Genomic DNA, 55,758 nt, shown 5'->3' with positions numbered 1-55,758 from the left:
GGGCCACTTCCATCTGGGCGCGTTCCTGTCGGGGTTCGTCGTCTCCGTCGCGCTGCTGGGCTGCGCGGTCGGCGCCTGGTACGCGGGCCGCCTCGCCGACGGCTGGGGGCGCCGCAACGTCATGCTGCTGGGCTCCGCCATGTTCGTCATCAGCTCGGCGGGCTCCGCCTTCGCCTTCTCGGTGCCCGATCTGCTGCTGTGGCGCGTGATCGGCGGCCTGGGCATCGGCATCGCCTCGGTGATCGCCCCCGCCTACATCTCCGAGGTGGCACCCGCCTCCGGCCGCGGTGCGCTCGGCTCCCTCCAGCAACTGGCCATCACCATCGGCCAGCTGGTCGTCCTCAGCTCCAACAAGGGGCTGGCGGGCGCGGCCGGTGGCGCCTCGCAGGACCTGTGGTTCGGCATGCAGGCCTGGCGCTGGATGTTCCTGGTCGGCGTCGTCCCGGCCGCCGTCTACGGGGTGCTGGCGCTGCTGATCCCCGAATCGCCGCGCTACCTCGTCCTCAAGGGGAAGTACGACGAGGCGGCGGGCGTGCTGGGCCGGGTCAGCGGGGAGGCCGACCCGCAGGGCAAGGTCGCCAGGATCCGCGAGACGCTCCGCAAGGAGCACCGCAGCAGCTTCCGCGACATCCGCGGCGCACGCTTCGGGCTGCACCCGCTGGTGTGGGCGGGCATCATCATGGCCGCCTTCCAGCAGCTCGTCGGCATCAACGCGATCTTCTACTACTCGACGACGCTGTGGAAGTCGGTCGGCTTCAGCGAGTCCCAGTCCTTCACCACCTCCGTCATCACCGCGGGCATCAACGTGGTGATGACGGTCGTCTCCATGCTGTTCGTCGACCGCGTGGGCCGGCGCAGGCTGCTGTCCATCGGCTCGGTGGGCATGTTCTGTGCGCTGGCGCTGACCGCGGTGGCCTTCTCCCAGCAGCGGGGCAGTGGGACCGACGTGACGCTGCCCGACCCGTACGGGCCGATGGCGCTGGTCGGCGCCAACGCCTTCGTCATCTTCTTCGCCCTCTCCTGGGGCCCGATCATGTGGGTCATGCTGGCGGAGATGTTCCCCAACCGGATGCGGGCAATGGCGCTGGCCATCGGCACCGCCTCCAACTGGATCTTCAACTTCATCGTCACCTTCTCCTTCGAGCCGATGACCAGCAAGGTCGGACTGACCTGGCTCTACGGCGCCTTCGCCTGCTTCGCCCTGCTCTCCTTCTTCTTCGTGCGCGGCAAGCTCCCGGAGACCAAGCAGCGGGAGCTGGAGGAGATGACGGGCGAGACCCACCGCCGCTCCGGCTGAGCCCGGCGCGGCCCGTGAGGGTGCGCGAGGGCGGGCCGGTGACCGGGATGCGAGACCGGGATGCGCGCGGGCGGGGCCGGGCGCAGGGTGGGGGTATGGCCGACGCACCGATCATCGTCTACCCGCCCGACGCGCACGGCGCGCGCCGGGTGCGGGCCGGCGGCGCCATCCTCGGCCGGGCCTCCAACGTCAACGACGTGCTCTCGCTGCTCGGCGACGCCGGTTTCGACCCGGACCGGATCGCCCTGGACGGCCCGCTCATCGACTGGCGCGGCGGCGGCGCCTACGCCTGGGATCCCGGCGAGGACGACGAGGAGTGACCGGCGCGGCCCACCGCGTCACCGGCGGGTACCGGAGCCGACGACCGGGCGGCGCCGGGCGGTTCAGGGCGCGGTGCGGGCGGGGAGGCCGGCTTCCAGCGCCGCGGTCCGCAGGACGTCGCGGAGCATGGCCGGGGTCAGCCGTCCTGTGAAGGTGTTGCGCTGGGTGACGTGGTAGCAGCCGTGGACGGCCAGCGGCGCCCCGCCCCGCCGCGTGGGCGGCAGTTCGAGACGGGCCCCGTGCGCGAAGGCGGGCCGGGGCCGCGGGAGTGACCAGCCGCCTTCGCCGAGCACCGGCAGTACCGCCTGCCAGCCGAAGGCGCCGAGGGCGACCACGGTGCGCAGGGTGGGGCGCAGCAGTTCGAGCTCACGGACGAGCCAGGGGCGGCAGGTGTCGCGCTCGGCGGGGGTGGGCTTGTTGGCGGGCGGGGCGCAGTGGACGGGCGAGGTGAACCGCACCCCGTACAGCTGGAGGCCGTCGCCGCTGTGGGTGGAGGTGGGCTGCGAGGCCAGGCCGAGGTCGTGGAGGGCGGCGACGAGCACGTCACCGGCGCGGTCGCCGGTGAACATGCGGCCCGTGCGGTTGCCGCCGTGCGCGGCCGGCGCGAGCCCGACAAGCAGCATCCGCGCGTCCGCGGGGCCGAAGCCGGGTACCGGGCGCGCCCAGTAGTCCCAGTCGCGGAAGGCGGGACGTTTGACCCGTGCCGTCTCCTCGCGCCAGTCGACCAGCCGCGGGCAGGCGCGGCACTCGCTCAGCGACCGGCCGAGGGCGCGCACGTCCGCCGCCCGGGGCGCCTGCCGAGTGGGGTAGGTCATGGGACTCCGTCTTCCTGTCCGTCCTTCTGTCTGTCTTCCCGCCCGCCGCCTTGGCGCGTGCTCCTTCCCGGGGTGGCTGCCCTTCGGGGGGTGGCTGCCCCTCCCGGGGTGCCCGCTCCTTCCAGGGTGCCCGTCGCGGTGCCTCATACGTTCGGCGGAAACACCGCCTGTGACGCCCCCTCCCTCACACGGGCGAAGGGCACGGCGCCACCCGCCACCCCCGTACACCACGAACGCCCAGCTCACAGCCGCGCACAGCGGACCGCATCCGTGACGGCGGGCGGCCGGGCAGCTCGTGTGGCGGCCCGGAGCTGAGGTACAAAAGGCCCCTCGTGTGGGTCCATCCGTCCGGTCCGGCGCTCGGTCCGGTCCGACAGTCGAGTTCAGGGGGCTCCGTGCTCGTGCGCCGCAGGAACCTTTCAGCCGCCCGCAACGCGCGAGAGGGCAGCGCGTGCTGAGCGGCCCGGCCCCGTACGCCCCGCCCGCGGCCGCGCCCTCCGTCCCGGTGCGCCCCGTGGTCCTGGAGGCCGTCAGCGGCTGGGTACCGCCGCGCGTGGTGCCCAACGCCGGGCTCCCCGGACAGTGGGGCGTGGACGACAGATGGGTGCGTACCCGCACCGGCATCGAGCGCCGCCACGTCGCCGACCCGGGCACCTCGACGGGGGACGCGGCCGTGCACGCGGCGCGGCAGCTGCTGGAGAAGGCGGGCAACCCGCCCGTCGACGCCCTGGTTCTGGCCACGGCCACACCCGACCACCTGTGCCCGGCCACCGCCCCCGCGGTGGCGGCCCGGCTGGGGCTCGGCACCATCCCCGCTCTGGACATCGCCGCCGTGTGCAGCGGCTTCGTCTACGGCCTGGCGCTGTGCCAGGGTGCGGTCGGCACCGCGCTGTTCGACCGGGTGCTGGTGGTGGGCGCCGACATCTACTCCCACTGGCTCGACCCCGAGGACCGCTCCACGGGCGTCGTCTTCGGCGACGGGGCGGGCGCCGCGCTGGTGGCGCGGGGCCAGGAGAGCGACTGTGCCGGTGCGCTGCTCGGCTTCGACCTGGGCAGCGACGGATCGGGGTACGACCTGATCACCGTGGTGGGCGGCGGCGCACGGGCACGGTCGCTGGCCGCGCCGGAAGAGCCCGGCGACCGCTACTTCCGGATGCGGGGCAGGGCCGTCTTCCAGCACGCCATCGAGCGGATGACCGCCTCGTGCGGTGCGGTGCTGGAGCGCGTCGGCTGGCGTCCCGAAGAGGTCGACCACTTCGTGCCGCACCAGGCCAACGCGCGGATCCTCACCGCCGTCGGCAAACGCCTGGGCATCCCCGCCGACCGCTGTGCCCTGCACCTGCGGGAGGTGGGCAACACCGGTGCCGCCTCGATCCCGCTGGCGCTGGCCGACGCGCAGGCGGGCGGGCGGCTGCGCCCCGGGGCGCGCGTTCTGGTGACGGCGTTCGGCGGCGGCCTCACCTGGGGTTCGGCCGCGCTGCTGTGCCCGGAGGCGCCGGCGGGCCTGCAGTCGCCCTGACACGCGTCAGGTGCCGGGGCGGGAGCCGGTTCCTGACGTCGGCCCCGTGGAGGCACCCGCGCCCCTCCCCCGGGGCCCGCTCGGCTCCTTCGGGGGTCCGGTCAGCGCGAGTACTCCCGGAGATACCGCTCGACGCGCTTCACGTGCGGCCTGACCCGCTCGGGCACCCCGCCGGCCTGTAGGACGGTACGGGAACTGGTGCGGTAGCCGGCGGCCATGAGCCCGGGAAGGTCCTCGTTCATGCCCTCCTTCTTGTACTGCTGGTCGAGCCAGCACACGAAGTTGGACATCGCCGCGATGGCGTCGGGGGGCGACATGTAGCTCTTGTCGCCGTCCTTGTCCCCGTCCTTGGCCCAGCCCTTGAAGACCGACGGCGTCCACATGGCGATGCCGTACTCGTTGGCCTCGGGCCGCCGGGCGTCGGCGTCGAAGCCGCTCTCGGCCTTCAGCATCGCGGCGAGGAAGGCGGGGGTGACCTCCTCCTCGGCGCACTGGCGTGCGGCGTCCTCGATGACGGGTCGCAGGTCGCGGGGCACGTCGGAGTCGGCGGGCAGGGCTCCGCCCGGCGCCGACGCGGCGCCGGTGCCGCCGCCCGGTGAGGTCCCCTTCTCGTCGTCGGCGAGCAGCAGCGCCGCCGAGACGGCGGCGGCCACGACCGGCACGGTGACGGCGGCCGCCACGATGCTGAGCCGACGGCGTCCACGGCCCGGGGTCCCGCGTCCGGCCGGGACGCGGGAGCCGAGGAGCCAGCCCGGGGAGCGGCGGCCGGGCCCGTGCCTGCCGGAACGGGCGTCCACGGCGCCGGAGTCCGCCAGTTCCCGCGTCCGTTCGGCGAGTGCGGCGGCGTCCAGGGCCGCGCGCGAGGCGTGGTCGGGGCGCAGGCAGTCGCCGATCAGCTCGCGCCAGCCGTCGGGGATCGTGTTGTCGAGGCGCAGTGGGGCGCCGCCTCGTGCGTAGGTCTGCGCGCCGAGGGCGCGGGCGCGGGCGGTGGACCCGGGGAAGGGGTGCAGCCCGCCGGTGAGCACCTGGTGGGCCAGCACGCCGAAGGCCCAGATGTCGGCGGTGGGGCGCACCGTGCTGCGGCCGCCCTCCCGCTCCGACCACCACTCGGGCGGCACGTGGTCGAGGGAGCCCAGCGGGGGCACGTAGGCGTGGGTGCCGTCGAGTTCGGCCGTGAGGCCGAAGTCGCCGAGCCACACCTCGCCGCCGGGGGCCAGCAGGACGTTGCCGGGCTTGAGGTCGCCGTGCACCCAGCCGCGCCCGTGGACGTGGGTGAGTCCCGCGCCGACCCCGGCCAGGACGCGGGCCGCCTCGGGCAGCGCGGGTGGACCTTCGCCGCTGCTGCGACGGGCTGCCAGCAGTTCTTGGAGGCTGTGTTCGGCCCGGTCCATGACCAGTGCGGTGACGCCGTCGATCTCGGGGCGGTCGGGGTCGCGGACGGTGAGCACCTCGCGCGTGCTGACCACGTGCGGGTGGTCGGTCTCCAGGCTGAAGCGGACCTCCCGCCGTACCAGCTGTTCCATGGAGGCGCGCTGGCCGGGCGGCAGCAGGTGGGTGGGCAGGAACTTCACCGCGGCACGCACCCCGTCCGCGCTCTCGGCGGCGTACACCACCCCCCAACTGCCCGCCCCGATCCGCCCGGTCAGGGTCCACTCCCCCACCCGGTATCCGGCGGGCAGGTCGAGGCGGGAGTGTGCGGGCTCGGTCATCCGTCGCGCTCCCCCGTGCGGCCCGCCCGGGCTGCGGGGCGCAGCAGCGTGAGGTGTTCCTCCCGTACCAGGTCGAAGCGGAGCGCGAGGGCGACGAGTTCGGCGCGCTTGCGGCTGGTGCCGGCGGTGCGCTCGTCGTCGCCGCGCAGCCGCAGTTTGACCGTGGCGAGGTACTCGATGTGGTAGTTGACGGCCGAGCGGGTCAGGTCGTGGCAGCCCGGCAGTGGGCGCAGCCGCTCCAGGACCTCGCTGACGCCGGGGATGGCGCCGCTGGAGGGGTCGCGCAGCCTTGGCTCGCACAGCGCGAGCAGGACGAGGAAGTACTTGGCGGTCTGGTCGAGCGTGAACGGGCTCTGGGTGGGTTCACCGGCCCGGTCTCCGCCGCCCGCGTCCAGGTACATGTGCTCGGGCGCGAACACCTTGAAGTGCACCTCGCCGTCGCGGGAGGGCAGGACGACGCGGGAGAACTCGAACGGTACGGGGGCGCCCAGCCTGCCGGGCGGGACCTTGATGTGCTCGCCCGCGCCCTCCATGTTCTCCACCACGTAGGTGACGTGCCCGCTGTAGTTGGACAGCCGCCAGTAGTCCTCGGCCGCGGTGATCTGCCCGGCGCGCCGCGAGACCCCGGGGTCGGGCAGGGCGACCTGCACCGGGTGGCCGGGGTCGCCGCGCCCGAAGTCGGCGCTCTGGCCCGGGCCGAGGTGGAGCAGGCGGGGTCTGTCGCCGGGGCCGTCCGTGAGGTGTCCTCGCTGGTCCGGCAATTGAACGATCACCGTGTCCATGGTTCACCCTCCCCCTTCGGCCGCGGGCATCCTAGTCGACCCTGACATCCGACAGGTATCACGCCGGACGCTCGTCTGCGATGGTGGGAGGTTTTCAGCCGCAGCTCAGCGGCCTCTCCCCCTGGAGGAGTGAGTCCGCCGGCCGTGCTGACCACCGTGAGTGCCGCGCCGGTCTCCCGGGGTGGTGCTCCCGTGCGTCACCACCTTGGGGGGTGACGGTTTCGACGGGTGGTCGGGGGCGGCGCCGAGCACGCTTTCTCGGGGGCTCACCACTCGGCGAACGATCCGTCCGGGTGGCGCCAGGTGGGGTTGTGCCAGTCGGCTGCCGTGCCGTCGGCCTCGCGCACGGCCCGCTCGTCGATGGTCACTCCGAGCCCGGGACCCGTGGGCCGCAGCAGGTGCCCTTCGTGGAAGCGGAAGACCTCGCGGTCCAGCACGTAGTCGAGGAGTTCGGCGCCGGAGTGGTAGTGGATGCCGATGGACTGCTCCTGGATGAGGAAGTTCGGGGTGCAGAAGGCCAGTTGCAGGCTGGCCGCCAGGGCGAGCGGGCCGAGCGGGCAGTGCGGGGCGACCAGCACGTCCCAGGTCTCGGCGAGGGAGGCGATGCGCCGCGCCTCGGACAGCCCGCCGGCGTGGCTGAGGTCGGGCTGGATCACGGCGACGCCCGCCTGGAGCGCGGGCAGCACCTGGGTGCGGGAGAAGAGCCGCTCCCCGGTGGCGACGGGCACGGTGGTGGACCCGGTCACCTGCCCGAGGAGGTGCGTGTACTCGGGCAGTACCGGCTCCTCCACGAAGAGCGGCCCGTAGGGTTCCAGCACGGCGAGGGCCCGGCGGGCGCCCGCCGTGGTCAGCCGCCCGTGGAAGTCGACGGCGAAGTCCCCTTCGGGCCCGAGCGCCTCGCGGGCCGCCTCGGCGCGCCGGGCGATCGCGTCGAGGGCCGCGGCGGTGGGCAGCCGGTCGGTACGTCCCGAGGCGTTCATCTTGACGGCGGTGAATCCCGCCTCGACCTGCGCGGTGACCTGGTCGCGCACGGCGGCGGGCTCGTCGCCGCCGACCCAGCAGTAGGCGCGGACCCGCTCGCGCACGGGCCCGCCGAGGAGCTGGTGCGCGGGGGCGGCGTACGCCTTGCCCGCGATGTCCCACAGCGCCTGGTCGAGTCCGGCGACGGCGGAGGAGAGGACGGGCCCACCGCGGTAGAAGGATCCCTTGGTCATCAGCTGCCAGTGGTCCTCGATCCGCAGCGGGTCGGCGCCGATCAGGAACTGTTCGGCCAGCTCGCCCACGGCCGTGCGGACGGTCTGCGCGCGTCCCTCGATCACCGGTTCGCCCCAGCCGACAAGGCCGCTGTCGGTCTCGATCCGGCAGAAGAGCCAGCGCGGCGGTACGGCGAAGGTCTCGACGCGGGTGATGCGCACGTGTCAGTGCTCCTATTCCTTCACGCTGCCCTCGGTCAGTCCGGTCCGCCAGTAGCGCTGGAGGACGAGCATCGCGACGGCGAGGGGGATGACGGAGACGAAGGCGCCCCCGACGGTGTACTGCGTCAGCTCGGGGAAGCGGTCGGCCGCCTGCTGCCAGGTGACCAGGCCGAGGGTGAGGGGGTACTTGCGGTCGTCGGAGAGCATCACCAGCGGCAGGAAGTAGTTGTTCCAGATGTGCACGAACTGGAAGAGGAAGACGGTGACCAGCGCGGGCGACATGATGCGCAGCACCACCGTGAAGAAGATCCGCTCCTCGCCCGCGCCGTCCACCCTGGCGGCCTCCAGGAGGGTGTCGGGCACGGCGGACTCGGCGTAGATGCGGCACAGGTAGACCCCGAAGGGGCTGACGACGCTGGGGATGAGCACGCCCCAGTAGCTGTTGGTCAGACCGATCTTGCCGAACATCAGGTAGAGCGGCAGCGCGAGCGCGGTGGAGGGCAGCAACACCCCGGCCAGGACGCACTTGAAGACGGCTTCGCGGCCCCGGAAGCGGTACTTGGCCAGGGCGAACCCGGCCGCCGCCGACAGCAGGGTGGCCGCGACGGCGCCGACCCCCGCGTACAGCAGCGAGTTGAGCGCCCACCGGGGGAATATGTGCCCGTTGTAGGTGAAGACCTTGGTGAGGTTCTGCCACAGGCGGGGTTCTTCGAACCACAGGCCGAAGCTGCCGTAGAGGCCGCGGTTGGACTTGGTGGCGGCGACGGCCAGCCAGTAGACGGGCAGCAGGAAGTAGGCGGCGGCCAGCACGAGGACCGCGACGAGCACGATGCGGCCCGGTCGGGGCACCCTGGTCGGTGCGGCGCTCATCGGTCCCCTCCCTTCCGGCCCCGGCCCCGGCCCACCAAGCTGAGGAAGCCGAACGAGAGCACCATGGCGACCACGGCGAGCAGGACCGACTTGGCCGCCGCCAGATAGACGTTGGCGTTGGCGAAGGCGTCGAAGTAGGCGCTCAGGTTCGGTGTGAAGTCGGTGGTGACGGCGGGGGCGAGTTTTTTGAGCACCAGCGGCTCGGCGAACAGTTGCAGGGTGCCGATGATGGAGAAGACGCAGGTGAGGACGAGCGCCGGACGGATCAGCGGGATCTTGATGCGCAGCGCCGTCTGCCACGGTCCCGCGCCGTCGATCCTGGCGGCCTCGTAGAGCTCCTGCGGGATCGACTTCAGCTGGGCGACGATGACCAGCATGTTGTATCCGGCGAACTCCCACACGACGATGTTGGCCAGGGACCAGAGCACGTTGTCGTAGCCGAGGAAGTCGGGCTGGACGCCCACGTGCCCGAGCAGGTCGTTGATCGGGCTGATCCCCGGGACGTAGAGGAACCCCCACAGCAGGGTCGCGATGACGCCCGGGATGCCGTACGGCAGGAAGTAGGCGGCCCGCATCAGTGAGGCCCAGCGGTCGGGGACCTGGTCCAGCAGGAGGGCGAGGGTCAGCGCCAGCAGCAGCATCACCGGCACCTGGACGGCGCCGAACAGCAGGACACGGCCGAAGCCCTCCAGGAAGGCGGTCTGCTGGAGGGCGAGCGCGTAGTTGTCCAGCCCGGCGAAGCCCACCGAGGGCTCGCCCAGCCCCAGCGGCCCCGACCGCTTCACGGTCAGCAGGCTCTGGTAGAGCGCGTAGCAGATCGGCAGGATCATCGCGAAGACGTAGACGGCCAGGAAGGGCGCCAGGAACGTCCACGCCTTGCGGTCGGGCCTGGCCCGGCGGCGGGTGGGGGCGGATGCGGGACGGGTGGCGGTCCGTTTCCCCCCGGTCGTGGTGGTCGTCATCGCGCGCTCCTCGCCTTGAGGCCCTTGGCTTTCAGGTCGTCGACGAACTTGGTCTCGGCGTCCTTGAGCGCGTCCTTGATCGTGCCGTGGCCTGCGACGACGCGGCCGATGTCGTCCTGGATGTGCGCGTAGGACTGAGTGGTGGTGGGGCCGAAGCGCCAGCTGGTGTCGACGTTACGGTCGGAGAGCTGGAAGACCTCGTTGTAGGCCTGGCCGCTGAAGAAGTCGCTGGGCCGGCCCAGCGGCGAGTCCGCGAGGTCCAGCTCCGCCGCGGGCCAGCCGTACCCGGCCTCGACCAGCAGCTCGACGCTGTCCGGGTCGGTGTTGAGCCAGTGCGCGAACCGAAGGGCCTCGGCGGGGTGGCGGGTGCCCTGGAGGATAGCGGTGGCCGAGCCGCCCCAGTTGGCGGAGGCGTGCGCCCCCGGCTCCCACTGGGGCAGTTCGGCCACCCGCCATTTGCCCTTGGTGCCCGGCGCGTTGCCCCGGATGAGCGCGTCGTACCACTGGGCGCCCGGCCAGCCCGCCAGCTGCCCGGTCTGGAGCGCCTTGAAGAAGGCGCTCTGCGCGTCCTGCGTGGGAAGCAGCAGGTCGTCACGGACCAGGCCGTCCCAGAAGTCGGCCACCTCCAGCGACTCCGGGCTCGCCAGGTCCACGACCCAGGTGTCGCCTTCGGTACGGACCCAGTGGGCGCCCCGCTGCCAGGGGAAGGAGGCGAACCACTGGGCGTTGGCGGGCGGGAAGGCGCTGATGCGGGAGGCGCCGCCACTGCGCTTGCGGATCTGCGAGGCGGCCGTCCTGAACGCGTCCCAGGTGCGGGGGACCTCCACGTCCCACCGCTCGAAGAGGTCCTCGCGGTAGAAGAAGCCCATGGGGCCCGACGCCTGGGGGACGGCGTAGGTGCGGCCCGCGAACACGCCCTGCTGCCACTGCCAGTCGACGTAGGCGTCCTTGAGCTTGTCGGCCCCGTAAGCGGTCAGGTCGGTCAGCCCGCCCACCAGCATGAACTCGGGCAGCGCGTAGTACTCGACCTGCGCCAGGTCGGGCGGGTCACCGGCCTTGAGGGAGGAGTGCATCTTCTGGTAACCGCCGGAGGTGTTGGCGGGCACCGTCTGCACCGTGACGTGGATGTCGGGGTGCTTCCGGTTCCACAGGGCCGCGGCCTTCTGGAGCGGCACCCACGTCCAGAAGACGAGGTCGATCCGGCGGCCCGGGGCGCGGGGCGCCTGGCGCGTCCTGCGCGCCGCGCCCGCCTGCTCACCGCAGGCGGCGAGCGCGGGCGCCGCGGCCACGGCCGCCGCGCCGGCCAGGAGTGTGCGTCGGGTGGGCATCTGACCTCCTCGTCAATGCCGTACATGCCGCCCACGCCATACGTGCAGTCCGAGCGGCACGTGCCGACCGCGCGGTCCCCGCAGCGCAGGCGTCGTGGCCGGCGCGGTGGCGGGCGGTTCAGTCCGCCCGCTGGAGCACCGCCACGCCCCGCGGCGGCAGCGTGCGGCAGCCGGCCGGCTCCGAGCCGGGGGCCAGCAGGTCACGCGCCGGGTACGGGAGGGGCACGGTGACCTCTTCCGTGCCGTGGTTGAGCAGGAAGAGGAAGCGGCCGCCCTCCCCCTCGCGCACGGTCGCCTGCACCCCGGCGGGCAGCCCCGCGAGGACGGGCGCGACGCCGGCCGCCTCCCGCACCCGGTCCATCAGGGTGCGCATCAGCTCCGGCTCGGGGCGCGTCGCCGCGTACCAGGCGAGTCCGTCTCCGAAGGCGTGCCGGGTCAGGGCGGGCCGCCCCGCGAGGTCGCCGTCGCCGAAGACGGCGAGCGCCCGTGCCCCTTCGAGGCCGACGGCCTCCGACCACAGGTCCGCCGCGCCGTTCAGCTCGCCGCGCAGCGGCACGCGCCCGTCCCGCGGCAGCGGCCAGAACTCCTCCACCCGCAGCCCGAGCACCTGCCGCAGCGGCGCGGGATAGCCGCCCAGGTGGATGTGGTCGTCCTCGTCCGCGATGCCGGAGAAGTACGACACGAACAGATGGCCCCCGCCCCGCACGTACGCGGTCAGCCGCTCGGCGGTCCGCGTGCTCATCAGGTAGAGGTCGGGGACGACGACGAGCCGGTAGCCGGACAGGTCGCTCGCGGGCGGCACGATGTCGCAGGGCACTCCGGCGTCGAAGAGCGGCGCGTAGTGGCGCAGCAGCGCCTCGCGGTGGCTGAGGGCCGAGGAGGGGTGGGAGCCCTGTTCCATGGCCCACCAGCTGTTCCAGTCGGCCAGCAGCGCCACCTCGGGCGCGCTGCCGGCCCCCGCCAGCTGCGGGAGTGCGGCCAGCTCCCTGCCCAGCGCCGCCACCTCGCGGAAGATCCGGGTGTCGGGTCCGGCGTGCGGCACCACGGCGGAGTGGAACTTCTCGGCGCCGCCGGGCGACTGACGCCACTGGAAGTAGAGCACCGCGTCCGCGCCCTGGGCGACGGCCTGCCAGCTCCACAGCCGCATCGCGCCGGGCGGCTTGGGGCTGTTGCGGTCCCGCCAGTTGACGGCGCTGGGCGCCTGCTCCATCAGCATCCAAGGACGGCCCTGTCCCGCGCAGCGCGTGACGTCGAAGGCGGCCGCCGCGTCCACGTGGGTGCGCGGGTCGTAGGGCTCCTGGTAGTAGTCGAGCGCCTGCACGTCCTCGTGCGGGGCCCAGCGGTAGGGGTCGACCGGCTTGTGGTGCGGCATGTGGTTGGTGGTGACGGGCACCTGCGGGGTGAGGCGGCGCAGCACCGCCTTCTCCGCGAGGTAGCAGCCCAGCAGTGCGTCGTCGCTGAAGCGCCAGTAGTCCAGCTGCTGGGTGGGGTTGGGGTGGGTGGGGGTGGCCCGGGGCGGCACGACCTGGTCGAAGGAGCCGTAGGTCTGCGCCCAGAAGGTGGTCGACCAGGCCGCGTTGAGGGCTTCGATGGTGCCGTAGCGCTCGCGCAGCCAGCGGCGGAAGTCGGCGGCCGAGACGTCGCAGTAACAGACGGGGTTGGAGCAGCCGTACTCGTTGCCGATGTGCCACATCGCCAGCGCGGGGTGCGCGGCGTAGCGGGTGGCGAGCGCTTCGACGAGACGCACGGCCTGCTCGCGGTAGACCGGGCTTGAGGGGCAGTAGTGCTGCCGGGAGCCCGGCCACTTGCGTACGCCGTCGGCGGTGACGGGCAGGATCTCGGGGTGCCGTTGGCTCAGCCAGGGCGGCGGTGAGGCGGTCATGGTGGCCAGGCACACGGCGATCCCCGCCTCGGCCAGGTCGTCCATGACGCGGTCGAACCAGGTGAAGTCGTAGGTGCCGGGGTGGGTCTCGACCAGCCCCCAGGAGAAGATGCCGGCCGTGACCATGGTGACCCCGGCCTCCTTCATCAGCCGGATGTCCTCGGCCCTGACCTCTTCGGGCCAGTGCTCTGGGTTGTAGTCGGCGCCGAAGTGGAGGCGGGCCGGGGTGAAGGGGACGCGGGGAGTCGTGTCGGCTGCCGTCATGTGCGCTGCCTCTCGGACGAGTCGAGTGACGGGGACCGTGATGACGCCGCACGCTACAAGAATTCGTTAATTAGGAATAGTTGTTGACGCGGTACTTTTCAGCGACCAGGCTCGGTGGCGCGCGGACAGGACCCGCGCGAGGCGGGAGCGGAGAGGACGGGAGGCCCGATGCCGGGCTACGCACGCCGGGGGGTGCACGGCCAGACCGTGGAGGCGCTGGCGCACCGGGTGCTCAGTGGCGCCCTCGGCGAGGGTGCCACCCTCGATCTGGCGGCGCTCCAAGAGGAGTTGGGCGTCAGCCTCACCGCGCTGCGCGAGTCGCTCAAGGTGCTGGCGGCCAAGGGCATGGTCGACGCGCGGCAGCGTCGCGGCACCTTCGTGCGCCCGCGCGCCGACTGGAACCTGCTGGACGCGGACGTCCTGCGCTGGCAGTTCCAGTCCGCCGACACCGCCGCGTCCACGGCCGCGCCACCGCTGCTGCACGACCTGGACGAGGTGCGCGGCATCGTCGAGCCCGCGGCGGTACGGCTCGCCGCCGAGCGCCGCACCCCGGCGGACCTCGAAGCGCTGGAGACGGCGCTGCGGGAGATGGGCGAGGCCCCCGACGGGGCGCCGGGCGCCGTCGAGGCCGACCTCGCCTTCCACCGCGCCCTGCTGGCCGCCTCCCACAACGAGCTGCTGGGGCGGATGGAGATGGTGATCGCCACCGCGCGGGCGGCCCGCGACCGCCTCGTCCACGGCCCGGGCCACCACCCCGGCGACCCGGTGCCCAGCCACCGCGCCGTCCTCGACGCGGTACGGGACCAGGACGGCGACGCCGCCGAGGCCGCGATGCGCGCGCTGCTCACGCAGGCCGCCCGCGACGTGGCACTGCTGCGCGAGGGCGGGCCCGGGAATCATAGCCCCGTGTCCGGGGCTTGACGGCACGGCGGCTGGTCGACGACGGGCGGCTGGTCAGCGACGCGCGGCGTGCTCGGATGGGCTGCGGCGGACGCCCTCGCCCGCGTACACGTACACACCGTCGTGGAAGAACTCCGACGAGGCGGGGTCCATGATCAGCCCGACGTCCTCGCCCGGGGCGGGCCCCGCGCCCCCACGCCTCAGGCCGCGGCGCGGGGCGGGTCGGCGGCCTCCTCCTGCTCGATCTCCTCGCGGACGCGACGGCACGCCGCGGCCAGCAGGCGCGAGACGTGCATCTGCGAGACGCCGAGACGGCGGGCGATCTGGGACTGGGTGAGCTCCCCGAAGAAGCGCAGGTACAACAGGCGCTGCTCGCGCTCGGGCAGCCGGCACAGGCAGGAGCGCACCGCTTCGCGGTCGACGACGTGGTCGTAGCCGCTCTCGTCGGAGCTGAGGGTGTCCATCAGGCAGATCGCCCCGTCGCCCGCGGCGTCGCCGCCCCCGGCGGCCTCCGCGGAGACGGGGGCGTCGAGGGAGAGCGAGTTGAAGCACTGGAGGGCTTCCATGCCGGCCAGGGTGTCCTCCTCGGAGAGCCCGGCGTGGGCGGCGAGCTCGGCCACCGTGGGCGAGCGCCCCGAGCTGGTCAGCTCCAGCTCGCGCAGGCTGGCCCGTACCCGGTTGCGCAGGTCCTGGACGCGCCGGGGGACGTGGATCTCCCACATGTTGTCGCGGAAGTGCCGTTTGAGTTCGCCGTAGATGGTGGGGATGGCGAAGGTCTCGAAGGCGTTGCCCCTGGCGGGGTCGTACCGCTCGACGGACTTGACCAGGGCCAGCGCCGCGACCTGTTCGAGGTCTTCCAGCGACTCGCCGCGGTTGCGGAACTTGCGGGCGAGCCGGTGTGCCATCGGCAGCCAGGCGGTGACCACGCAGTCCTGGAGCCGTCGGCGTTCGGGCCCGTCCGGCAGGTGGACGAGTTCGGCGAAGTCGGCTGCCGTGTCGGGCGCGTCGTGATGGGTACGACGGTGGGCAGGGGACGCGGCGGTATCGACAGCGGTCGTCGACCGCGTGGTGGCTGCCTCGGCGCCGTCCGTCCCCTGCGTCTTCACGGGCGGCTCCTCGGCCGACGTGGTGCGGTCCTCGGTGGTGCGGAACCGTGTGGTGTTCATGAGCTGCTCACTCCCACGTCTCACATGGGTGCTGTGCAAGAGGGGCGAGAAGCGATCCCCCAGTCCGCTCCCGGACAGGATCAGGGCCGGTCGCCGCAGTAACAGCAGCGGCCCATTTCACCGTGACACACACCACGCCGCGCGGCATCTTCGCAGGTCGCGCCCGCTCGCGGAGGGTAGCAGCGACGCGCACACACGGTGAGCGAGAACGGCCGCGCCGCGGGCGTTTGCCCGTGGTGCGGCAGGGCACCCGGCCGCCCCGCGGCGGCCTCTTCGGCCGCCGCCGCCGTGTGGGGCGAGAGGGCCGGGAGGACGAGATGACGGAGCGATCGGGAACCGCCTGCTGGGTGAGTGTGACCACGGATGACCGGCAGGCCACCGAGGCGTTCTACGGGGCGGTGCTCGGCTGGTCGTTCGAGGGCGGCTCGCCGGCGCCCGAGGCGCGCGTGGCGACCGCGGCCGGACAGCCGGTCGCGGGGCTGAACGAGGCCGCCGCGGCGCGCGGCCTGCCCGCGCGCTGGACGGTCTTCTTCCTGGTCGAGGACGCGGACAAGGCTGCGGAGCTGATGAACGAGCGGGGCGGCACGGTGGCCGTCGGCCCCGTCGACTTCGGCAACGGCCGCACGGTCCTCGGCTCCGACCCGAGCGGCGCGGCATTCGGGCTGTGGCAGGGCTCGGCGCCCCCTGAGTGGAGCGTGGGTGCCGGTGGGGCTCCCGCCGAACTGTGCCTGCGCACCGCTGACCCGGATACCGCGCTCGGCTTCTACAGCGCCGTGCTGGGCTGGTCGCGGGAGCCGGAGCGGTGGCCGCACGCCTGTCTGCGCGCCGGCGCCCGCCCCGGTGATCCCGACCCGAACGCCCGCCCGCGCTGGGCCGTCACCTTCCGCGCCGCCGACCCGGGGAAGGCGGCGGAAGCGGCGAAGCGCCACGGCGGCACCGTCCTCGCACCGTCGTCCGAGGACGTCGAAGGGGCGAGCCGGGTCACGCTGAGCGACCCCCACGGAGCCCTGCTCACCCTCGCCCGCCCTTAGGGCCTGTCGTTCGGATCTCCCCGGGCACGACGGGAGCCGGCCCCGCCCCCCGCTGCGACTGCGACTACCGCTACGGCTACAGGCCCACGAGGTAGCCGATGAAGAAGACGAGGAAGACGACGACCACGAGTGTGATCAGGAGGAGGGGGCCTTTGCTCCAGCCCTTGGTCGGGTTGTGGGTCTCCAGCGGACCCGCCTCGGACATGCTGCCTTCCGCGGGCGGGGTCTCGCCGGGCGGTACCTGTCCACCGCGCTCCAGTCCAGGGGTGCGGTCCGGGTCGGGATCGGGGTCCTGGTTGGCGTGGGTCATGCCCTCCGAGTGGACCGCGAGGCGGCTTCGTACACCTCCGGGTGCGCGGTTACCCGGCCGTCCGGTACCCAACCGAGCCCTGTCCCGGGCCGCCGCGCTCGCTACACTGTTCGGGACTTCGACTCTGTGCTGAAATCTCGAACACTGCGAACAGAGCGAACAGGACGAACTGGAGGGCTCCATGGGGCGGCTCGTGCCCGCTGTGACCCGGGCGCTGGACATTCTGGAGCTGTTCCTGGAAGGGGACGGCACGCTCACCGCGCCGGACATCGTGCGCAGGCTGCACCTGCCGCGCACCACCGTCCATGAGCTCGTCGCCACCCTCACCGCCCGCTCCTACCTGGTGCCGGTGCCCGGCAGACCGGGCCACTACCGGCTCGGGGTGCGCCCCTACCAGCTCGGCAGCAGGTACGCCGAACAGCTCGATCTGGCGGCCGAGGGCCAGCAGGTCGCCCGCTCGGTGGCGCAGACGTGCGACGAGACCGTGCACGTGGCGATCCTGGAGGACACCGACGTCATCTACGTCGCCAAGGTCGACTCCACCCAGGCCGTGCGGATGGTCTCGGCCGCGGGGCGCCGGCTGCCCGCGCACTGCACGGCCGTCGGCAAGATGCTGCTGGCGTGCCTGACGGCCGACGAACTGGCCGCGCGCGTTCCCGAGGGCGCGGAACTGCACGGCATGACACCGCACAGCATCACCGACCCGTCGGCCCTCCGCGCCGAGTTGGAGCGCGTCGCCGAGCGCGGCACCGCCGTGGAGGAGAGCGAGTCCAACCCGGACGTCAGCTGTGTGGCAGCGCCGGTACGGGACCGCTCCGGGCGGGTGGTGGCCGCGCTGTCGGTGTCCGTACCGTTGGTCAGGTGGAGCGCCGAGCGCCGCGCCGAGCTGGAGGAGTTGGCCAGGAGCGGCGCCGCGCGGCTGTCCGAACGGCTGGGACACAGGGGGCTGTGATGGGTGTGGCCACGGTGGTGCGGGCCCAGGCGGCGCTGGGCGAGGGGCCGACGTGGGACGCGGCGCGGGGCCTTCTGATCTGGGTCGACATCCTCGGCGCCCGCGTCCACACCTACGACCCCGCCGACGGCCGGCGCACCGTGCTGACGACGGAAGCGCACGTGGGCGCCGCCAAGCCGCGCGCGGGCGGCGGGCTGGTCGTCAACCTGCGGGACGGGATCGGCGCGTACGACGCCGAGGGGCGCTTCACCTGGCTGCTGCACGACCCGGTCGCCGGGCGGCGCGGCAACGACGCCGCCGTCGCCCCTGACGGCGCCCTGTGGGCGGGCACGATGCACTACGACGAGAAGCCGGGCGGCGGCACCCTGGTGCGGCTCGCCGGGGGCTCCACGGCGACCACCGTCCTGGCCGGCGTCACCGTCTCCAACGGGACCGGCTGGAGCCCCGACGGCACACGCATGTACCACGTCGACAGCCCGACCCGCCGCGTCGACGTGTGGGACGTGCGCGAGGACGGTCTGGTGACGGGGCGCCGGCCGCTGGCGGTGGTCGAGGAGGGCGCGGGCTTCCCCGACGGGCTGACCGTCGACGCGGACGGCTGTGTGTGGGTGGCGCTGTGGGACGGCGCGGCCGTGCGGCGCTACACCCCTGGCGGGGTGCTGGACCGGGTGATCGAGATGCCCGTTGTGCGGCCCACCGCCTGTGCGTTCGGCGGCGCCGGTCTGGGTGACCTCTACGTCACCTCGGCCCGCGCGGGGCTGGCGTCCCCCTCGGCGCGGGACGGCTCGCTCTTCGTCCTCCCGGACGCGGGCCGGGGCCTGCCTCAACCCCCCTTCGCGGGCTGAGGGTTCCTCTTCCCCGACCCCGCGCCTTCCCGAGACGGGGGCTTCTCCCGGACTCCGTCCAAAGGCCCAACCCAGCCCCCGGTTGTGTCGCTTCGCTCGTCCTCAAGGGCCTGGGGGCACCTCCCGGCCGAAGGCTGGGGGCGGGCTGCTTCTCAGCCCGCCCGGGGGCGCCTCCCGGGCGGAGTCCGGGGTGCTTGAGGGCCTCAGCGTCCTGCCTTGCGCTTGTTCCAGACGTCGAAGCCGACGGCGGCGAGCAGCACCAGGCCCTTGATGACCTGCTGGTAGTCGGTGCCGATGCCGACCAGCGACATGCCGTTGTTGAGCACGCCCAGCACGAGTCCGCCGATGACGGCGCCCATCACCGTGCCGACGCCGCCGCTCATGGACGCGCCGCCGATGAAGGAGGCGGCGATGGCCTCCAGTTCGAAGTTGAGGCCCGCCTGCGGGGTGCCGGCGTTGAGCCGGGCGGCGTAGACGCACCCGGCGAGCGCGGCGAGGACCCCCATGTTGACGAAGACGAGGAAGGTGACGCGCTGGTCCTTGACGCCGGACAGCTTGGCCGCGGCCTTGTTGCCGCCGAGCGCGTACACGTGCCGGCCGACCACGGCGTTGCGCATCACATAGCCGAGGCCGATCAGCAGCGCGCCCATGACCAGCATGACGACGGGTACGCCGTGGAAGCTGGCGAGCGTCAGGGTGAAGGCGATGACGGCGGCGGCGATGGCCACGCACTTGCCGACCCACAGCCCCGTCGGCAGCACCTCCAGTTCGTACGCCAACTGCCTCTTGCGGTCGCGGTGTTCGCGCAGCAGGAGGAGAGCGAGGGCGACCAGCCCGATCACCAGTGTCGGGTTGTGGTACTGGGTGTAGGGGCCCATCTCGGGGATGAAGCCCTTGGCGAGGTTCTGGAAGCCGCCGGGGAACGGGGACAGGGAGCGGCCTTCCAGCACGATCTGTGTCAGGCCGCGGAAGAGCAGCATCCCGGCGAGGGTCACGATGAAGGACGGGATGCCGACGTAGGCGATGAAGAAGCCCTGCCAGGCGCCGGCGACCGCGCCGATCAGCAGTGAGAGGGCCAGTGCGAGTCCCCAGGGCATGCCGCCCTTGACCATCATCACCGCGGCCATGGCGCCCACGAAGGCCACCAGCGAGCCGACGGACAGGTCGATGTGCCCGGCGATGATGACGATCATCATGCCCATGGCCAGGATGAGGATGTAGCCGTTCTGCTGGATGAGGTTGGAGACGTTGTTGGGCAGCAGCAGCGTGCCGTCGGTCCAGATCTGGAAGAGCACGACGATGAGCAGCAGCGCCGTGAGCATCCCGTACTGGCGCATGTGGCCGCGCATGTTCTCCAGCAGCACCGCGCCCGCCGAGCGGGCGGCGGACGGCTGCTGCGGCGGTATGCCGGAGTGCGGGGAGCGGGTGGTGGTCGTCATGGCGGGCCTCAGTCTCTGTTCCGGGCGCCGGCGGCGGGCTGCCGGCGGGTCATGTGGCGCATGAGGACTTCCTGTCCGGCGTCGGCCCGTGCGATCTCGGCGGTCAGCCGGCCCTCGGCCATGGTGTAGATGCGGTCGCACATGCCCAGCAGTTCGGGCAGTTCGGAGGAGATGAACAGCACGGCTTTCCCCTGGGCTGCGAGAGCGTCGATGACGGTGTAGATCTCGTACTTGGCACCCACGTCGATGCCCCGGGTCGGCTCGTCCAGGATCAGCACGTCAGGGTCGGCGTGTATCCACTTGCTGAGCACGACCTTCTGCTGGTTGCCGCCGGACAGCCGGCCGGTCTGTTCGTGCACGGTGGGTGCCTTGATGTTCATGGAGTTGCGGTAGCGCTCGGCGACGGAACGCTCGTGGTGCTCGTCGACGACGCCGCGCCTGACCATGGCGGGCAGCGACGCCAGCGAGATGTTGCGGTTGATGGTGTCGATCAGGTTGAGCCCGTAGCGCTTGCGGTCCTCGGTGACGTACGCGAGGCCGGCCTCGATCGCCGCCGGCACGGTCTTCGCCCGCACCTGGCGGCCCGCGATCCGCAGGGTGCCCGCCTCGTACAGGCCGTAGGAGCGGCCGAAGACGGACATGGCCAGCTCGGTGCGGCCGGCGCCCATCAGCCCCGCGATGCCGACGATCTCGCCGCGCCGTACGGTCAGCGACGCGTCGTCGACGACCTTGCGCTGGTGGTCGACGGGGTGGCGCACCGTCCACCCCTCGATCTCCAGCGCGGTGGCGTGGTCGCCCTCGTAGGGGGTGCGGTCGGGGAAGCGGTGGTCGAGGTCGCGGCCCACCATGCCGCGGATGATGCGGTCCTCGGACAGCTCGGCCGGCCGCGCGGGGTCCTCCCGTACGGTCAGCGTCTCGATGGTCCGGCCGTCGCGCAGGATGGTGACGGTGTCGGCGATGCTGCGGATCTCGCCCAGCTTGTGCGAGATGACGATGCTGGCGATGCCCTGGTCGCGCAGTTCCAGGATCAGTTGGAGGAGGCTCGCGCTGTCCTCGTCGTTGAGCGCGGCGGTCGGCTCGTCCAGGATCAGCAGCTTGACCTCCTTGGAGAGCGCTTTGGCGATCTCCACCAGCTGCTGTTTGCCCACGCCGATGTCGGCGACGGCCGTCTGCGGGTTCTCGCGCAGCCCGACGCGCCTCAGCAGCCGGGTGGCCCGCTGGAGAGTGGCGTTCCAGTCCACGACCCCGCGCGCGCCGGTGCGCTGCTCGTTGCCCAGGAAGATGTTCTCCGCGATGGACAAGAAGGGCACGAGGGCGAGTTCCTGGTGGATGATGACGATGCCGCGGGCCTCGCTGGCGCGGATGTCCTTGAAGGCGACCGGCTCGCCGAACAGGCGGATCTCCCCGTCGTAGCCGCCGTGCGGGTGGACGCCGCTGAGCACCTTCATGAGCGTCGACTTCCCCGCGCCGTTCTCGCCGCAGACCGCGTGGATCTCGCCGGGGCGCACGGTCAGGTTGACGTCGCTGAGCGCGGTGACTCCGGGGAAGGTCTTGGTGATGTTCCGCATCTCCAGGACGGGCCCCGCTTCGGCGGCGCTCACCGCAGCTGCTCCTTGGTGAAGTAGCCCTCGTCGATGAGGAGCTGGGTGTTCTTCTTGTCGACGGAGACAGGTTTGAGGAGGTAGGCGGGGACGACCTTCTTCCCGTTGTCGTAGTCGGTGGTGTTGTTGACCTCGGGCTTCTTGCCGGTGAGGACGGCGTCGCCCATCTGGACGGCCTGCTTGGCCAGCTTGCGGGTGTCCTTGAAGACGGTCTGGGTCTGCTCCCCCGCCACGATGGACTTCACCGAGGCGAGCTCGGCGTCCTGGCCCGTGACGACGGGCAGCGGATGCCGCTTGGTGCCGTAGCCGGCGCTCTTGAGCGCGGAGATGATGCCGATGGAGATGCCGTCGTAGGGGGAGAGCACCGCGTCCACGTCGGCGCTGCCGTAGTTCTTGCTGAGCAGGTCGTCCATGCGTTTTTGCGCCGTGCCGCCGTCCCAGCGCAGGGTGGTGGCCTGGTTCATCTTCGTCTGCTTGCTGCGCACCACCAGCTGTCCTGTGCGCAGGTAGGGCCGCAGCGTCTTCATCGCGCCGTTCCAGAAGTACTTGGTGTTGTTGTCGTCGGGCGATCCCGCGAACAGCTCGATGGTGTGGCGCTCGTCGTCGGCGGCGTCGGCGTCGGGCTTCTTCAGACCCAGGCGGTCGAGGATGTACTGGCCCTGGAGTTCGCCGACGCGCTCGTTGTCGAAGGAGGCGTAGTAGTCGACGTTCTCGGTGCCCAGGATGAGCCGGTCGTAGGAGATGACGGGGATGTGGGCCTCGGCCGCACGCGTCAGGACGTGGGTGAGGGCCGAGCCGTCGATGGCGGCGACGACCAGCAGCCGGTGCCCCTTGGTGATCATGTTCTCGATCTGGGCGACCTGGTTCTCGACCTTGTCGTCGCCGTACTGGAGATCGGCCTTGTACCCGGCCTTGCGGAACTGCTCGGCCATGTTCTTGCCGTCGGCTATCCACCGCTCGGAGGACTTGGTGGGCATGGCGATGCCGACGGTGCCGCCCTTGCCCGCGTCGGGCTGGTAGCGGCTGCCGCCGCGGGCCTCCTGGCCGCAGGAGGTCAGCCCGGCGGCGAGTGCGGCCGCCAGCACCGCACAAGCGGCGACGCGGCGTCTGCGGGTGCGCATGGTCAGTTCCCTTCGCAGGACTGGACGTTCGCGGTGCGCTGGCTGGGCCGGGATCGCTCCGCGTCGTGCGGGAAGCGGTGCAGGGCGCCCGGCAGCCGGGAGCCGAGCGGCGACATGCCGCCGTCGGCGCCGTGCCGGGCCAGCAGGTCGAGGGCGAGCCGGCCGCGGCGGACCCGCTCGCGTGCCGTCTGGAGCACCGTCTCGCGCAGGTGCCGCCCCGACGGGTAGACGCCGGGCGCCTTGGCCAGCCCGAACTTCAGGTAGAGCGGTGCTCCGCGCCGGATCAGCTCGGCCAGTTCGTACATCCTCACGTAGCCGCCGAGGTCGTCGGGCGCCTCGATGTACAGGTCCAGCGGGGCCGCGCTCACCCGGCGGATCTCCGTGAGGTGGCCCGGGGCCAGGTCGCTGGGGACGTTGAGCGAGTCGGCGCCCAGCCGCTCGTGGACGGCGTACGAGGCGGGGTTGACCGGGCCGACCAAGGCCGAGACCTTCAGCGTCACCTCGGCGGGCAGCACGCCGGTGGCGCGGGCGCGGTGCAGTGTCCACAGCACGCCCTCGTCGGCCACCAGCAGGCAGCGCACCCCCAGTTCGGTGGCGCGCACGGCGTCCTCGACGCAGCCGGCGAGCGCGCTGTGCCCGCGCGCCCGCAGCCCGGCGCCGCCCGACTCGGTGCGGGTGGCGGCGCCCGTGTCCCAGGTGCCGCGTGGCCCGGTGAACAGGCACAGCTCGACCCGGTGCGCGGCGCACGCCTCGACCATCTCGGTGATCTCCGCGTCGGTGAGCATCCAGATGCCGCTGCCCTGGCTGATGCGGTGCAGGGGCACGTCCAGGCGCGCGGACTCCTCCAGGACGACGGCCAGCGCCTCGGGCCCCTCGCAGGAGGGCACCTCGGTGCGCCACCGCCCCCCGTCGGGGAAGGTGTGGGGGGAGGAGTCGGCGGGTTCGGGCTCGGGCGCGGGCAGCCCGAGCGCGGTGAGGGCGGGTTCGCCGGGATGGCGGACGGTGGTGCTCACACGGGCTCCTTCGGCGGGGCGGAAGTGTCAAGGGCCGGCAGGGGTGTTCGGCGGGGTTCAGGGGTGGAGCAGGACCTTGCCGACCGAGGGGGCGCCGTCACCGGTGAGGGCGACGGCCTTCTCGTAGTCGTGCAGGGGCATCCTGTGGGTGACCAGCGGCAGCGGGTCGAGCAGCCCGCAGGCGAACGTGCGCACGGCGTGCGCCCAGGCGGCGGGCGGTGCCCCGAAGACGGTGTGCACCTCGGTCTGCCCGAGGACGAGCGCGGCCGGATCGAGCCCGGGATCCGCCGCGGGTGGCAGGCCGGTCAGCACGAGCCGGCCGCCGCGCCGCAGCAGCCCCGCCGCCTGCCGTGCGGACCCGACGGCGCCCGCCGCCTCGACGACGACGTCGTAGCCGCCCAGGTCGGCCACCTCCTCATGGTGCCGGTAGGCGGTGGCTCCAAAGGCGGCGGCGAGCGCGGCGCGCTCGGGCCGCGCCCCGGTCAGCAGCAGCTTTGCGGGCGAGCCGGCCGCCAGCAGCCTGAGCGCCAGCATGCCGAGCGTGCCGTCCCCCACGACGGCCACCCGGTCACCGGGGCGCACCCCGGCGCGCAGCGCGGCGGCGGCCACGCACGCGGCCGGCTCCAGCAGAGCGGCGGCGTCCAGGTCCGCCTCGTCGGGCAGCGGGTGCAGCAGCCGGGCGGGAAGGGTGAGGGTGGGGGCCATGGCGCCTGGCTCGGTGAAGCCCGTCTCGGCGTATCCGGCCGCGCACAGCGTGGTCTGCCCGGTGTGGCAGCGCTCGCACACCTGGCAGTTGCGGAACCCCTCCCCCACCACCTTGCGGCCCGCCAGTGCCTGCGGCACCCCCGCGCCGACCTCGGCGACGGTGCCCGACCACTCGTGTCCCGGCGTGACGGGGTAGCGGGCGTAGGGTGCGGGGCGGCTGCCCAGGTACAGCTCGCGGTCGCTGCCGCAGATCCCGGCCGCGTGCACCCGCACCTGCGCCTCGCCCGGGCCCGGCGGGCGCGGTGTGTGCGGGACGAGCCGGACGGTGCCCGGCGCGTCGAGGAGGACGGCGGCGTCCCCGCTCACCGGGCACCGCCCGCCGGGTTCCGCGTCTCCCAGCCCTCGGCCCACAGGTCGAAGTGGGCCCGCTGCTGCGGGAAGGCGGCCGCCGCCTCGACGTCCAACTCGACGCCGAGCCCCGGGGCGTGGCTCAGGGCGAAGCAGCCGGTCTCGGGATCGACCCGGGGCGCGCCCTTGACGACCTGCTGAATCTGGGCGTCGGCGAAGTCGTTGAAGTGCTCCAGGACTTTGAAGTTGGGGGTGGCGAAGCCGACCTGGAGGCTGGCGGCGGTCAGCACCGGGCCGCCGACGTTGTGCGGGGCGAGCAGCATGTAGTGGGTCTCGGCGGTGGCGGCCAGCTTGCGGGTCTCGGCGATGCCGCCGAGGTGGCCGAGGTCGGGCTGGAGGATGTCGGCGGCCTGGCTCTCGAACAGTTCCCGGAACTCGATCCGGTCGTGGACGCGCTCGCCGGTGGCCACCGGTGTCTCGACCTTCTCGGCGACCTTGGCCAGCGCCTTGAGGTTCTCCGGCGGCACCGGCTCCTCCAGCCACGCGGGCCGGAACGGCGCCATCTCGCGGGCCAGCCGCACGGCGGTGGCGGGGGCGAAGCGCCCGTGCATCTCCAGCATCAGCTCGGCCTCGGGCCCGATGGCGTCCCTGACCGCCTCGATGAGGGAGACGGCGTAGCGCGTGTCCTGGTGGGAGAGTTCGAGGTGTCCGGTGCCGAACGGGTCGATCTTCAGGGCGCGGTAGCCGCGGGCCATGACGTCCTTGGCTGCGCGGTGGTAGGCCTCGGGGGTGCGTTCGGTGGTGTACCAGCCGTTGGCGTACGCCTTCACGCTGTCGGTGACGTTGCCGCCCAGCAGCTGCCAGACGGGCACGCCCAGCGCCTTGCCCTTGATGTCCCAGCAGGCCGTCTCGACGCAGGCGATGCCGGACATCACGATCTCGCCGGCCCGCCCGAAGTCCCCGTACTTCATGCGGCGCACCAGGTCCTCGGTGCGGAACGGGTCGGAGCCCGCGATGTGGTTGGCCTCGGCCTCACGCAGATAGCCGAGCAGCGCGTCGGTGTGGCCCAGCATCCGGGTCTCGCCGACGCCGGTGAGGCCCTCGTCGGTGTGGACCTGGACGTACGTCAGGTTCCGCCACGGGGTGCCGACCACATGGGTGCTGATGCCGGTGATACGCACGAGAGCCGCTCCCTGTCACTCGCTGCCGCACCGAGGTCGCGGCGCCGACGTGTTCGATATTTCGTCAGTCGTTCGAAATCGCGAGGGTGACAGTAGGGAGGGGGTCAGGGGGTGTCAATGCCGGGGACGCGTATCCGTGTGCGGATGTGCGCGATCGCCCCGCCGGGCGCCGTCAGGGGCGGGGCGTGATGCTGCTGTGGAGGCGGTAGCGGACCGGCTCGTTGCCGTCCCTGGGCGGCCGCAGCCGGACGGCGACCGGGCCCGCGAAGCTGAAGTGCCGCTGGGCCGCGTGCCGTCGCACCTCGGAGGCGAGCCGCTCGCCCACGGCACCCGCCTCGCCCTCCAGCCGGGCGTAGCTGTCGACGGGCAGCTCCAGCACGAAGGAGTTGGGCACCACGGTGCGGCCCCGGCCGACGATCACCGCGTTGCTGTCGCACTCGCGGCGCAGCATCCCCACCACCTCGACCTGCTCCTCACCGCCCCCGCGGCGCAGCAGCCCCCACAGCGAGGTGGAGATCCGTTCCATCCTGCTCTCGACGTCCCGCAAAACGCTCATCGCTCCCCGTTGCCCGCGCGAGGGGGCCGGCATGTCCCCCCGAACGGGTGGTATGAGCCACGCGGAGTTCACCGCCGGGGGCCTGGGCGGCCCGGGCGGTCGGGCCGGCCCCAGGCGGGCTGCCCGGCCGCTGTCAGCCGCGGTGCGCCTCGGTGTGCAGGCCCAGCGCCTGCACCAGCTCCTGCACGTTGGCGTACCGGGTGTCGGCGGGCAGGCTTTCGGCCAGCTCCACCAGCCGGTCGGGGGCGTGCTCGGCCCGCAGCGTGTCGAGCACCTCCTCGCGCCCCGTCGGGTACAGGTGACGGCCCAGGTGCTGCGCGATCTCGGAGCGCAGTTCCACGTCACGCGCGCTCATCCCGGCGGGCGTGCCGCCGGTCCGCGGGGCCTGGGGGTCGCGGTCGGCCTCGGGCTGGTCCTCGGCCGACGGCTCCATCTCACGCCCCTCCTCGCGGTTGGAACGCAGGTCGCCCTGGAGGCGCTTCTTGGCCTCGTCGTCCTGGATCGGGCCGTTCTTGTCGTTCTCCTGCATGGTGTGCTCCTTACGTGCTGAGCAGACAGAAGGAGGCGCCCTTGGGGTCACGGAGGGTCACCGTTCGTCCCAGAGGTCCTTCCCTGGGCGGCGTGACGACCTCGCCGCCCTCCCGTTCCGCGGCCTCGACCGCCGCGTCGAGATCGGGTACCCGAAAGTAGGGCTCCCACCGCGTCCTGATGCTGGGGTCGGGCGGCGACTCCAGCGCGCCGCCCCGCAGCCCGGCGACCGGATGTCCGTCCACCCTGACGACGATCTCGTCGTACTGCTCCTCGTAGGTGACGCCGTGGCTGGGGTCGTCCATCCAGTCGAAGATCTCCCCGTAGAAGACCGCGGCGGCGAAGGCGTCGCGGGTGTGCAGCTGGAGCCACGCGGGCGCGGGGCCCGTGCCCACGCCCCAGGAGGCGGGCCCGTCGCCCTGCCAGAGGCCGAACGGCGCGCCCCACTGGTCGGCCGCGATGACGGCGCGGCCGCCGCCCGTGCGCAGCGGGCCGACCGCGACGGTGGCGCCGCGCTCGGCGATGCGCTCGGCGACCACGTCGGCGTCCTCGACGTGGAAGTACACCGACCAGCGCTCGGCCTCGGGGCCGGCGCCCCCGGCCAGCTGGTTGAAGCCGGCCACCGGCTGTCCGTCCACCGTGGCGATCCGGGAGTCGGGGCCGTCGGAGTAGGCCTGGAAGGTCCAGCTCAGCACGGGTCCGTAGAACTCTTCGGCGGCCCGTTGATCGGGGGTCATCAGACTCACCCAGCAGGGCACTCCGCCGACCGAAGCCATGAATCCGCCTTCCTCTGCCTGGGGAACGTCCGTGCTCCACTCAGGGTACATAGCGGCGCGAAATGGGCATAGCGGAATGATGCCTCCGCTCGCCCAGCGTGCCGTCGGCAGGGCACGGACTCCCCGGCGCCCTCAGCGCTCCAGCCGGAATGTGGCGATCTCCCACGGGCGCAGCGCGACGGTGGCGCTCTCCCCGTCGAGGGCCGGGGCCTCGCCCGCCGTGGCGCGGCCGAGCAGGTCGCACCGCTCGACGGCCCGCAGCCCGGGCAGCGAGAGAACCGCCGCCGTCGGGCGGGGTGTCTGGGCGACGACCCGCACCTCCAGCCCGCCCTCGCGCTCCCGCACCGAGGTGAGGACGACGCCCTCGCCCGCCACGCCCAGTCCCTCGCCCGGTGCGGGCAGTGCCGCCGCGCCCTGCCCCGTGCCGTGCAGGGCCATCAGCGGATGCCGGAAGGTCTCGGCCGCCTCGTGGACGTCCGCCTCGTGCCACTCCCCGGCGTACGGCAGCAGTCCGAACGTCACCGTCCGCAGCCCCCGGCACTGGGCCTGCGGGGTGGGAAATTCGCCCCCGGCGGGCTCGTCGCGCCACACGTGCCGGTTGCGTGACATCTGCCCTGTCGGCCGCAGGAGCGTCACGGCCAGCTGCGCGCCGTCGTCGAGGAGTTCGTACTCGGTGGCGTGCTCCAGCAGGAGCGCGGCGCCTCCCGCGGCCACGAAGGCGGAGGCGGGGAAGGTCGGCAGCGGCTCCTCGCCGAAACCGCCCTCCGCGCTGAGCCCGCGCTCGACGACGGCGAACTGGCCCTCGCCGTACGACACCTCGGCGCGGCGCGGCAGGGGAACATGCATGCGGACGCGGTGGTCGTCGCTGCGGTTGTCGAAGGAGACGGCCAGCCGCACGAACCGCTCCCCGGCGCGCACCTCGACGCGGGTCGTCACGGTCGTCGGCTCGGTCTGCCGGGTGCGGCCGTCCGCGGCGAAGTCCCCCGCCTTCGGCCAGGCGTAGCGGCGTTCGACCTCGAAGGCGCCGGCCAGCGGGGACTCGGCGGCCGGGCGGACGGTGACCTCCTCGGGGCCGCCCACCAGGACGTCGTGCGCGGGCGGCGCGTAGTTGTAGGTGTCGCCCAGGTCGCCGCCGTCCACGACGCGTCCCGCGCCCGCCAGCGTGACACCCTCGGCGCTGCGCACCGCGAAGGTGCCGTCCTCGGCGATCTCCACGCGCAGCAGGCCGTTGTCCAGGACCCGGCCGCCCTCGGCGCGGACGCCGTGCGGCACGGGGCCGCCGGGCGCGTGCCCGGGGACGGCGCGCACGGCGGTGTGGCCCAGCGGGGGCGCCGTGACGAGCGCGGCCACCCGCTGCCGGGGCTCGGCCTCGATGACGACCCGCCAGGGGCCCTCGGGCCGCGCCTTCTCCAGCGCCTCGCGCACGGCCGCGACGTCGAAGGGCACTTCGCTCCTGCGGGCCACGGTGAAGTGCAGCAGCCGCCGCTCGGGCTCCAGACGCCAGGCGGTGATCTCCTGCCCGTACAACTCAGCGCCGTGCACCCTGGCCAGGACGGTGGGCAGCCGCTCGGCGGGGACGGTGTCGTCGGCCAGCAGCGTCGGCGCCGTCGCGAGCCGCTGCGCGGGGAAGGCGGTGCCGTCCGCGCCGACGAGGTGGACGGGGCCCTCACCCACCACGTCCAGCTCGACCAGGTCGGTACGCGGGGCCGGAGTGGGATTGAGCAGCAGGTGGGCGTCGTGCGGCACCCGGGCGGCCAGCGGGCCCGCCACCATGTCGCGCACGGCGAGGCCCAGTTGCTCGGCTTCGGCGATCCGTGCGGCCACCTGCTGCGCCGTCTCGTCGCAGCCGCAGCCGGTGACCGAGTCGTGGCAGGACACCTCGATCAGCCGGTCCCACGCCATCTGGAGGAAGCGCTCGGCCGCGCCGTCGAACCAGAGCGCCGCCAGCGGCTCGGCGTAGCGCTCGACGGCGCTCTCGGCCCGCGCCATGGCCTGCTTGAGGGGGGCGCGCACGGAGAAGACCCCGGGCAGGATGTTGGCCCGCGCGTGGCTGCGCAGCTCGCCGTGGACGGCGCGCAGCCCCTCCAGGTGGGTGGGCTGGGCAGCGAAGTACTCGGCCATGGTGGCCAGTCGGAGGGTGACGTGCTCGTCCGCCGCGTTGTGCCGCTCCAGCAGATCGGCCAGGTCGGCGGCGGGTGCCGTGTGGTCGGAGCCGTACATGGCGAGGATCGGCGATCCGTCGGGGCGCCAGGGCCGCAGCTTGGCGGCGATGGCACGGGCCCGCTCGGCGACCTGCCCTGGGTCGTCGAAGAGCCCGGCCGCGCTGCCGTAGCCGCCCGCCGCCAGGTACTCGGTGCGGATCGCGGTGCCGTCAGGCGCCGTCCAGGCGAACGCGTGGCTGTCGACGGCGGCCGGTACGCCCCGCCACACGCAGGCGTGTTCCAGCCCCGCACCGCGCAGGATCTGCGGCATCTGGGCGCAGTGCCCGAACATGTCGGGCAGGTAGCCGACGCGCAGGGCGCCGCCCATGTCCTCGCTTCTGCGCAGCCCGAGTTCGAGGTTGCGGACGATGTTCTCGCCCGAGCACAGGAACTCGTCCAGCAGGATCTGCCAGGGGCCGACCGCCAGCCGCCCCTCCTTGACGAGGCCGGTCAGCCGCTCGCGCTGCTCGGGCCGCACCTGGAGGTAGTCGTCGACGGCGACGGCCTGTCCGTCGAGGGTGAAGCGCTGCCGCGGGTCCTGCGCCATCCGCTCCAGCACCGTATCGAGCAGCCCGATCAGCTGGAGCCTGAACTGCTGGAAGGGCAGGTACCACTCGCGGTCCCAGTGGGTGTGCGGGACGATGACGAGTTCGTCCCCGGCCCGGGGCGTGTCGGTCATGCGGACGCTGCCTCTCCTTCGCACGGAAGCTGGTGGCGGGCCGTGTACGCGGCCACGGCGCGCTGGGCGGTGAGCAGGTCCTCGGCGGCCCCGGCCACCCCGGTGCGGGGCGGGGTGCCGTCGGTGACCATGGTGTGGAAGGCGACGAGTTCCTCCTCGAACGCCTCGGTGACCGACCTGTACTCGGCGCGGCGCTCGGCGTGCGGGCCCTCGCCCGCACCCGCCGCCGTCTCCGTCAGCACCGTCGGCGCGTTCATCAGGTAGGGCGAGGGGAAGGCGAGTTGCAAGCTGCCGGTCTCGTGGTGGAGCGCGAACGTCTCCCGGTAGGAGGCGTGGGAGGGCAGGAAGTGCCAGCGGATCGTGTACCGCGCCCCGCCGGGCAGCCCGCCCGACAGCTCCACCGAGCCGGGACCCGCCGCCGAGGCACCCCACGTCTCGGCCAGCTCGACGCTCGTCGGGGCACCCGTCACCATGCGCAGCAGCGACAGGTCGTGGCTGATGGAGCCGAGGACGACGTGGTACAGCGAGCGCGTCGCCTCGGTGGCTCCGCTGCCGAGCGCCGCGTCGGTCAACGCGGCGTCCTGCTCCTTGAGCACCGCCAGCGCCTCGGCGTCCAGGTCGTCGTAGGGGGCGGGCAGCCGGGCGAAGGAGAGCTGGTCGCCGCCCGTGGGGTGCAGGACGCACACCTCGGCGGAGCGGACACGGCCGGCTCCGCCCGCCTCGCCGAGCAGCGCGGCCAGCCGCCGCGCGGCCGGGTCGTACTGCTTCATGTAGCCCACCATCAGCCGCGGGCCGCGCTGTTGGGCGCGCTCCGCCTCCGCGATCCGGCCGGCCTCGGCGCGGGTGAACGCCAGCGGCTTCTCGCACAGCACGGCGTACCCGGCGCGGAGCGCCGCCTGCGCCGCGGGGCCGTGCGATCCCGACGTCAGCAGGAGCACGGCGTCGAAGCCGCCCTGGGCCAGCAGCGCCTCGGTGCTGGTGTGCCGGTCCTTGACGGGGACGCCGTAGCGCGCGCCCACTTCCGCGAGGGCGCCGGGGGACAGGTCGCACAGCGCGGTCACCTCGAACAGGTCCCGCCGCCGTTCGAGCAGCGGCAGGTGGGCCGTGCGCGCGATGGCGCCGAGCCCGGCGACGGCGATCCGCAGTCGGTCCCGTGCGGAGGAGACGGTCATGATCACAGCCCTTCTTCCAGGAGCAGCCGGCGGTTGGCCGACTGGTGTGCGGCGATGCGGTCGGGTCTCTGCCCGGTCGGCGGCGCGTCCTGCTCGACGACCAGCCAGCCCGCGTAGCCGACGCGGCGCAGCGCCGCCATGACGGCGGCGAGATCGATCTCCCCCTCGCCCAGCGCGCGGAACCCGCCCTCGGCGACCACCCGCCACAGGTCGCCGCCCGCGCGGCGCACCCTGGCGTGCGCCTGGCGGTCGGCGTCCTTGAGATGCACCTGGCGGATGCGCGTCCCCCACGCGGCGACCGCCTCGGCCGGATCGCCGCCCGCCAGCCACCAGTGGCCCGTGTCCAGGCAGAGGGAGACGTCCGTGCGGGAGAGCAGCCCGCGCGTCTCGTCGGGCGTCTCGACCACGGTCCCCAGATGCGGGTGGAACACCGGTTCCAGACCGCGCGCCCGGCAGCGGTCGGCGGCCGTCTGCACGTCCGCGGCGAACGCCTCCCAGTCCGCTTCCGTGAGCTGGAGCGCCGGGTCGAGGGGCGTGCCAGGCGCCGCGAAGCGCCGCGGATGCGCCGGGCAGGCCAGAGTGGGGCGCGGGGCGAAGGTCTCGTCGTCCACCCGCACCGAGGTGAGGGTGTCGAGCGCACGGTCCAGAGCCCGCAGGTCGGCGGCGAAGTCCGCGCGCTCGCCGCCGTACCGCAGATCGGCCCAGCCACCGGCCAGCCCCATCCCGTGCGCGGCCAGCCGTCGCGCGAGGACCTCGCCCTCACCGAGGTAGCCGAGAGGGCCGCTGTCCGTCCCCGCGTACCCCGCCGCGCGGAAGGCCGCCAGCAGCTCGTCCGGGCCGAGGGGCGCCTCGTCGGCGCTGTAGATCCCGTAGGAGACGGGGGCGTTGGCTGTGCGGACGCGCATGGGTGCCTTTCGGGGCCGGGGTGCGGCTGGTGGGCAAAGACGTCGGCCGGCGGCCACCGGCAGCAGCGCGGGGCGGGGCCGGGTTCACGTGCACAGGGCGGCCACCTCGCAGGTGTGCGTCTCCAGCCGGTGGATGCCCTCCCCGGCCGCCGGCAGCCACACGGCCTCGCCGCGCACGACGAGGCGCCGCCCGTCGGGCCGCACGAGCACGGTGCCGTCGGCGTCCAGCGCCAGCAGCTGATCGCCGTACCGCAACAGGACCGGCGCGTCCGGGGCGGCCGACACGGCGGTGCGCCCCGCGGCGAGCCCGGCGAGCACCCCCTGCGCTGTGCCGTCCTCGCACAGCACCCAGGTCGTGGGGGCGCCGACCGGGCGGCCCTGCGCGGGGTGGTGGAAGTCGCTGCCGCCCAGGGGGACCACGTCGTCGCGCCAGGCGCGCGCCCAGGCGAGGGGGGCGCCGTGCCGCCGGTCGGTCCAGGTGTGGTGCCACACCTCGGCGTGACGGGGCCGCCGGACGAAGGGGAGTTCCCAGGCGCAGTCGTCGGCCAGTGGATGGTTGACGGACAGCAGCCCGCCGCCCGTCTCGGCCTGGGCGAGCCACGCGTCGGCGGGGGCGCGGAAGTCGATCCAGCCGGTGTCGCCGAACACGTTGGCGTGGCCGAGGTCCGTGGTGACCTCCTGTCCTGGCAGCAGGGTGACGCCGTGCCGGGAGCCCGCGGCCGCGAGCCAGGGATGGTGGCTGACGGTGTTGTGGTCGGTGACGGCCAGGAAGTCGAGCCCCTCGGCGGCCGCGGTCCTGGCCAGTTCGTCGATCGTGAGGGCGCCGTCGCTGTGCACGGTGTGGGCGTGCAGGTCGCCGGCGCGCCAGGTGGCGCCGTCCGGGGCCGGCAGGCTCCGCCGGGGCCTGCGCTCCCCCGCGGCGAGGGGAGGCGGCACAGCCGTCGCGGGCGCGGCCAGGGCGCGCGGCCCGGTCCGCGCCCGCACGTCGTAGGGCAGCCCCTGGGGCGGTACCCGGTGCAGCCGCAGCAGCACCTGCCAGGTGCCGGCTGTCAGGGGGCCCGGCAGGTAGCCGGGGGTGGCCCAGGTCTCGGTGACCGTGAAGGTGTCACGGGCGCCGCCCGACCAGCCGCGGAAGTCGCCCGCGGGGCCGAGCAGTCCGAGATCGAGCACACCGGCACGGTGCGGGTAGTCCAGGGTGACGGTGAGCGCGCCGGTACCGGTGCCGACGTCGACGGGCAGTGTGCGCAGAACGTTCTCGGCGCGCGCCTCCATCGTCCAGGTGCCGCGGTGCACCTGCTCACCGGCGCTCAAGCGGGCACCTCGGCGGGGGCGGCGCCGACGAGCGCGCCGTCGCGGTACAGCAGCGCGCGGTCCTCGCGGGGCACGGCCCAGCCGCGCGCGCCGAGGGCCGGCTCGTGCTCTTCGGGGACGACGGCCTGCACGCTGGGCCCGCCCTCGCACTCCAGGGTGACCAGGTGCGCGCTGCCCAGGTTCTCCACGACGGAGACGGTCCCGCTCAGCGCGGCGTCGACGGCGCGCTCGGACCACCGCAGGTACTCGGGGCGGACCCCGTAGACGACCTTGTCTCCCTCCTCGACGTGCGCCCGAGCGCCGTCGGGGACCGGCAGTTCGCCTCCCGCGACGCGCACGGCACCGCCCCCGTCCACCAGTTCGCCGTCGAGCAGGTTCATCGGTGTCGAGCCGATGAACGAGGCGACGAACGTGCTGGCCGGGCGGCGGAACACCTCGGTGGGCGTGCCGACCTGGCGCAGTTCGCCGCTCTCCATGACGGCGATACGGTCGGCCATGGCCAGCGCCTCGGCCTGGTCGTGGGTGACGAAGACGGTGGTGACGCCCAGTTCGCGCTGGAGCTTCTTCAAGAAGGTGCGGGCCTCCAGACGCATCCGGGCGTCCAGGTTGGACAGCGGCTCGTCGAAGAGGAAGACCCGCGGGTGACAGGCCATGGCGCGGGCCAGCGCGGCACGCTGCTGCTGGCCGCCGGAGAGCTGTGCCGGCCTGCGCTCCCCCAGGTGGCCCAGGCCCAGTTCCTCGGCCGTCTCGCGCGCCTTGGCGGCGCGTTCACCCTTCCCCACTTTCTTGATCTTGAGGGGGTAGGCGATGTTCTCGTGGACGGTCATGTGCGGGAAGAGGGCGTAGTCCTGGAAGACCATGGCGATGTCCCGGTCACCCGGCGGGAGCGCTGTCACGTCCTGTCCGGCGATGTGGACGCTGCCGCCGGTGGCCTCCTCGAGTCCCGCGAGGGTGCGCAGCAGTGTCGACTTGCCGCATCCGGAGGGGCCGAGCAGCGCGAAGAACTCGCCGTCCCGCACGGTCAGGTCGAGATCGCTGAGCGCCCGCACGCCCCCGGGGTAGACCTTGGCGAGCCGGTTCAGGGTGATGTCTGCCATCAGGCCTTGATCCCTCCGTGGAAACGGAATCCGTAGCGGCGGCTGACGAACAGGAACATCAGCACGACCGGCAGGGAGTACAGGAGCGAGAAGGTGGAGATGAGGGCCAGGTCGGGCTGGCCGCCCTCGGTGTAGAAGGTGTACATGACGACCGCGGCGGGCGACTTGTCGGGCGAGCGCAGCAGCAGGAACGGAATGAGGAAGTTGCCCCACACCTGGGCGAGAGTCCACACCCCGACCGTCGCGAGGCCCGGCCGTACGACGGGGACGACCACATCCCGCAGGACGCGCAGCGGCGAGGCGCCGAAGACCCGCGCCGACTCCTCGTAGGAACGCGGCGTGGTGTCCATGAAGTCCTTGAGAATGAAGATCGCCGCGGGCAGCAGCCCACCGGTGAGGACGAGGACGACGCCCAGGTAGCTGTCGACCAGGTCGAGTTCGGCCGCCAGCAGGAAGATCGGCACCATCGCGGCGGTGCCGGTGACGATCGAGGAGAGCAGCAGCAGCGCGTACAGCAGCCCGTCCCGGCCGCGGATGTGGACACGGCTGAGCGCGTAGGCGGCCAGCGCGGAGAGCGCGACGACGAGCACGGCGCTGCCGACGGCCAGGACGAGCGAGCTGGCCAGCGAGTTGACGGCGTTGGGGTTGTCCCACAGCCGGGCGAAGTTGGCGAGGGTGAAGTCGGGCAGGGAGGCGGTGATACCGGGACGCCTGTCGAAGGGCGCGCTGGCCAGCCAGAGCATCGGCAGCGCGAAGAACGCCAGCACCAGGGCGACCAGGAGGTAGGCGCCGACGCCGCGCAGCAGTGCGCGTACCGCGCCGCGGCCGTCGGCGGGGCGCCGTGGGGTCGCAGCACTCATGCGGTCTCCTCCTTCGCGGCCGGCGCGTCGGCGTGCGGGGCGGCGGGTGCGCCGCCCTCGCCGGTGGTTCCCCCGCTTCCGCGCGCCGCGGCCCGCCGCTTCCCGCTCCGGCGCGCCTTGTTCTTCTGCCCGAGCAGGCGCAGGTAGACGACGGCGACGACGAGGTTGATCAGCAGCATCAGGAAGGAGAGGGCGGCGCCGTAACCGAGCTCGCCGCTGCCGAGCGCGGTCTTGTAGATGTGCACGGGCAGGGTCTCGGTCGCCCCGTTGGGGCCGCCGGCGGTGATCAGGAAGGGGGTGAAGTCGTTGAACGTCCACAGGCTGATCAGCAGCAGGTTCGTCAGGACGTGGCCGCGGATGCGGGGGAAGACCACGTCGCGCAGCTGCTGCCACCCGCTCGCCCCGGCCAGCCGCGCGGTCTCCAGGTGGGAGGCGGGCACGTTTCCGAGGGCGGCGCTGTAGAGCATCATCGAGAAGGCGCTGCCGCGCCAGATGTTGTAGACGACGATCGACAGCATCGGATGGTCCAGCAGCCAGGCGGCGCCCGGGGTGTGGAGCAGGGTGTTGAGGGTGCCGCCGTCGCGGTCGAGGAAGGCGATCCACAAGAACGCGACGACCGAGCTGGGCAGGATCCACGCCAGCATGACGAGCGCTTCGAGGGTGGTCTTGAGCCAGCCCGTGCGCTCCCGCATCCACCAGGCGAGGGCGAAGCCGAGTCCGGCCTGGCCGATGACGGCCGAGCCGAGGACGAACAGCAGGGTCAGCCACAGGGAGTGCAGGAAGTCGTCGTCGCCGAGCGCCTTGGTGACGTTGTCGAGGCCGACGAAGGCGGGGTCGATGGCGGGGATGCCGGTGAGCCGGTAGTCGGTGGCGCCCAGGTACAGCGTCCAGACCGCGGGCAGCACGAGGAAGAGCGCGATCAGGACGAGTGCCGGGGCGACGAAGGCGGCGGCCCTGCGGCGGCCCAGCCCGGCCGCGTCCCGCCCGGGTTCGCCGCCCTGGGTGCCCTCCCCGTCGGGGAGCTGTCCGCCCGTCCGGGTCGCGGTCTCAGCCGATGACGTGGTCGCTGCCACCGAGCACCTCCAAGAGCTCCTCGCGGTAGGTCTGCGCGGCCTGGCCTGGGCTCTTTCCCGCGACGACCTGCGCCGTGGCCTCCTGGAGCGCGAGGGAGACCGCCGTGTAGGCGGCGAGCGGGGGCCGGTAGGTGGTGACGGGGAGCGCCTTGTCGGCGCAGAAGCGGAGCATGGGGTCCTGGTCGAGGACCACGTCGTTGACGTCGTCGCGTTCGGTGATCATGGCGCTGTCGCCGAGCCGGGCCCTGAGCGCCGCCGCGGAGTGCAGCGCGGTCAGCAGTTCGAAGGCGGCCCGGGGGTGGCGGGTGTGCGGGTTGAGGACGTGGACGGCGCCGCCTGAGACGCTGACGTGGTCACGGCCGCCGAGGCCCTCGCCGGGCGCGCGGGCCGGGAACAGGGCATATCCGACATCGTTGTCACGCCTTTTCATGGCGGCGGTTCCCGTCTCGGGAGCGAGCACGTCCCGCCAGAGGTAGTCGCCCTCGGCGAGAATGCCGAGCTTGCCCTCGGAGAACCGCTCGAAGGACTTGTCGCGCCCCTTGGCCTCCTGCTGAAGCCTCGGATCGCCCAGACCGCCCCCGTACACGTCGCGGTAGAAGCCCAGCACCGCGCGGAGCTCGGGGGTGTCGCCGTACCACCTGTCGCCCTTGGACACCCAGCCGCCCGCACCCGCCAGCAGCGGCAGCACCCCCTGCATGGTGGTGGCCTCACCCATGGCGGTGCCGGCGTTGATCTGGAGCGGGGTGACGCCCTCCAGCCGCTTCAGCTCGCGGGCCGCGTCGAGGACGTCCTGCCAGCTCGCGGGGCGCCAGTCGGTGGGCAGTCCGGCCTTGCGGAACAGGGGCTTGTGGAAGTAGAGGACCCGGGCGTCCGTGCCCGCGGGTATGCCGTACAGCTGGTCCTCGAACCGGGCCAGCGAGCGCACCTTGGGGCCGATCTGCCGCCAGCCCTCCCAGCCGGCCATGCCGTCGCCGGCCACGTCACGCAGCGGTTCGACGTACCGGGCCTGCGCGAACTCCCCCACCCAGATGCCGTCGAGCCCCATGATGTCGGGCCCCGCCTGGGCCTTGAGATCGAGGGCGAGCTTGGTCTTGTACTGCTCGTCGTCGACGCCGCTGGGAAGGAACTCGACGCGGACGTCCGCACCCTTGGCCTTCTGCCCCGCCACGAAGCGGGGGATGACCCACTTCTCGATCCAGTCCGCCTCGTCGGCGTTCTTGCCACCCGGGACGGCGTTGGTGGCGACCGTCAGCGCCACGCCTCCACCCGCGTCCCCGCGTGGATCCAGCGCGCTCCCGCAGCCTGCGAGCGCCGCGGAACCCGCTCCGAGGACGGCGGCTCGCAGGGCGGTTCGCCGCGCGATGACTCCCATCCGGGTCCCTCCTTGCGACAGAGATCGTGCCGGAAGGTTGAAGGCTGGCACGGGGCCCGCATGACGTAAAGAGCTGTTGTCCTTACATCTTCATCACGACGGACCGCGGGACACCTCGCGCCGGCGAGGCGTTCACGGCGGTGCTGTGTGCCGGCGAGGCGTGGGAAGGGGGCGCCTTGTGCCGGCGGGCTCTCGTGCGGCGGGCGCCCCCTCCACGCGCCCACGCACCTTCCGCCGGTTCGTGCCGGTTCACGCGGGCTTGATACCGACGCCCGCCCACAGGCTCACCTGACCGTCGGTCACCGAGTCGAAGCGTGTGGCCCCTGTGGCGCGGGTCTGGGCGGGCACCGTGGCGTTCTCAGGGCGCCACTTGTGCGCGAGGTGGACACCCGGCTCCAGCAGGTCGAGTCCGGTGAAGAACTTCTCGACGTCCGCACGGGTGCGGGCCTGGGTCGGAACGCCCTTGGCGTTGTAGATGTCCACCAGCCGGCCGACGCCCCCGGGGTCGATGTCGGCGGTGACGTGGGTCAGACACAGCGCGGAGCCGGGCGACAGCGCTGCGAGGAGCCGCGAGACGATGCCGTACGGGTCGCGGTCGTCGGGTACGAAGTGCAGCACGGCGTTGATGGACAGCACGACCGGCTGTGCGAGGTCGAGCGTCCGGGCCAGCGCACCGTCGCCGAGGATCGACTCGGGCGCGGTGATATCCCCTTCGACGTACTCCGTGCGGCCCTCCGGGGTGCTGTCGAGGAGCGCGCGGGCGTGGGTGAGGACGATGGGGTCGTTGTCGGCGTAGACGACACGCGCCTCGGGGCACGCGGCCTGGGCCACCTCGTGGAGGTTGGGGCTGGTGGGAATGCCGGTGCCGATGTCGAGGAACTGGCGGAAGCCCTGCCGGGCGAGCGCCCTGGTGGCGCGGTGCATGAACGCGCGGTTGGCGCGGGCGGCGCTGCGGGCCGCGGGCCACCCCTTCAGCGCCTCCTCCGCCCCCGCCCGGTCCATTTCGTAGTTGGTCTTGCCGCCCAGGTAGTAGTCGTACATGCGGGCGGAGTGCGGCATCCCCAGGCCGAGGTCGCGTCCGCCGCCGTCCGTCCGTTGACTGTCGTTCACAAGGGCTCCGATCACGTCGAGTTCCGTCCGGTACACCCTGGCCTCCCGGTGCCCCCTGCCGCCAGATGGCTTTCCGCCGCGGGTCTTCGTTCGATCGCGCTGTTCCCCGTGCCCGGGGCGACTCGTCCCGCATTTTCGGGAGCGCTGTCGCATCGCCCTGTGGTGGGATGCCTCGCATGAGTGAGTCTCCGCGTGAACGCATAGAGCGGTACTACGCCACGGTGCCGCTGTCGTTCGCCGAGGCCGAGGCGTGGGGCAGCTTCTGCCTCTTCGTTCGCACAGAGGCGGGCGCCCCGTACTACGGCGGGCCGAACCATGCTCGCCCCGGCACAACCGCCGTGACGCCCACCGCCGAGGACATCGCCCTGGTGCGCGCCCGCCAGCGCGAGCTGGGCGTTCCGGAGACCTTCGAATGGCTCGCCGAGGTGACGCCGGCGCTGCGCGGCCGCCTCGTGGAAGCGGGACTCCCGGTGGCCGAACGCCCGCTGATGGTTCTCGGGCGGCAGCATCGGCTGCCCCGGCCGCCCGTGGCGGACGGTGTCACGATCCGGCCCGTGGAGGCCGACGACCCCGCGCTGCCTGCCGTACTCGCCCTTCCCCGGCTGGCGTTCGCCGACGAGGGCACGGCGGTCGGACCGGCGGGCCGCGCGGAGTTGGACGCGGCAGCCGGACACCTCACCTCCGACGGCACGGTGGAGACGGTCCGCCCCTCCCTGCGCACTGGCGACAAGACGCTGATCGCCGCCTTCGCCCCGGACGGAACTCCGCTCGCCGCGGGCCATTACCACCCGTCGGACAGCACCACCGAGATCGGCGGAATCGGCACTCTTCCCTCAGCTCGCCGCCGGGGTCTGGGCGCTGCCGTCATGGCGGCCCTGGTCGCCCACGCTCGCGACCGCGGCGTGGGCACCGTCTTCCTCGCCTACGCCGACGAGGCAGTCGCCCGCATCTACGCCCGCCTGGGATTCCGCCCGGCCGGTACGACCCTGCTGATCGCCAACCAGCCGGCCCGCGGCCAGTAGGGCAGGGGAACCGCACCACGACTGGGCGGCTTCGTCCGGATCGTCTGGCGGACCGGACGAGGGTGCCCGCGTCCGTCCGCGCTGGTCTGCGGGGACGGGGTCACTGCCAGGAGCCGCGCACGGGCGGGTGCCCGCGGAGCGCGGGAGGGGTACGCCTGGTCCGCCGGAACGACGTCCTGCTTGGTGGGCGGGCGGCCACGCTCTCGGGGCGCCACGCCGTGGTGTTCGGCTCGGGAACAGCGGCTCGATCCGCGCCCACCGCGTCCGCCCGAGGGCACGCCCGGAGCGACGACCAGGAGATCGCAGGAGGCTCGGCTTCAGGTGGCGAGGTGGGCCGCGAGCCGGTCAGCGGCGGTGCGGGGCTCGCGGCCGAGGAGTTCGGCCAGCAGGGGGCCGGCTTCGGCGAAGTAGCCCGCGCGGGCTGCCTGATACCAGGTGAGCATGGATCGGGCCGCCTGCTCCGGCACACCGATCGCGGTCTGGTCGGCGACCCACTGTTCGTCGTCCAGGACGATGCGCTTGACGGTGCGGCCGGTCAGGTCGGAGGCGATCTGGGCGAAGTCGTCGAAGGTGACGGCGGTCGGCGCGGTGAGGGCGACGGGGCCGTCGACGGAACGGTCGCCGGCGAGGATGACCGCGGTGGCCTCGGCTATGTCGGCACGGTCGGTGTACGGCACGGGGCCGTCTGCCGGCTGGGCGATCACGCCGGTCCGCTGCCACGGTCCGAGAACCTGATCCAGCGGGCCGTAGGCGCCGTTGCGCAGTGCGGTCCAGGCGACCGAGGAGTCGCCGAGGATCGCCTCGGTGGCGGTGTGGATGTCCGACGGCCGGTACGGGTTGCCGGGGACGGCACCGTGCTGGCTCGTGTAGAGGACCCGCCGGGCACCGGCCGCGACCGCGGCTTCGACGGCGTTGCGGTGCAGGCCGACCACGTCGGCGGCCGGGTCGTTGCCGGACACCACAAGGACCTGATCGGCACCGGCGAATGAGTGGAGCAGCGCGCCGGGGTCCTCGTAGGAGCCCTGCCGCACGCGCACGCCACGGTCGGCGAAGTGGCGCGCCTTGGCGGTGTCGCGGACGCTGACACCGATCCGGTCGGCGGGTACGCGCCGGAGGAGGTGCTCGACGGTGGCGCCGCCCAGCCCACCGGTGGCGCCGGTGACAACGATCATGTTCTCGACCTTCCTGAGCGCCCACGGCGCCGGTCTCGACGGTGGACGGAACCACAAATTGACCATGCGGGTCAGTTTCTCTTCCGTCGACGACGGTAGGTAAGCTGACCAAGCAAGTCAAATTACGGCGACAGGTTGGGGCGGTGAGGGCGATGGCCGGTGCGGGACCTCCGGAACCCCGGCTGCGCGCCGACGCCCGGCGCAATTCCGCACAGATCCGCTCTGCCGCGATCGGCGCCTTCCGGGGACGGGGCCTGACCGTGCCGCTGGAGGAGGTCGCCCAGGCGGCGGGGGTGAGCAAGGCCACGATCTTCAACCGGTTCGGTGGGCGGATCGGCCTGATCGAAGCCGTCATCGAACAGGTCGTGGCGAATGAGCTGTTCGCCGTCATCGACCACACGCGCACCATCGACGACATCGGCGAGCGCCTCACCTACTACCTCACCGCGATCCGCGACCTCCAGTACCGCCAGCCCGCCTTCAACGACGTCCTGCTGCGGACGTATCCGCACTCACAGCAGCTCATGGAGATCTGCCGGGTCGGAAGTCAGACCAACGAGGAGCTGACCGCAGCGGCACGAGCCTCCGGCGCGCTTCGGCCGGAGTTCACGGCGGGCGACCTCCACGCACTGGTCCTCGACAACGCCCTCGCCCTCAAACACGGCGAACGCCCGCCGCGAGACGACTACGACCGCCGCACCACCTACCTCCTGGACGGAATCCGAGACCGCTCCACCACCTCCGGTCGACGATGACGAAGCCCCCGCCCGGGTCGCCCGCCCTCGGGGCGGCGGGCGGGCGGAGCCCCTCGACGCGGGCACCCGGAGGGCGCGGGCACGCTCAGCGGGGGTTGGGGCCGGCGGGCGCGGGCCGCTCGGCACGAGGCCCCCGGCGGGCCCCACAGGGCCCGCCGGGTCACCGCACGCGGCGTCTGCCGGTGCGGGTGGTGATGCGGTAGGCCGCCCACAAGAAGGCGATCAGGGCGACGACGATACCGATGATCAGCAGATAGAAGAGGCCCTTGAGGACCGCGCCGAGGATGCCCAGCGCGATGGCCACGAGGACCAGGAACAGGAACAGCGCCATCTCACCCTCCCCCGCTCAGCGGCGCGCCAGGCGGCGTTCGCCGCCCGCGCCGGGGACGTACTCCAGCTCGTAGTGCGCGTAGACGGACGGCTCGTCCTCGGCGGCGAGCACATCGTCGGTTCCGAGGGACGGGGCGTCCTTCACCTGGCCCTTCGGGTATTTCACCTTGAGGTACCGGGGACCGACGGTGGCTCCGGCCAGGGGAACGAAGACCAGGCGGTGGCGGGTGGGCATGCCCACGGTCACGGTGGCGAAGGAGGGCTGGTCGGTGGCGGTGTCCACGTACACCGACTCCAGCGAGCCGATCCTGCTGCCGCTGCCGTCGACCACGTCGTGTCCGCGCCACTCCCGGATGTCGTCCGGTTCGAACATCTTTCCTCCACATTCGGGGGGCCTGTCTCCATAGTGGCACCGGTTCCCGCGCGGCACCCGGCGGTCTGGCCGGTGCGGGGCGCCGCTGGTACGGTCCTGACCCGCTCGCAGCCGCGGACGCTTGGACGGGGGCGCGTATGGACGGGCACGGCATGGCCGCACGGACACGTCTGCCCGTGTTCCTCGCGCTGCTCACGGTGCTGGTCACGGCCTGTGGAGCGCTGACCCCGGGGACGGCGGCCGATCCGGACCGGCCCAGGACGGTGCCGTCACAGACGGCCGTCCCGCGGGAGGACATCACCCTCTCCCTCACCTTCGCGGACGCTCCCGCGCTGGTGGACGCGCTGGCGGCGGCGTTCCACAAGAGGTATCCGCGTATCACCATCGAACCGCGGTACACGCAGTTCGCCGACTACGTGCAGAGCATCAAGCTCACCATGGCCTCGGACACGGCGCCCGACCTCGCGCAGTTCGCCGTCGGCATGGACGACATCGCCGCCCGCGGCGACATCCTGGACCTGGGCCCGTACCGGGACGCCTACGGCTGGCGGAAGAAGTTCCCGGCCGCCGGTCTGGACCAGCTCACCGGCTCCGGTGAGCGCGCCGCCGAGGGGGATCACCTGTACGGGGTACCTGCCGGGCTGTCGATGACGGGGATCTACTACAACAAGGAGCTGGCACGGAAGGCCGGCCTCAGCCGCCCGCCCCGCACGCTGGCCGAGTTCGACCGGCAGCTCGCCGCCGTCAAGAAGGCCGGGATGACTCCGCTGGGTGTCGGCGCGCTCGACTCGGGCGGGCTGCACCTGTGGGCGGCGCTGCTCAACAACGCGATGGAGCCCGAGAAGTACCGCGCCTGGGTCAAGGGGGCCAAGGGCGCCACCATCGAGACCGAGGAGGCACTGGCGGCCACCGCCAAGCTGGTGGAGTGGAGCCGTAAGGGCTACGTCGGCGAGGCCGCGGGCGGGACCACCCAGAACGACTCGACCGGCGCCTTCGTGCGCGGCCGCAGCGTCTTCCTCGTCAACGGCAACTGGGCGGCGGGGCAGCTGTCGGAGTCGATGGGGAAGAAGGCGGGCTTCTTCCTGATGCCCGCGGCGCGGCAGGGCGCGCGGGCCGTCTCCTCGGGCTTCAGCGTCTCCTACGCGATCTCCTCCCGCACCCGGCATCCGCGCGCCGCCGGCGCCTTCCTCGACTTCCTCGCCTCGAAAGAGGCACAGAAGATCGTCGCCGCGAACGGGTTCCTGCCGGTCGACGAGAAGGCCGCGCCCACGCCGGACGGCGTGCTGGGTGAGGTGGCGCGGGCCCACCGGCGGGTCACAGACGACGACGGTATGAACCACTTCCCCGACTTCACCGCGCCGGGCATGCTCGACCCGCTGCGGGCGGGTGTGCAAAAGCTCCTCGCGGGCCGTACGACGCCGAAGGGCTATCTGGCCTCGCTCCAGGACGTGTGGGACGAGCGGTACGGGAGCGGGCGATGACAGCGGCCACAGAGCCGCGGGCGCGGCACGGCCGCACCGGGCGCCGTGCGGGCCGCGCCTGGCGCGGCTACCTCTACGTGCTGCCCGCTGCCGCCGTCTATCTGGCGTTCGCGGTGCTGCCCGCGCTGCACACCGCCTACCTGTCGCTGTTCGAGTGGGACGGGGTGACGCTGGGCGAGTGGGCGGGGCTGCGCAACTACCGGGAGGTGTTCGCCGATCCGGCGTTGCGCGGCGCGGTGGTCAACGCGCTGGTCCTCGTCGTCTTCTTCGCTCTCCTGCCGATCCTGGCGGGCCTGGTGATGACGGGGCTGCTCTGCCTGCCCAGGTCCTCGATCGGGGGCGCCGGCTCCCGGGGCCGGGGCCGTGGCCTGGGTGTCTACCGGCTGCTGTTCATGCTGCCGCAGGTGGTGCCGCTGGTCGCGGTGGGGGTGACCTGGCGGTGGCTGTACGGCGAGGACGGGCTGATCAACGAGACGCTGGGCGGGATCGGGCTCGGCGGCTGGGCGCGCGCGTGGCTGGGCGACTTCGACTGGGCGCTGGTCGCGGTGGGGCTGGTGGGCACCTGGGTGCTCAGCGGGCTGTGCATGATGCTGTTCCTGGCGGGGGTGCACAAGATCGACCCGCAGCTGTACGAGGCGGCGCGGCTGGATGGCGCGGGCCCGGTGAGGGAGTTCGTCTCGGTGACGCTCCCGCAGTTGCGCGGCGAGCTGGCCGTGGCGCTGACGGTGACCACGGTCGCCGCACTGGCCAGCTTCGACATCGTCTACGTCACCACGGGCGGCGGTCCCGGTGAGGAGACGACCGTGCCGGGGCTGCTGGTCTACAAGCTGGCGTTCTCCGACGGGAAGGTGGGGTTGGCCTCGGCGCTGGGAGTGGTGCTGAGCCTGCTGATCCTGGTGTTGGTCTACGTCATCAACCGCCTGTCGCGGACGGAGAGGACGTGAGGCGTGGGGGTGCGGGTGTGACCGGGGCGGCCGCAGGCCGCTGGACGGGCCGGACGGAGCGCTGGTCCGGGTACGTGCTGCTGACGGCGGGGGCGGTCGCTGTCGTCGTCCCGTTCCTCAGCGTCTTCCTGGCGTCCATGCAGCCCTCGGGTGAGCCGGTGGTGGGCATGGAGTGGCCGGAGCGCTGGAGCCTGGACAACTACCGGCAGGCGTGGACGGTGGCGGGCTTCTCCTCGCTGATGCGCTCCAGTGCGCTCATCGCCGTCGGCGTGGTGCCGGCCTCGCTGGTGCTGGCCGGGCTCGCCGGCTACGCGCTGGGGACGATGCGGCTGCCCGGCGGCGACGGGGTGGCGGCGCTGTTCGTGGCGGGGCTGACGATTCCGGTGGAACTCATCGTCGTCCCGCTCTACTTCGACCTGCGCAACATCGGGCTGACCGACTCCTACCTGGGGGTCGTCCTGGTGGAGATCGCGCTGTTCCTGCCGTTCGGCGTCTTCTGGATGCGCACGCACTTCCGCGCCACTCCCCCTCAGCTGGTGGAGGCGGCACGGATCGACGGGGCGTCCTCGTGGACGGTGCTCTTCCGCGTGCTGCTGCCGCTGGCCCGTCCCGCCCTGACGACGCTGGGGGTGCTGGTGTTCATGTGGTCGTGGAACCAGTTCCTGCTGGTGCTGGTGCTCATCCAGGACGCGACCAAGCGCACGGCGCCGGCGGGGCTCGGCTTCTTCGTCGGGCAGAACAACACGGACGTACCGATGCTGGCGGCGGGCACGATCCTGGTGATGCTGCCCATCACGATCGTGTACGTGCTCTTCCAGCGGAGCTTCGTCGCGGGCCTGTTGCAGGGCGCCTTCAAGGGCTGAACCGCACCGGTCACGGGTACAGCAGTTCGGGTATCGACCAGTCGCGCCGGTGCGTGCCTCGGCGCCCCTTCGGCCACTTCCGGCCGTTGCGGCCGAAAAGAACGGGGTGCGAGCGAAAGACCTTGCCCCTCCCGGGTGAGTTCACCGGCTGTTCACCGAAAGCGCAGCGATTCGTCACGCAGCGTGGGTGACGATGGAGACCTCCAGACGCGACCGGCGAACCGGGAGGGGGCCATGCGTCGCTGTGTGACCGCCGCACGGGCGTGCCTCCACGCCTTCGCGCTGCTCCTCGCCGTGCTGCTGGCAGCCCAGGGCGCGAGCGCCCTCCCGTCGGCGACGGCCGAACGCGCGCCCACCGCCGCCCAGTCCTCGGCGCTCTCGGCGCCGGGTGAGGTCGAGCACGAGAACACCGGCTGCCAGGCACGCCGCGCCGCACGCGCCCCCACCTCGCCGCCGCCTCCCGGCGAACGACCGCTGTTCGCGGGCTGCCGCGTGGCCCACTCCCTGGCCGCCACCCACACCAGCGCGCTCCCCGAGACCGGGAGCGCGGGTGTGCCGTGGAGCAGATCCGTCGAGGTTCCCGTCCTGCACCAGGTGTTCCGGCACTGAGCACGGCCACGGCACCCGCACACGTGTGACCCCCGTCCCCCTTGGCGATGTCCAGCGCCGTACGGCGACGTACGGCCGTACGGCGACATCCCTGGCGGTGCGACGCGGGGCCCGCCGCGGGCTGCCGTTCCGGCCTCACTCACCGCATCTTCACCGGAACGCAAGGTAACCGCATGCGCTCTCTGCTCCCTTACACCCGTGCTTTCCCCGCACGTGTCCGTGGCCGCGCCGGCGAAGCCGGGCGCTACGCCCGGCTGGCGGACGGCCAGTCCCCCGAAGCCCTCTTCCTCACCTGCTCCGACTCGCGGGTCCAGCCCGCCGTCTTCACCGGAGCCCTGCCAGGACAGCTGTTCGAGTTGCGCACGGCGGGCAACGTCGTACCGCCCTACGCCACCGGGCACCCCACCGCCGAGGCCGCCACGATCGAGTACGCGGTGTGCGTGCTGGAAGTGCCCGAGATCGTGGTCTGCGGTCACTCGCACTGCGGGGCGGTCGGCGCCCGGGCGCGGGGCGACGACCTGGCGGCCGTGCCCGCCGTCGACGGCTGGCTGAGCAGCCAACTGGCGCCCCGCGCGGAACTGGCGGGCGACGGCGCCGCTCCCGGCGGCCCCGACGTGGCCGCCGCCGTGCAGCGCCACGTACGCGTCCAGCTCGCACGGCTGCGCGACTACCCGTGCGTGGCCGAGCGCCAGGCGGCCGGCCGGCTCGGGGTGCGCGGCTGGTTCTACACCGTCGACACCGGCCAGGTGCACGAACTGGACACGCGCACCGACGCGTTCCTGCCGCTGTGAGGGGTACCGCCATGACGCACACGAACAACACGACCCACGGCTCTGGGCCGGCCGCCCGGCTCAACCCCCTGCGCGGCCGCGGCAGCCTGCGCGCCGACTTCACCGCCTCGCTCGTCGTCTTCCTCGTCGCCCTGCCGCTGTGCGTGGGCATCGCCGTCGCCTCCGGTGTCCCCGCCGAACTCGGGCTGGTCACCGGCATCGTGGGCGGACTGGTCACCGGGCTGCTGCCCGGCAGCAGCCTCCAGGTCAGCGGCCCCGCCGCAGGACTCACGGTGCTGGTCTTCGAGGCCGTACGCACCTTCGGGCTCAGCGGCCTGGGAGTGCTGGTGCTCGCCGCCGGACTGCTGCAACTGCTGATGGGCGCGCTGCGGCTGGGCCGCTGGTTCCGCGCCATCTCCGTCTCCGTCGTCCAGGGCATGCTCGCCGGGATCGGGATGGTGCTGATCGCGGGACAGCTCTACGCGCTCGCCGACGCCGAGGCGCCCGGCAGCGGCCCCGGCAAACTGCTCGGCCTGGGCGCTCTGCTGGTGGACACGGCGGCCGACAACGAGGCCCTGATCGCCGTCGCCCTCGGCGCGGCCACCGTGGCGGTGCTGCTGCTGTGGCCCAGGTGGCGGGCCGCCTCGCGGATGCTGCCGGCTCCGCTGGCCGCCGTCCTGCTCGCCACGGGCGTGACCGTCGGGTTCGACCTGCCGGTGGCACGGGTGGAGGTCCAGGGCCTCTTCGACTCCGTCCAGCCGCCCGGACTCGCCGACTTCTCCTCCCTGGCCTCCGTCGGCATGCTCAGCACCGTCCTGGCCTTCACCCTGATCGCCTCAGCGGAGTCGCTGTTCAGCGCCGCGGCCGTCGACCGGCTGCACGACGGCCCGCGCACCCGCTACGACAAGGAGCTGATGGCCCAGGGCGCCGGCAACACCGTGTGCGGTGTGCTCGGTGCGCTGCCGATGACCGCGGTCATCGTCCGCAGTTCGGCGAACGTGTCGGCCGGAGCGAGGACGAAGGTCTCGCGGGTGCTGCACGGCGTCTGGCTGCTGCTGTTCGCCGCGGCCCTCCCCGCCGCACTCGGCATGATCCCGCTCTGCTCGCTGGCCGGGGTGCTGCTGCACGCGGGCTGGAAGCTGATCCCGCTCAAAGACCTGGGGCCGATGTGGCGCCAGCACCGGGCCGAGGCCGTGGTGCTGGCCGTCACGGCGCTGGCGATCGTCCTGACCGACATGTTCCAGGGCGTGCTGCTGGGGCTGCTGATGGCGGTGGTCAAGACCGCGTGGGAGACCTCGCACGTCCACGTGGAGACCGAGGACCCGGGCGAAGGACAGCCGCTGCGGGTCATGGTGCTGGGCAATGCCACCTTCCTGCGGCTCCCCAAGCTCCAGGACCACTTGGAGGCGCTGCCCGCCGACCGCCGCGTGGAGCTGCGGCTGGAGAAGCTGCGGCACGTCGACCACGCCTGCGCGCTGGCGCTCTCGCAGTGGGAGGAGCAGCACAACAGGGTCGCGGCCCGTACGGAGCCTGTCCACAAGGAGGAGAGCGCTTCTAGCATGATCGGATGACACGATTCGAGGGGTACGCGGCGCTGGTGACCGGCGCCGGACAGGGCATCGGAGCGGCCGTCGCACACCGCCTCGCGGCGGAGGGCGCCCGCGTCCTGGTCACCGACCTGGACGCGGAGCGCGCCCGCGCGGTGGCGGCGGCCGTCCGCGCCGACGGCGGAACCGCCGAGGCACACGGCTGCGACGTGCGCGACGCGGCCGCCGTCGAGTCCGCCGTCACCCGCGCCGCCGAGACCTTCGGCTCTTTGGACGTGCTGGTCAACAACGCCTACTCCTGCCACCGCGACCCGGACCGCTTCGAGGAATGGGACGAGGCGGCCTGGTACGAGGACTTCGAGGTGACCCTGCACGGCGCGGCCCGGTGCGCCCGGGCCGCGCTGCCTCTGCTGGCCGCGGCCCCTGGCCGGGGGGCGATCGTCAGCGTCGGCTCCGTCAACGCCGAAGCGCACTTCGGCGACCACGCCTACAGCGCGGCCAAGGCCGGACTCGCCTCCCTGACCCGTACCCTGGCCGTCGAGTCGGCCCCGCGGGGCGTGCGGGTCAACCTCGTCGAACCGGGCACCGTGCGCACCGACGTGTGGCGGGAGCGGGCCGCGATGCTTGCGGAGGTCTCGGCCCACTATCCGCTCGGGCGCGTCGGTGAGCCGTCCGACATCGCGGCGGCCGTCGCCTTCCTGGCGTCCTCGGACGCGGCCTGGATCACCGGCGTCACGCTGCCGGTCGACGGAGGGCTGCTGGTGTCCAACCTGGCGATGAACCGCACGATGGCCCACGGCTGACCTGAGGGCGCCCGGTTGAGGAGCACCCTCGCGATACCGCGGCGCGCGAACGGCACCCCGCCCAGGCGGGCCGCGGATACTTGGGCCATGCGCGTTGCGGTGATGACGGCGGGCTCGCGGGGCGACATCGCGCCCTGCACGGGTCTCGCGCACGGCCTGGCGGCGGGCTGCCGTCTCGGGCTGGTCGCCGGTGCAGATCTCGCAATCCACACCGAGCCAGAAGACCTCACCCCCTTCAAGACCACCAGCCGGTGAACACCGTCACCAACCTCCATGGACAGAACGCCTAGGGCTCCTCCTGGGGCGGGGCGGTCGTGAACATGCTCTTCTCACCGGGGTGGCGCGGCAGGGCGCGCATGCCGTCGATGAGCATGGTCAGGCCCTGCTCGAATGCTTCTGGGGATTCCGGGGGGCCGCCGCGCTGGATCGCCTCCATGAGGAGCGGGGCCAGGGCGCTTTCGAGCGCCGCGTCCTGGGTGCCGCGGCGTTTACCGTGCCGCGGTGCCGGTGGGGCCCCCTCGCTGCGTCGGCTCTGTGCGGCCTGTTCCTCCAGGGTGAATCCGGTGACGTAATGCCCGATGGCGATGATCGCGCGCATCGCGTGCACCGGATCGAAGCCGAAGCCGACAAGGACGCGGAGGTCGGCCTCGGCCAACGCCGCGATTTCGGGCCCGGGGCTGGTGCCGGCGATCAGGCGGGCGCCGTCGCGGCGGGACAGCAGGAGGCGGTGGCGGGCGTGGGCGCGGGCGGCGATCCATGTGTCCCACGTCTCACCGTCGCCGGGTGGCGGTGCCTCCTGTGGCATCTGCAGGTGTTGGGCCATGAGGTCCAGCAGCTCCTGCTTGTTGCGGAAATGCCAGTACAGAGCGGGGTTCTGCACGCCGAGCCGGGCCGCGAGCCGACGCACGGTCAGTCCGTCGAGCCCGACCTCGTCGAGCAGCTTCAAGGCCGCGTCGGCGACAACGTCGCGATCGAGTTCGGCGCGTTGGGCACCGGGGGCGGTAGTGGAGGCAGGGGGACGGAGGTTGGTCACGTATGCATCTTAGCGGTGCTCAGGGTACTATGATGACAAATCCTTAGCGCCGCTAAGGGTGCCTGCGTTGAGGAAGTCTCGCATGTCTATGCCAATAACAACCGACGCCCCGGCCGCCGCGCCTGCGCCGACCTCGGACCGCCGCACCCGGGCCCTCCTCGCCTGCGGCGTCGGCCCGCTGCTGTTCATCGTCGTGATCTTGATCGAGGGCGCGTTCCGCCCCGGCTACAGCGCCCTGCACCACTGGGGCAGCGAACTCAGCCTGAGCGAGTACGGCTGGCAGCAGATCATCAATTTCCTCGTGGCGGGCGTGATGACCCTCGCCTTCGCCGTGGGCCTGCGCCGCGCGCTGGCCCCGCGCGGCGGTCCGGGCGCGGCCGCCATCCCCCTGCTGACCGGACTCCTCGGCGTCTGCCTCATCGTTCAGGGCGTCTTCGTCTGCGACCCATACGTGGGCTATCCCGCCGGCAGCCAGGGAACGGCTGATGCGTCCTTCCACGGCTGGGTGCACGGCATCAACATGTTCCCGACCTTCGTCGCCTACAGCGGTGTCATCCTCGCCGCCGCCTACTGCGCCTTCCGGCGCCGCGACGGCCTCCCGTGGGCGCTCTTCAGCCTGATCGCCGGCATCGTCGTCCCGGTCGCCCTCTACATCGGCATCACCCGCTTCAACATGGACACCCAGACCGGCACCTATCACGGCCTGTGGCAGCGCATCAGCCTCGGCACCGGCGGCCTCTGGTTCGCCCTACTGGCCGCACGCCTGCTACGCCGGCACGACTCCCACCCGCGCAGCACGGCAGCGACGGGCTGACAACAACGCGGTGGCAGACGGCACCGCGACCCGCTCGGGCCACGCAAAGCCAGAGCCTCACGACCGACCGCCACAACTGATGCCACTGGTAAGCCGATTTCAGGCTCACCCGCGGGCACCGTGCCGCGTCCGGCGGCTTGATCTTCTGCTCGAACAGCTCGGCCGCCTGCATCCGTACCGTCTTTCGGCGCCGGCGCCCCGCAGGAGTCAGCCCGCCCCCATCCGCATACCTCACACGTCACGGGATACAGCCACCGCTCCAGGCCCTTCAGGAACTCCGCAAAGATCCACCCCGACGAGCCGAAGTGAGTAACGTGTAAGCCATGACTACCAGCACGAACCATTACACCTATGAGGTCGGAGCCGGTGTCCCCGACGTCGAGACCTTCCGCGCGCTCCGCCACGCGTGCGGGATGGGGCCGAGGCCCGTCGAGGCCGTGGCGCGCGGCCTGCCGGGCACCTGGTACGGCGTGGTGGTCGAGGCGGTGCCCACCCACGGCGAGGAGGCCACCGGGCGCATCGTCGGCATGGGGCGGGTGATCGGCGACGGAGGCTCCTGCTTCCAGATCGCGGACGTGTGCGTCCTGCCCGCGCACCAGGGCAGAGGGCTCGGCAAGCGGATCATGGCGGAGCTGACCGGCGAACTGGAACGGCGCGCCCCGGCGGGCGCCTATGTCTCCCTCATCGCCGACGGCGACGCGTACCACCTCTACAGCCGCTTCGGTTTCACCGAGACGGCACCGCACTCCATCGGCATGCACCGCAAGGTCTGACCGGACCGCGGGGCTTTTGACCGGTCCGCGGGGCCCGCGCGGCGGGCCGGGTCCCGCTGTCCGCCCCGCCGCGTGAGGCGGGGCGGACAGCGGGAGGGACCCGGTGGCTACCGCTCGCAGGTCAGGGAGCCTTCGGCGGCGCCCTCGATCAGCTTCTCGTGGGCCGCCTTGAGGCGGCCCGTGTCCGGCTTGACGACCCGGCGGTCGTAGGTGAGCAGGCCGTTCAACTCGCCCTCCAGGTCGGTGATCTGGGTGTAGACGGCGCCGCTGCCGCCCTCGCAGGCGGCGAACTGCTCGACCTCGGCCAGCTTCGCCAGGTACTCGTCGGTGTACGCGTCCTTCTCCACCCCGACGTAGGTGTGCCGCACGGGCCAGGCGTGGCCCGGCACGGCGAGCCCCAGGCCGCCGTACTCGCCGCTCACCAGCGCCCTTCGACCGTCGGGCTCGGGCAGCTGTGCGCTCGGGTAGCCGTGCGCGTCGGAGATGTCGCCGTTGCCGCCGTCGACCGCGCCGCAGCAGTTGTGCCCGCTCATGTTGTTCACCAGCCGCGTCGGGTCGAGCCCCTTGGCGTAGTCGGCGATGCGGGCCTGGTCGTACTGGCCCCAGCCCTCGTTGAAGGTGACCCACATGATCACCGAGGGGTGGCTGTCGTGCTGCCGGATCATCTCCCGCATCTCGTGCTCGTACTGGGCGCGGGCCGCACTGTCGGGGGTGCGGTCCGAGCGCATGGAGGGCATGTCCTGCCACACCAGCAGGCCGAGCCGGTCGGCGTGGTAGAACCAGCGGTCGGGTTCGACCTTGATGTGCTTGCGTACGGAGTTGAAGCCCATCTTCTTGTGCTGCCGAAGGTCGTACGCGAGCGCCTCGTCGGTCGGGGCGGTGTGCAGGCTCTCGGGCCAGAAGCCCTGGTCGAGCGTGGCCATGGAGAAGACGGGCTTGCCGTTGAGCACCATGCGCCGCTCGCCGTCGACCGTCTCGACGGAGATCTCGCGCATGCCGAAGTAGCTGTCCACCGTGTCGACGGAACGCCCCTCGCCCACCCGCACCGTGAGGGTGTAGAGGTGCGGGTCGTCGGGCGACCACAGGTGCGGTTCGGGCACGGGCACCTCGAAGGGCTCGGTGCCGCTGCCGGTGGCCCGGCCGACCTCCTTCCTCCCGTCGCGGACGACGGCGGTGACGGGCACGCCGTCGCGCACGCCGCGCGCGGTGACCGAGACCTGCTCGCCGGACAGGTCGGGGGTGGTGTGCACATCGGTCGTGTGGTCGGCGGCGACCGGCTCCATCCACACGGTCTGCCAGATGCCGGAGGAGGGCGTGTACCAGATGCCCTCGGGGCTCAGCCGCTGCTTGCCGACGGGCGGGTTGGGGCCCTCGGCGCCGTCGGTCGGATCGTAGACGCCGACGACCAGCTCCTGGCGGCCACCGGGCTTCAGCGCGTCGGTCACATCGGCGGTGAAGCGGTCGTAGCCGCCCTTGTGCGTGGCGACGCGCTCGCCGTTGACGTAGACCGTGGCCTGCCAGTCGACGGCGTCGAAGGTCAGGTGCAGCCGCTTGCCCCGGGGCCCTTCACCGACTTTCCAGCCCTTGGGCACGGTGAACGTCCGCTTGTACCACATGCGTTCCTCGTGCCGCTCGACGCCGGAGAGCCGGGATTCGACGGGGTAGGGCACCAGGATCTTCTCGTCCAGCCGCTTGTCGCGCCCGACCGGCGGCGCCTGGCCCTTCTCCGCCGACGCGAACTGCCAGGTGCCGTTGAGGTTGCGCCACTGATCGCGCTTCAGCTGGGGCCTGGGATACTCGGGCAGCGCGTTGCCGGGACCGGCCTCCTGGGCCCAGCGGGTGGACAGCTGGTACTCGGAACGGTTGTCGCCGCTCGCCCAGAAGGCGCCGATCGCCTCGCCGTCCGCGCCGGCCAGACCGCCCTCGCCGTCGTAGCGCACCTCGGCGGATCCGCCCTGGCCGACGACGGGCTCGGTGAGCGGGACGAGGAGCGCGTACGGGTCCTCCGCGTCGGTTCTGGGCTGCCCCAGCGGCCACTCGGCGCCGCCGATGACGGCCTCGAGGTGGTCGCGCAGTGCGGCGGGCGGCCCGGCGAGGCGCTGCGGGAAGCGGAGTTGGAGGGTGCGTCCCGAGGCGAGGACGTGCGTCTCGGCGGGGCCGTCGTACTCGAAGCCGTCGGGGAGGGTGAGGGCGGTCCGCGGTATGGCCGTCTTCTCCCCGCCGGGCGGGGTCCAGCGCACATGGAGGTTGGAGCCGCCGTCCTCCTCGAAGTACTCGACCTTGAGGTCGTAGGCGCGCCCCGCGGTCAGTTCGACGGGCTCGGAGGTGATCTCCTTGTCCCAGTCGGCGACCCAGTGGTCGATGACGAGTTCGCCGCCGACCCACACGCGGAAACCGTTGTCGCCGGTGACGTGGAAGGTGTGCGCGCCCGTCCTGTCCGGGGTGAGCCGGCCGGTCCAGCGGACGCTGGCGTGGTCGCTGCGGCCCGCCCGTTCGCTCAGCCGCGGCTCCAGGTCGTCGAAGTCGAGCGCGGGGTCGAAGGCGGTGGCCTGGAGGGTGCCGAAGTCGTGGGCTCCGGGGGCGGTCTGCGTCCAGTACTCGCCCTTGAGGCCGTGCACCGCGGGCGGGTCGTCGGCGGCGGCCGCGGCCGGCGGCGAGGAGCCGAGCGCGGCGGCCAGGAGGGCGAGGAGTGCGAGGGCGGCGGTGAGCGCCGCCGGCCAGGGGTGTGCGCGTCTCACGGGGACCTCCGGGTGGGTGCGGTGGTGTGCTCCGTGCGGGTCCGGCGGACATCGAGCCGAACGTCGAGAACGCTGAGCGGACCTCACGACTGACATCGTTGTCAGGGTGCGATCGGGGCTCGTTGCCAGCGTGCGATTCTGTAGCTCACTGTCGGAACGTGTTGGAACACGCGCAGTACGCATGAGAGCACGCGGCGTCAGCGGCTGTCCAGAGCCGCGACACCCGCCCCGCCGCGACGCACCCGGGACCGCGTACGGCGAAGGGGCCCGGACCTGTAGATCCGGGCCCCTTCGCACCGCTCGGCGGAGAACGGA

52 protein-coding genes and 1 pseudogene (1 of these 53 cut by a window edge) are annotated in these 55,758 nt (G+C 72.7%); 19 read left to right on the top strand and 34 right to left on the bottom strand.

All coding sequences use genetic code 11. The features are described 5' to 3' along the window. Together DQ392_RS01600 and DQ392_RS01595 are read left to right on the top strand one after the other, a co-directional pair. A protein-coding gene (locus tag DQ392_RS01600; protein ID WP_181856228.1) for a sugar porter family MFS transporter crosses the window boundary here: on the top strand, nt 1-1,297 show its 3' portion. The gene continues 146 nt to the left of window position 1, outside the view; 1,297 of the gene's 1,443 nt are visible here — the last part of the coding sequence; its start codon lies beyond the left edge, outside the window; it ends in the stop codon at nt 1,295-1,297. Nucleotides 1,298-1,392: 95 nt separating this feature from the next. Beyond that, entirely contained in the window at nt 1,393-1,617 is a 225-nt protein-coding gene (locus DQ392_RS01595; protein ID WP_114013622.1) for a hypothetical protein, read from the top strand. Between the two features lie 63 nt (nt 1,618-1,680). Here DQ392_RS01595 and DQ392_RS01590 read toward each other — a convergent pair whose 3' ends face one another. After that, on the bottom strand, nt 1,681-2,433 hold the full coding sequence (locus tag DQ392_RS01590) for a uracil-DNA glycosylase (protein WP_114013621.1): 753 nt from the start codon (nt 2,431-2,433) through the stop codon (nt 1,681-1,683). A 451-nt stretch (nt 2,434-2,884) separates the two neighbouring features. Here DQ392_RS01590 and DQ392_RS01585 point away from each other — a divergent pair, with 451 nt between their 5' ends. Further along, nucleotides 2,885-3,952, top strand: coding sequence for a beta-ketoacyl-ACP synthase III (locus tag DQ392_RS01585; protein ID WP_114013620.1), 1,068 nt, complete (start codon nt 2,885-2,887; stop codon nt 3,950-3,952). 101 nt (nt 3,953-4,053) lie between these two features. On the opposite strand, the gene DQ392_RS01580 is transcribed toward DQ392_RS01585, so the two are convergent. The 7 genes from DQ392_RS01580 to DQ392_RS01550 form a co-directional block, all read right to left on the bottom strand. After that, on the bottom strand, nt 4,054-5,661 hold the full coding sequence (locus DQ392_RS01580; protein ID WP_114013619.1) for a serine/threonine-protein kinase: 1,608 nt from the start codon (nt 5,659-5,661) through the stop codon (nt 4,054-4,056). Beyond that, nucleotides 5,658-6,443, bottom strand: coding sequence for a serine/threonine protein kinase (locus DQ392_RS01575; protein WP_114013618.1), 786 nt, complete (start codon nt 6,441-6,443; stop codon nt 5,658-5,660). Before DQ392_RS01575 ends, DQ392_RS01580 begins: the two co-directional genes overlap by 4 nt. Before the next feature lie 266 nt (nt 6,444-6,709). Next, the gene (gene dgoD / locus DQ392_RS01570) at nt 6,710-7,858 is read right to left on the bottom strand and encodes a galactonate dehydratase (RefSeq protein WP_114013617.1); all 1,149 of its coding nucleotides are present in this window, start codon (nt 7,856-7,858) and stop codon (nt 6,710-6,712) included. A 12-nt stretch (nt 7,859-7,870) separates the two neighbouring features. Beyond that, the gene (locus tag DQ392_RS01565) at nt 7,871-8,728 is read right to left on the bottom strand and encodes a carbohydrate ABC transporter permease (protein WP_114013616.1); all 858 of its coding nucleotides are present in this window, start codon (nt 8,726-8,728) and stop codon (nt 7,871-7,873) included. Then, on the bottom strand, nt 8,725-9,690 hold the full coding sequence (locus DQ392_RS01560; protein WP_114013615.1) for a carbohydrate ABC transporter permease: 966 nt from the start codon (nt 9,688-9,690) through the stop codon (nt 8,725-8,727). The genes DQ392_RS01565 and DQ392_RS01560 overlap by 4 nt, the downstream gene beginning before the upstream one ends. Further along, complete coding sequence (locus DQ392_RS01555) at nt 9,687-11,018, bottom strand: ABC transporter substrate-binding protein (protein WP_114013614.1); 1,332 nt, start codon at nt 11,016-11,018, stop codon at nt 9,687-9,689. The genes DQ392_RS01560 and DQ392_RS01555 overlap by 4 nt, the downstream gene beginning before the upstream one ends. A 118-nt stretch (nt 11,019-11,136) precedes the next feature. Next, entirely contained in the window at nt 11,137-13,164 is a 2,028-nt protein-coding gene (locus DQ392_RS01550; protein ID WP_114013613.1) for a beta-galactosidase, read from the bottom strand. Between the two features lie 168 nt (nt 13,165-13,332). Between DQ392_RS01550 and DQ392_RS01545 the strand changes: the two genes are divergently transcribed. Beyond that, nucleotides 13,333-14,085 carry a FadR/GntR family transcriptional regulator gene (locus DQ392_RS01545; RefSeq protein ID WP_114013612.1) on the top strand — a complete coding sequence of 251 codons (753 nt, stop codon included), beginning with the start codon at nt 13,333-13,335 and terminating at the stop codon, nt 14,083-14,085. Nucleotides 14,086-14,264: 179 nt separating this feature from the next. Here the strand turns inward: DQ392_RS01545 and DQ392_RS01535 are convergent, their stop codons facing one another. Next, complete coding sequence (locus DQ392_RS01535; RefSeq protein WP_114013610.1) at nt 14,265-15,230, bottom strand: SigB/SigF/SigG family RNA polymerase sigma factor; 966 nt, start codon at nt 15,228-15,230, stop codon at nt 14,265-14,267. A 317-nt stretch (nt 15,231-15,547) separates the two neighbouring features. On the opposite strand from DQ392_RS01535, the gene DQ392_RS01530 reads away from it, so the two are divergent. Then, complete coding sequence (locus DQ392_RS01530; RefSeq protein WP_147266464.1) at nt 15,548-16,261, top strand: VOC family protein; 714 nt, start codon at nt 15,548-15,550, stop codon at nt 16,259-16,261. A 76-nt stretch (nt 16,262-16,337) separates the two neighbouring features. Here the strand turns inward: DQ392_RS01530 and DQ392_RS01525 are convergent, their stop codons facing one another. Then, on the bottom strand, nt 16,338-16,571 hold the full coding sequence (locus DQ392_RS01525; RefSeq protein WP_114013608.1) for a DUF6480 family protein: 234 nt from the start codon (nt 16,569-16,571) through the stop codon (nt 16,338-16,340). A 181-nt stretch (nt 16,572-16,752) separates the two neighbouring features. On the opposite strand from DQ392_RS01525, the gene DQ392_RS01520 reads away from it, so the two are divergent. Next, nucleotides 16,753-17,523, top strand: coding sequence for an IclR family transcriptional regulator (locus DQ392_RS01520; protein WP_114013607.1), 771 nt, complete (start codon nt 16,753-16,755; stop codon nt 17,521-17,523). Continuing rightward, a complete protein-coding gene (locus tag DQ392_RS01515; RefSeq protein ID WP_114013606.1) occupies nt 17,523-18,368 on the top strand; it encodes an SMP-30/gluconolactonase/LRE family protein in 846 nt (281 codons plus the stop codon). The genes DQ392_RS01520 and DQ392_RS01515 overlap by 1 nt, the downstream gene beginning before the upstream one ends. 203 nt (nt 18,369-18,571) lie before the next feature. Here DQ392_RS01515 and mmsB read toward each other — a convergent pair whose 3' ends face one another. The 18 genes from mmsB to DQ392_RS01425 form a co-directional block, all read right to left on the bottom strand. After that, nucleotides 18,572-19,807, bottom strand: a complete 1,236-nt coding sequence (gene mmsB, locus DQ392_RS01510; protein WP_181856227.1) for a multiple monosaccharide ABC transporter permease — start codon at nt 19,805-19,807, stop codon at nt 18,572-18,574. A gap of 8 nt (nt 19,808-19,815) precedes the next feature. Next, entirely contained in the window at nt 19,816-21,408 is a 1,593-nt protein-coding gene (mmsA, locus tag DQ392_RS01505) for a multiple monosaccharide ABC transporter ATP-binding protein (RefSeq protein ID WP_425470457.1), read from the bottom strand. Then, nucleotides 21,405-22,529: a multiple monosaccharide ABC transporter substrate-binding protein gene (chvE, locus tag DQ392_RS01500; RefSeq protein WP_114013605.1), complete on the bottom strand. Its 1,125-nt coding sequence runs from the start codon at nt 22,527-22,529 to the stop codon at nt 21,405-21,407. Before chvE ends, mmsA begins: the two co-directional genes overlap by 4 nt. A 2-nt stretch (nt 22,530-22,531) precedes the next feature. After that, entirely contained in the window at nt 22,532-23,542 is a 1,011-nt protein-coding gene (locus DQ392_RS01495; RefSeq protein WP_114013604.1) for a hypothetical protein, read from the bottom strand. A 57-nt stretch (nt 23,543-23,599) separates the two neighbouring features. Beyond that, complete coding sequence (locus DQ392_RS01490; RefSeq protein ID WP_114013603.1) at nt 23,600-24,613, bottom strand: zinc-dependent alcohol dehydrogenase; 1,014 nt, start codon at nt 24,611-24,613, stop codon at nt 23,600-23,602. Further along, nucleotides 24,610-25,776, bottom strand: a complete 1,167-nt coding sequence (locus tag DQ392_RS01485; RefSeq protein WP_114013602.1) for a mandelate racemase/muconate lactonizing enzyme family protein — start codon at nt 25,774-25,776, stop codon at nt 24,610-24,612. Before DQ392_RS01485 ends, DQ392_RS01490 begins: the two co-directional genes overlap by 4 nt. Before the next feature lie 172 nt (nt 25,777-25,948). Then, entirely contained in the window at nt 25,949-26,332 is a 384-nt protein-coding gene (locus DQ392_RS01480; RefSeq protein ID WP_114013601.1) for a DUF3662 domain-containing protein, read from the bottom strand. 133 nt (nt 26,333-26,465) lie between these two features. Beyond that, entirely contained in the window at nt 26,466-26,861 is a 396-nt protein-coding gene (locus DQ392_RS01475; protein ID WP_114013600.1) for a DUF2795 domain-containing protein, read from the bottom strand. Nucleotides 26,862-26,871: 10 nt separating this feature from the next. Beyond that, entirely contained in the window at nt 26,872-27,636 is a 765-nt protein-coding gene (locus tag DQ392_RS01470; RefSeq protein ID WP_114013599.1) for a VOC family protein, read from the bottom strand. 132 nt (nt 27,637-27,768) lie between these two features. Beyond that, nucleotides 27,769-30,516 (bottom strand): glycoside hydrolase family 38 N-terminal domain-containing protein, encoded by a 2,748-nt coding sequence (locus DQ392_RS01465; RefSeq protein ID WP_114013598.1) that lies wholly within the window; start codon nt 30,514-30,516, stop codon nt 27,769-27,771. After that, on the bottom strand, nt 30,513-31,688 hold the full coding sequence (locus tag DQ392_RS01460; protein WP_114013695.1) for a Gfo/Idh/MocA family protein: 1,176 nt from the start codon (nt 31,686-31,688) through the stop codon (nt 30,513-30,515). The genes DQ392_RS01465 and DQ392_RS01460 overlap by 4 nt, the downstream gene beginning before the upstream one ends. A gap of 2 nt (nt 31,689-31,690) precedes the next feature. After that, the gene (locus tag DQ392_RS01455; RefSeq protein WP_114013597.1) at nt 31,691-32,593 is read right to left on the bottom strand and encodes a sugar phosphate isomerase/epimerase family protein; all 903 of its coding nucleotides are present in this window, start codon (nt 32,591-32,593) and stop codon (nt 31,691-31,693) included. Nucleotides 32,594-32,677: 84 nt separating this feature from the next. After that, entirely contained in the window at nt 32,678-33,904 is a 1,227-nt protein-coding gene (locus tag DQ392_RS01450; protein WP_114013596.1) for a CehA/McbA family metallohydrolase, read from the bottom strand. After that, entirely contained in the window at nt 33,901-35,001 is a 1,101-nt protein-coding gene (locus DQ392_RS01445; RefSeq protein WP_114013595.1) for an ABC transporter ATP-binding protein, read from the bottom strand. Before DQ392_RS01445 ends, DQ392_RS01450 begins: the two co-directional genes overlap by 4 nt. Beyond that, nucleotides 35,001-35,861, bottom strand: coding sequence for a carbohydrate ABC transporter permease (locus tag DQ392_RS01440; RefSeq protein WP_114013594.1), 861 nt, complete (start codon nt 35,859-35,861; stop codon nt 35,001-35,003). Before DQ392_RS01440 ends, DQ392_RS01445 begins: the two co-directional genes overlap by 1 nt. Next, entirely contained in the window at nt 35,858-36,934 is a 1,077-nt protein-coding gene (locus tag DQ392_RS01435) for a carbohydrate ABC transporter permease (RefSeq protein ID WP_114013593.1), read from the bottom strand. The genes DQ392_RS01440 and DQ392_RS01435 overlap by 4 nt, the downstream gene beginning before the upstream one ends. Then, entirely contained in the window at nt 36,909-38,306 is a 1,398-nt protein-coding gene (locus tag DQ392_RS01430) for an extracellular solute-binding protein (protein ID WP_114013592.1), read from the bottom strand. The genes DQ392_RS01435 and DQ392_RS01430 overlap by 26 nt, the downstream gene beginning before the upstream one ends. Nucleotides 38,307-38,555: 249 nt before the next feature. Beyond that, complete coding sequence (locus DQ392_RS01425; protein ID WP_114013694.1) at nt 38,556-39,365, bottom strand: SAM-dependent methyltransferase; 810 nt, start codon at nt 39,363-39,365, stop codon at nt 38,556-38,558. Nucleotides 39,366-39,592: 227 nt separating this feature from the next. Here DQ392_RS01425 and DQ392_RS01420 point away from each other — a divergent pair, with 227 nt between their 5' ends. Continuing rightward, nucleotides 39,593-40,438: a GNAT family N-acetyltransferase gene (locus DQ392_RS01420; protein WP_114013591.1), complete on the top strand. Its 846-nt coding sequence runs from the start codon at nt 39,593-39,595 to the stop codon at nt 40,436-40,438. 317 nt (nt 40,439-40,755) lie between these two features. Here the strand turns inward: DQ392_RS01420 and DQ392_RS01415 are convergent, their stop codons facing one another. Next, nucleotides 40,756-41,610: an NAD(P)H-binding protein gene (locus tag DQ392_RS01415; RefSeq protein ID WP_114013590.1), complete on the bottom strand. Its 855-nt coding sequence runs from the start codon at nt 41,608-41,610 to the stop codon at nt 40,756-40,758. 152 nt (nt 41,611-41,762) lie between these two features. Here DQ392_RS01415 and DQ392_RS01410 point away from each other — a divergent pair, with 152 nt between their 5' ends. Then, entirely contained in the window at nt 41,763-42,365 is a 603-nt protein-coding gene (locus DQ392_RS01410) for a TetR/AcrR family transcriptional regulator (RefSeq protein WP_114013589.1), read from the top strand. A 160-nt stretch (nt 42,366-42,525) separates the two neighbouring features. On the opposite strand, the gene DQ392_RS34250 is transcribed toward DQ392_RS01410, so the two are convergent. Both DQ392_RS34250 and DQ392_RS01405 read right to left on the bottom strand, forming a co-directional pair. Beyond that, nucleotides 42,526-42,696 (bottom strand): hypothetical protein, encoded by a 171-nt coding sequence (locus DQ392_RS34250; protein ID WP_181856226.1) that lies wholly within the window; start codon nt 42,694-42,696, stop codon nt 42,526-42,528. Between the two features lie 15 nt (nt 42,697-42,711). Beyond that, nucleotides 42,712-43,068 carry a PRC-barrel domain-containing protein gene (locus DQ392_RS01405; RefSeq protein WP_114013588.1) on the bottom strand — a complete coding sequence of 119 codons (357 nt, stop codon included), beginning with the start codon at nt 43,066-43,068 and terminating at the stop codon, nt 42,712-42,714. A gap of 152 nt (nt 43,069-43,220) precedes the next feature. On the opposite strand from DQ392_RS01405, the gene DQ392_RS01400 reads away from it, so the two are divergent. From DQ392_RS01400 to DQ392_RS34245, 8 genes are all read left to right on the top strand, one after another. Continuing rightward, nucleotides 43,221-44,549: an ABC transporter substrate-binding protein gene (locus DQ392_RS01400; protein ID WP_181856225.1), complete on the top strand. Its 1,329-nt coding sequence runs from the start codon at nt 43,221-43,223 to the stop codon at nt 44,547-44,549. After that, on the top strand, nt 44,546-45,493 hold the full coding sequence (locus DQ392_RS01395; RefSeq protein ID WP_114013586.1) for a carbohydrate ABC transporter permease: 948 nt from the start codon (nt 44,546-44,548) through the stop codon (nt 45,491-45,493). The genes DQ392_RS01400 and DQ392_RS01395 overlap by 4 nt, the downstream gene beginning before the upstream one ends. Continuing rightward, the gene (locus tag DQ392_RS01390) at nt 45,490-46,356 is read left to right on the top strand and encodes a carbohydrate ABC transporter permease (RefSeq protein WP_245981027.1); all 867 of its coding nucleotides are present in this window, start codon (nt 45,490-45,492) and stop codon (nt 46,354-46,356) included. Before DQ392_RS01395 ends, DQ392_RS01390 begins: the two co-directional genes overlap by 4 nt. A gap of 234 nt (nt 46,357-46,590) precedes the next feature. Further along, complete coding sequence (locus DQ392_RS01385; protein WP_147266463.1) at nt 46,591-46,965, top strand: hypothetical protein; 375 nt, start codon at nt 46,591-46,593, stop codon at nt 46,963-46,965. A 173-nt stretch (nt 46,966-47,138) separates the two neighbouring features. Continuing rightward, nucleotides 47,139-47,756, top strand: a complete 618-nt coding sequence (locus DQ392_RS01380; RefSeq protein WP_114013583.1) for a carbonic anhydrase — start codon at nt 47,139-47,141, stop codon at nt 47,754-47,756. 11 nt (nt 47,757-47,767) lie between these two features. Beyond that, on the top strand, nt 47,768-49,306 hold the full coding sequence (locus tag DQ392_RS01375) for a SulP family inorganic anion transporter (RefSeq protein WP_114013582.1): 1,539 nt from the start codon (nt 47,768-47,770) through the stop codon (nt 49,304-49,306). Next, nucleotides 49,303-50,085, top strand: coding sequence for an SDR family NAD(P)-dependent oxidoreductase (locus DQ392_RS01370; RefSeq protein ID WP_114013581.1), 783 nt, complete (start codon nt 49,303-49,305; stop codon nt 50,083-50,085). The genes DQ392_RS01375 and DQ392_RS01370 overlap by 4 nt, the downstream gene beginning before the upstream one ends. A gap of 87 nt (nt 50,086-50,172) precedes the next feature. Further along, nucleotides 50,173-50,340, top strand: a complete 168-nt coding sequence (locus DQ392_RS34245; protein ID WP_181856237.1) for a hypothetical protein — start codon at nt 50,173-50,175, stop codon at nt 50,338-50,340. 31 nt (nt 50,341-50,371) lie between these two features. Here the strand turns inward: DQ392_RS34245 and DQ392_RS01365 are convergent, their stop codons facing one another. After that, the gene (locus DQ392_RS01365; protein WP_114013580.1) at nt 50,372-51,118 is read right to left on the bottom strand and encodes a TetR/AcrR family transcriptional regulator C-terminal domain-containing protein; all 747 of its coding nucleotides are present in this window, start codon (nt 51,116-51,118) and stop codon (nt 50,372-50,374) included. 82 nt (nt 51,119-51,200) lie between these two features. Between DQ392_RS01365 and DQ392_RS01360 the strand changes: the two genes are divergently transcribed. After that, nucleotides 51,201-51,932: a DUF998 domain-containing protein gene (locus DQ392_RS01360; RefSeq protein WP_114013579.1), complete on the top strand. Its 732-nt coding sequence runs from the start codon at nt 51,201-51,203 to the stop codon at nt 51,930-51,932. Here DQ392_RS01360 and DQ392_RS36110 read toward each other — a convergent pair. Continuing rightward, a pseudogene (locus tag DQ392_RS36110) lies at nt 51,911-52,167 on the bottom strand (helix-turn-helix domain-containing protein); the annotation flags it as partial. The gene DQ392_RS01360 and the pseudogene DQ392_RS36110 sit on opposite strands and share 22 nt — an antisense overlap. Before the next feature lie 88 nt (nt 52,168-52,255). On the opposite strand from DQ392_RS36110, the gene DQ392_RS01350 reads away from it, so the two are divergent. After that, nucleotides 52,256-52,705 carry a GNAT family N-acetyltransferase gene (locus DQ392_RS01350; RefSeq protein ID WP_114013578.1) on the top strand — a complete coding sequence of 150 codons (450 nt, stop codon included), beginning with the start codon at nt 52,256-52,258 and terminating at the stop codon, nt 52,703-52,705. 107 nt (nt 52,706-52,812) lie between these two features. Here the strand turns inward: DQ392_RS01350 and DQ392_RS01345 are convergent, their stop codons facing one another. Beyond that, nucleotides 52,813-55,443, bottom strand: a complete 2,631-nt coding sequence (locus DQ392_RS01345; protein WP_425470456.1) for a PA14 domain-containing protein — start codon at nt 55,441-55,443, stop codon at nt 52,813-52,815. Nucleotides 55,444-55,758: the final 315 nt, after the last annotated feature.

This window comes from Streptomyces reniochalinae, assembly GCF_003323735.1.
Lineage (GTDB): Bacteria > Actinomycetota > Actinomycetes > Streptomycetales > Streptomycetaceae > Streptomyces > Streptomyces reniochalinae.
This window is presented reverse-complemented; position numbering and strand designations above follow the sequence as displayed.

Bases quoted from the DNA above. Each gene is read 5' to 3' on its own strand.
- DQ392_RS01425 (WP_114013694.1), bottom strand. From the start codon at position 39,365: ATGCCGCACTCCGCCCGCATGTACGACTACTACCTGGGCGGCAAGACC.
- DQ392_RS01370 (WP_114013581.1), top strand. From the start codon at position 49,303: ATGACACGATTCGAGGGGTACGCGGCGCTGGTGACCGGCGCCGGACAG.
- DQ392_RS01525 (WP_114013608.1), bottom strand. From the start codon at position 16,571: ATGACCCACGCCAACCAGGACCCCGATCCCGACCCGGACCGCACCCCT.
- mmsB (WP_181856227.1), bottom strand. From the start codon at position 19,807: ATGACGACCACCACCCGCTCCCCGCACTCCGGCATACCGCCGCAGCAG.
- DQ392_RS01350 (WP_114013578.1), top strand. From the start codon at position 52,256: ATGACTACCAGCACGAACCATTACACCTATGAGGTCGGAGCCGGTGTC.
- DQ392_RS01565 (WP_114013616.1), bottom strand. From the start codon at position 8,728: ATGAGCGCCGCACCGACCAGGGTGCCCCGACCGGGCCGCATCGTGCTC.
- DQ392_RS01405 (WP_114013588.1), bottom strand. From the start codon at position 43,068: ATGTTCGAACCGGACGACATCCGGGAGTGGCGCGGACACGACGTGGTC.
- DQ392_RS01560 (WP_114013615.1), bottom strand. From the start codon at position 9,690: ATGACGACCACCACGACCGGGGGGAAACGGACCGCCACCCGTCCCGCA.
- DQ392_RS01385 (WP_147266463.1), top strand. From the start codon at position 46,591: ATGCGTCGCTGTGTGACCGCCGCACGGGCGTGCCTCCACGCCTTCGCG.
- DQ392_RS34245 (WP_181856237.1), top strand. From the start codon at position 50,173: ATGCGCGTTGCGGTGATGACGGCGGGCTCGCGGGGCGACATCGCGCCC.
- DQ392_RS01410 (WP_114013589.1), top strand. From the start codon at position 41,763: ATGGCCGGTGCGGGACCTCCGGAACCCCGGCTGCGCGCCGACGCCCGG.
- DQ392_RS01460 (WP_114013695.1), bottom strand. From the start codon at position 31,688: ATGACCGTCTCCTCCGCACGGGACCGACTGCGGATCGCCGTCGCCGGG.
- chvE (WP_114013605.1), bottom strand. From the start codon at position 22,529: ATGCGCACCCGCAGACGCCGCGTCGCCGCTTGTGCGGTGCTGGCGGCC.
- DQ392_RS01445 (WP_114013595.1), bottom strand. From the start codon at position 35,001: ATGGCAGACATCACCCTGAACCGGCTCGCCAAGGTCTACCCCGGGGGC.
- DQ392_RS01515 (WP_114013606.1), top strand. From the start codon at position 17,523: ATGGGTGTGGCCACGGTGGTGCGGGCCCAGGCGGCGCTGGGCGAGGGG.
- DQ392_RS01590 (WP_114013621.1), bottom strand. From the start codon at position 2,433: ATGACCTACCCCACTCGGCAGGCGCCCCGGGCGGCGGACGTGCGCGCC.
- DQ392_RS01400 (WP_181856225.1), top strand. From the start codon at position 43,221: ATGGCCGCACGGACACGTCTGCCCGTGTTCCTCGCGCTGCTCACGGTG.
- DQ392_RS01575 (WP_114013618.1), bottom strand. From the start codon at position 6,443: ATGGACACGGTGATCGTTCAATTGCCGGACCAGCGAGGACACCTCACG.
- DQ392_RS01420 (WP_114013591.1), top strand. From the start codon at position 39,593: ATGAGTGAGTCTCCGCGTGAACGCATAGAGCGGTACTACGCCACGGTG.
- DQ392_RS01360 (WP_114013579.1), top strand. From the start codon at position 51,201: ATGTCTATGCCAATAACAACCGACGCCCCGGCCGCCGCGCCTGCGCCG.
- DQ392_RS01430 (WP_114013592.1), bottom strand. From the start codon at position 38,306: ATGGGAGTCATCGCGCGGCGAACCGCCCTGCGAGCCGCCGTCCTCGGA.
- DQ392_RS01535 (WP_114013610.1), bottom strand. From the start codon at position 15,230: ATGAACACCACACGGTTCCGCACCACCGAGGACCGCACCACGTCGGCC.
- DQ392_RS01530 (WP_147266464.1), top strand. From the start codon at position 15,548: ATGACGGAGCGATCGGGAACCGCCTGCTGGGTGAGTGTGACCACGGAT.
- DQ392_RS01475 (WP_114013600.1), bottom strand. From the start codon at position 26,861: ATGCAGGAGAACGACAAGAACGGCCCGATCCAGGACGACGAGGCCAAG.
- DQ392_RS01555 (WP_114013614.1), bottom strand. From the start codon at position 11,018: ATGCCCACCCGACGCACACTCCTGGCCGGCGCGGCGGCCGTGGCCGCG.
- DQ392_RS01465 (WP_114013598.1), bottom strand. From the start codon at position 30,516: ATGACCGACACGCCCCGGGCCGGGGACGAACTCGTCATCGTCCCGCAC.
- DQ392_RS01545 (WP_114013612.1), top strand. From the start codon at position 13,333: ATGCCGGGCTACGCACGCCGGGGGGTGCACGGCCAGACCGTGGAGGCG.
- DQ392_RS01380 (WP_114013583.1), top strand. From the start codon at position 47,139: ATGCGCTCTCTGCTCCCTTACACCCGTGCTTTCCCCGCACGTGTCCGT.
- DQ392_RS01480 (WP_114013601.1), bottom strand. From the start codon at position 26,332: ATGAGCGTTTTGCGGGACGTCGAGAGCAGGATGGAACGGATCTCCACC.
- DQ392_RS01550 (WP_114013613.1), bottom strand. From the start codon at position 13,164: ATGACGGCAGCCGACACGACTCCCCGCGTCCCCTTCACCCCGGCCCGC.
- DQ392_RS01395 (WP_114013586.1), top strand. From the start codon at position 44,546: ATGACAGCGGCCACAGAGCCGCGGGCGCGGCACGGCCGCACCGGGCGC.
- DQ392_RS01440 (WP_114013594.1), bottom strand. From the start codon at position 35,861: ATGAGTGCTGCGACCCCACGGCGCCCCGCCGACGGCCGCGGCGCGGTA.
- DQ392_RS01375 (WP_114013582.1), top strand. From the start codon at position 47,768: ATGACGCACACGAACAACACGACCCACGGCTCTGGGCCGGCCGCCCGG.
- DQ392_RS01470 (WP_114013599.1), bottom strand. From the start codon at position 27,636: ATGGCTTCGGTCGGCGGAGTGCCCTGCTGGGTGAGTCTGATGACCCCC.
- DQ392_RS01455 (WP_114013597.1), bottom strand. From the start codon at position 32,593: ATGCGCGTCCGCACAGCCAACGCCCCCGTCTCCTACGGGATCTACAGC.
- DQ392_RS01580 (WP_114013619.1), bottom strand. From the start codon at position 5,661: ATGACCGAGCCCGCACACTCCCGCCTCGACCTGCCCGCCGGATACCGG.
- DQ392_RS01415 (WP_114013590.1), bottom strand. From the start codon at position 41,610: ATGATCGTTGTCACCGGCGCCACCGGTGGGCTGGGCGGCGCCACCGTC.
- DQ392_RS01520 (WP_114013607.1), top strand. From the start codon at position 16,753: ATGGGGCGGCTCGTGCCCGCTGTGACCCGGGCGCTGGACATTCTGGAG.
- DQ392_RS34250 (WP_181856226.1), bottom strand. From the start codon at position 42,696: ATGGCGCTGTTCCTGTTCCTGGTCCTCGTGGCCATCGCGCTGGGCATC.
- DQ392_RS01595 (WP_114013622.1), top strand. From the start codon at position 1,393: ATGGCCGACGCACCGATCATCGTCTACCCGCCCGACGCGCACGGCGCG.